Source organism: Schauerella aestuarii (assembly GCF_009866805.1).
GTDB classification, from domain to species: Bacteria; Pseudomonadota; Gammaproteobacteria; order Burkholderiales; family Burkholderiaceae_B; genus Schauerella; species Schauerella aestuarii.
Genome location: NZ_SIZW01000038.1, coordinates 230,687 through 286,811, shown reverse-complemented (window position 1 = coordinate 286,811; position 56,125 = coordinate 230,687). Strand labels below are relative to the sequence as shown.

Annotated in this window: 54 protein-coding genes, 5 tRNA genes and 2 pseudogenes (2 of these 61 cut by a window edge); 33 read left to right on the top strand and 28 right to left on the bottom strand. The window is 60.5% G+C overall.

What is annotated here, in order from left to right; all coding sequences use genetic code 11:
• Positions 1–1,144, bottom strand: the 5' portion of a protein-coding gene (locus EYW45_RS02900; RefSeq protein WP_161133866.1) for a sensor domain-containing phosphodiesterase. The gene continues 1,058 nt to the left of window position 1, outside the view; 1,144 of the gene's 2,202 nt are visible here — the first part of the coding sequence; its start codon is at positions 1,142–1,144; its stop codon lies off the left edge, out of view.
• A gap of 467 nt (positions 1,145–1,611) precedes the next feature.
• Between EYW45_RS02900 and EYW45_RS02895 the strand changes: the two genes are divergently transcribed.
• From EYW45_RS02895 to EYW45_RS02880, 4 genes are all read left to right on the top strand, one after another.
• Positions 1,612–2,679, top strand: a complete 1,068-nt coding sequence (locus tag EYW45_RS02895) for an AI-2E family transporter (protein ID WP_161133865.1) — start codon at positions 1,612–1,614, stop codon at positions 2,677–2,679.
• Between the two features lie 27 nt (positions 2,680–2,706).
• A tRNA-Met gene (locus tag EYW45_RS02890) sits at positions 2,707–2,783 on the top strand.
• A gap of 215 nt (positions 2,784–2,998) precedes the next feature.
• Entirely contained in the window at positions 2,999–3,295 is a 297-nt protein-coding gene (locus EYW45_RS02885) for a hypothetical protein (protein WP_161133864.1), read from the top strand.
• A 328-nt stretch (positions 3,296–3,623) separates the two neighbouring features.
• Entirely contained in the window at positions 3,624–4,733 is a 1,110-nt protein-coding gene (locus EYW45_RS02880; protein WP_235938775.1) for a GAF domain-containing sensor histidine kinase, read from the top strand.
• Here EYW45_RS02880 and EYW45_RS02875 read toward each other — a convergent pair.
• Positions 4,705–5,088 (bottom strand): response regulator, encoded by a 384-nt coding sequence (locus EYW45_RS02875; RefSeq protein ID WP_161133862.1) that lies wholly within the window; start codon positions 5,086–5,088, stop codon positions 4,705–4,707. The two genes, EYW45_RS02880 and EYW45_RS02875, sit on opposite strands and share 29 nt — an antisense overlap.
• A gap of 247 nt (positions 5,089–5,335) precedes the next feature.
• Between EYW45_RS02875 and EYW45_RS02870 the strand changes: the two genes are divergently transcribed.
• Positions 5,336–5,572, top strand: coding sequence for a hypothetical protein (locus EYW45_RS02870; RefSeq protein WP_161133861.1), 237 nt, complete (start codon positions 5,336–5,338; stop codon positions 5,570–5,572).
• 162 nt (positions 5,573–5,734) lie between these two features.
• Positions 5,735–5,811, top strand: a tRNA-Met gene (locus EYW45_RS02865).
• 592 nt (positions 5,812–6,403) lie between these two features.
• Here EYW45_RS02865 and EYW45_RS02860 read toward each other — a convergent pair.
• Positions 6,404–7,306, bottom strand: a complete 903-nt coding sequence (locus tag EYW45_RS02860; protein ID WP_161133860.1) for a LysR family transcriptional regulator — start codon at positions 7,304–7,306, stop codon at positions 6,404–6,406.
• Between the two features lie 102 nt (positions 7,307–7,408).
• Between EYW45_RS02860 and EYW45_RS02855 the strand changes: the two genes are divergently transcribed.
• Positions 7,409–8,401, top strand: a complete 993-nt coding sequence (locus tag EYW45_RS02855) for a Bug family tripartite tricarboxylate transporter substrate binding protein (protein WP_161133859.1) — start codon at positions 7,409–7,411, stop codon at positions 8,399–8,401.
• 5 nt (positions 8,402–8,406) lie between these two features.
• Positions 8,407–10,374, top strand: coding sequence for an aconitase family protein (locus EYW45_RS02850; protein ID WP_161133858.1), 1,968 nt, complete (start codon positions 8,407–8,409; stop codon positions 10,372–10,374).
• 504 nt (positions 10,375–10,878) lie between these two features.
• Here EYW45_RS02850 and EYW45_RS02845 read toward each other — a convergent pair.
• From EYW45_RS02845 to egtD, 3 genes are all read right to left on the bottom strand, one after another.
• Positions 10,879–11,622 (bottom strand): SDR family NAD(P)-dependent oxidoreductase, encoded by a 744-nt coding sequence (locus EYW45_RS02845; protein WP_161133857.1) that lies wholly within the window; start codon positions 11,620–11,622, stop codon positions 10,879–10,881.
• A gap of 253 nt (positions 11,623–11,875) precedes the next feature.
• Entirely contained in the window at positions 11,876–13,138 is a 1,263-nt protein-coding gene (gene egtB / locus EYW45_RS02840; RefSeq protein ID WP_235938807.1) for an ergothioneine biosynthesis protein EgtB, read from the bottom strand.
• Positions 13,139–13,212: 74 nt separating this feature from the next.
• Positions 13,213–14,193 (bottom strand): L-histidine N(alpha)-methyltransferase, encoded by a 981-nt coding sequence (gene egtD, locus EYW45_RS02835; RefSeq protein WP_161133855.1) that lies wholly within the window; start codon positions 14,191–14,193, stop codon positions 13,213–13,215.
• A gap of 161 nt (positions 14,194–14,354) precedes the next feature.
• On the opposite strand from egtD, the gene EYW45_RS02830 reads away from it, so the two are divergent.
• The 4 genes from EYW45_RS02830 to EYW45_RS02815 all read left to right on the top strand — a co-directional run bounded on the left by EYW45_RS02830 (position 14,355) and on the right by EYW45_RS02815 (position 17,470).
• The gene (locus EYW45_RS02830) at positions 14,355–14,699 is read left to right on the top strand and encodes a DUF883 family protein (RefSeq protein ID WP_161133854.1); all 345 of its coding nucleotides are present in this window, start codon (positions 14,355–14,357) and stop codon (positions 14,697–14,699) included.
• A gap of 109 nt (positions 14,700–14,808) precedes the next feature.
• Positions 14,809–15,384, top strand: a complete 576-nt coding sequence (locus EYW45_RS02825) for a hypothetical protein (protein WP_161133853.1) — start codon at positions 14,809–14,811, stop codon at positions 15,382–15,384.
• A 305-nt stretch (positions 15,385–15,689) separates the two neighbouring features.
• Entirely contained in the window at positions 15,690–16,064 is a 375-nt protein-coding gene (locus tag EYW45_RS02820) for a hypothetical protein (RefSeq protein ID WP_161133852.1), read from the top strand.
• 5 nt (positions 16,065–16,069) lie between these two features.
• Positions 16,070–17,470 carry a phospholipase D-like domain-containing protein gene (locus EYW45_RS02815; protein WP_161133851.1) on the top strand — a complete coding sequence of 467 codons (1,401 nt, stop codon included), beginning with the start codon at positions 16,070–16,072 and terminating at the stop codon, positions 17,468–17,470.
• A gap of 221 nt (positions 17,471–17,691) precedes the next feature.
• Here the strand turns inward: EYW45_RS02815 and EYW45_RS02810 are convergent, their stop codons facing one another.
• On the bottom strand, positions 17,692–17,985 hold the full coding sequence (locus EYW45_RS02810) for a hypothetical protein (RefSeq protein WP_161133850.1): 294 nt from the start codon (positions 17,983–17,985) through the stop codon (positions 17,692–17,694).
• A 183-nt stretch (positions 17,986–18,168) separates the two neighbouring features.
• Here EYW45_RS02810 and EYW45_RS24280 point away from each other — a divergent pair, with 183 nt between their 5' ends.
• Positions 18,169–18,480, top strand: coding sequence for a hypothetical protein (locus EYW45_RS24280; RefSeq protein WP_202444556.1), 312 nt, complete (start codon positions 18,169–18,171; stop codon positions 18,478–18,480).
• 345 nt (positions 18,481–18,825) lie between these two features.
• Here EYW45_RS24280 and EYW45_RS02805 read toward each other — a convergent pair whose 3' ends face one another.
• On the bottom strand, positions 18,826–20,319 hold the full coding sequence (locus tag EYW45_RS02805) for an RNA polymerase factor sigma-54 (RefSeq protein WP_161133849.1): 1,494 nt from the start codon (positions 20,317–20,319) through the stop codon (positions 18,826–18,828).
• A 292-nt stretch (positions 20,320–20,611) separates the two neighbouring features.
• Positions 20,612–21,565 (bottom strand): sigma-54 interaction domain-containing protein, encoded by a 954-nt coding sequence (locus EYW45_RS02800; RefSeq protein ID WP_407924892.1) that lies wholly within the window; start codon positions 21,563–21,565, stop codon positions 20,612–20,614.
• 402 nt (positions 21,566–21,967) lie between these two features.
• Here EYW45_RS02800 and EYW45_RS02795 point away from each other — a divergent pair, with 402 nt between their 5' ends.
• Positions 21,968–23,347, top strand: a complete 1,380-nt coding sequence (locus tag EYW45_RS02795) for a sigma-54-dependent transcriptional regulator (RefSeq protein ID WP_161133925.1) — start codon at positions 21,968–21,970, stop codon at positions 23,345–23,347.
• 99 nt (positions 23,348–23,446) lie between these two features.
• Positions 23,447–23,998 carry a type 1 glutamine amidotransferase domain-containing protein gene (locus tag EYW45_RS02790; RefSeq protein ID WP_161133847.1) on the top strand — a complete coding sequence of 184 codons (552 nt, stop codon included), beginning with the start codon at positions 23,447–23,449 and terminating at the stop codon, positions 23,996–23,998.
• 130 nt (positions 23,999–24,128) lie between these two features.
• Here the strand turns inward: EYW45_RS02790 and EYW45_RS02785 are convergent, their stop codons facing one another.
• Complete coding sequence (locus EYW45_RS02785; RefSeq protein WP_161133846.1) at positions 24,129–24,413, bottom strand: hypothetical protein; 285 nt, start codon at positions 24,411–24,413, stop codon at positions 24,129–24,131.
• A gap of 251 nt (positions 24,414–24,664) precedes the next feature.
• On the opposite strand from EYW45_RS02785, the gene EYW45_RS02780 reads away from it, so the two are divergent.
• A complete protein-coding gene (locus tag EYW45_RS02780; protein WP_161133845.1) occupies positions 24,665–24,847 on the top strand; it encodes a hypothetical protein in 183 nt (60 codons plus the stop codon).
• Between the two features lie 108 nt (positions 24,848–24,955).
• Here EYW45_RS02780 and EYW45_RS02775 read toward each other — a convergent pair whose 3' ends face one another.
• The gene (locus tag EYW45_RS02775) at positions 24,956–26,239 is read right to left on the bottom strand and encodes an arsenic transporter (RefSeq protein ID WP_161133844.1); all 1,284 of its coding nucleotides are present in this window, start codon (positions 26,237–26,239) and stop codon (positions 24,956–24,958) included.
• Positions 26,240–26,571: 332 nt separating this feature from the next.
• Here EYW45_RS02775 and EYW45_RS02770 point away from each other — a divergent pair, with 332 nt between their 5' ends.
• Entirely contained in the window at positions 26,572–27,000 is a 429-nt protein-coding gene (locus EYW45_RS02770) for a GNAT family N-acetyltransferase (RefSeq protein ID WP_161133843.1), read from the top strand.
• A 205-nt stretch (positions 27,001–27,205) separates the two neighbouring features.
• On the opposite strand, the gene EYW45_RS02765 is transcribed toward EYW45_RS02770, so the two are convergent.
• Both EYW45_RS02765 and EYW45_RS02760 read right to left on the bottom strand, forming a co-directional pair.
• A tRNA-Leu gene (locus EYW45_RS02765) sits at positions 27,206–27,290 on the bottom strand.
• Between the two features lie 615 nt (positions 27,291–27,905).
• Positions 27,906–27,990, bottom strand: a tRNA-Leu gene (locus EYW45_RS02760).
• A gap of 246 nt (positions 27,991–28,236) precedes the next feature.
• Between EYW45_RS02760 and rnr the strand changes: the two genes are divergently transcribed.
• From rnr to EYW45_RS02710, 10 genes and pseudogenes are all read left to right on the top strand, one after another.
• Entirely contained in the window at positions 28,237–30,714 is a 2,478-nt protein-coding gene (rnr, locus tag EYW45_RS02755; RefSeq protein ID WP_235938773.1) for a ribonuclease R, read from the top strand.
• 62 nt (positions 30,715–30,776) lie between these two features.
• Complete coding sequence (rlmB, locus tag EYW45_RS02750) at positions 30,777–31,514, top strand: 23S rRNA (guanosine(2251)-2'-O)-methyltransferase RlmB (RefSeq protein WP_161133841.1); 738 nt, start codon at positions 30,777–30,779, stop codon at positions 31,512–31,514.
• Positions 31,515–31,561: 47 nt separating this feature from the next.
• A complete protein-coding gene (locus EYW45_RS02745) occupies positions 31,562–32,818 on the top strand; it encodes a cystathionine gamma-synthase family protein (RefSeq protein WP_161133840.1) in 1,257 nt (418 codons plus the stop codon).
• Between the two features lie 247 nt (positions 32,819–33,065).
• Entirely contained in the window at positions 33,066–33,338 is a 273-nt protein-coding gene (locus tag EYW45_RS02740) for an HU family DNA-binding protein (RefSeq protein ID WP_161133839.1), read from the top strand.
• Between the two features lie 270 nt (positions 33,339–33,608).
• A tRNA-Val gene (locus EYW45_RS02735) sits at positions 33,609–33,684 on the top strand.
• A 331-nt stretch (positions 33,685–34,015) separates the two neighbouring features.
• On the top strand, positions 34,016–34,861 hold the full coding sequence (locus EYW45_RS02730; RefSeq protein WP_161133838.1) for an energy transducer TonB: 846 nt from the start codon (positions 34,016–34,018) through the stop codon (positions 34,859–34,861).
• Position 34,862: 1 nt separating this feature from the next.
• A complete protein-coding gene (locus tag EYW45_RS02725) occupies positions 34,863–35,690 on the top strand; it encodes a MotA/TolQ/ExbB proton channel family protein (RefSeq protein WP_161133837.1) in 828 nt (275 codons plus the stop codon).
• Positions 35,690–36,175: pseudogene (locus EYW45_RS02720) on the top strand (ExbD/TolR family protein); the annotation flags it as partial. The gene EYW45_RS02725 and the pseudogene EYW45_RS02720, both read left to right, overlap by 1 nt.
• Positions 36,176–36,414: 239 nt before the next feature.
• Positions 36,415–37,095 (top strand): response regulator transcription factor, encoded by a 681-nt coding sequence (locus EYW45_RS02715; protein WP_161133835.1) that lies wholly within the window; start codon positions 36,415–36,417, stop codon positions 37,093–37,095.
• A gap of 94 nt (positions 37,096–37,189) precedes the next feature.
• Positions 37,190–38,212 (top strand): sensor histidine kinase, encoded by a 1,023-nt coding sequence (locus tag EYW45_RS02710; protein WP_235938803.1) that lies wholly within the window; start codon positions 37,190–37,192, stop codon positions 38,210–38,212.
• Between the two features lie 161 nt (positions 38,213–38,373).
• On the opposite strand, the gene EYW45_RS02705 is transcribed toward EYW45_RS02710, so the two are convergent.
• Entirely contained in the window at positions 38,374–39,321 is a 948-nt protein-coding gene (locus tag EYW45_RS02705) for a LysR family transcriptional regulator (RefSeq protein ID WP_161133833.1), read from the bottom strand.
• 149 nt (positions 39,322–39,470) lie between these two features.
• Between EYW45_RS02705 and EYW45_RS02700 the strand changes: the two genes are divergently transcribed.
• Genes EYW45_RS02700 through EYW45_RS24275 form a run of 4 tightly spaced genes read left to right on the top strand, consistent with a single transcriptional unit; the run spans position 39,471 to position 42,551 of the window.
• Positions 39,471–40,340, top strand: a complete 870-nt coding sequence (locus EYW45_RS02700) for an amidohydrolase family protein (protein ID WP_407924896.1) — start codon at positions 39,471–39,473, stop codon at positions 40,338–40,340.
• A gap of 52 nt (positions 40,341–40,392) precedes the next feature.
• Positions 40,393–41,361, top strand: a complete 969-nt coding sequence (locus tag EYW45_RS02695) for a Bug family tripartite tricarboxylate transporter substrate binding protein (RefSeq protein WP_161133831.1) — start codon at positions 40,393–40,395, stop codon at positions 41,359–41,361.
• 6 nt (positions 41,362–41,367) lie between these two features.
• Positions 41,368–41,895 carry a carboxymuconolactone decarboxylase family protein gene (locus tag EYW45_RS02690; protein WP_161133830.1) on the top strand — a complete coding sequence of 176 codons (528 nt, stop codon included), beginning with the start codon at positions 41,368–41,370 and terminating at the stop codon, positions 41,893–41,895.
• Between the two features lie 2 nt (positions 41,896–41,897).
• Positions 41,898–42,551 (top strand): DUF4286 family protein, encoded by a 654-nt coding sequence (locus EYW45_RS24275; protein ID WP_202444554.1) that lies wholly within the window; start codon positions 41,898–41,900, stop codon positions 42,549–42,551.
• Between the two features lie 82 nt (positions 42,552–42,633).
• On the opposite strand, the gene argF is transcribed toward EYW45_RS24275, so the two are convergent.
• Both argF and EYW45_RS02675 read right to left on the bottom strand, forming a co-directional pair.
• A complete protein-coding gene (gene argF, locus EYW45_RS02680; RefSeq protein ID WP_161133829.1) occupies positions 42,634–43,572 on the bottom strand; it encodes an ornithine carbamoyltransferase in 939 nt (312 codons plus the stop codon).
• Between the two features lie 23 nt (positions 43,573–43,595).
• Positions 43,596–44,771, bottom strand: coding sequence for an aspartate aminotransferase family protein (locus EYW45_RS02675; RefSeq protein WP_161133828.1), 1,176 nt, complete (start codon positions 44,769–44,771; stop codon positions 43,596–43,598).
• Positions 44,772–44,910: 139 nt separating this feature from the next.
• Here EYW45_RS02675 and EYW45_RS02670 point away from each other — a divergent pair, with 139 nt between their 5' ends.
• Entirely contained in the window at positions 44,911–45,201 is a 291-nt protein-coding gene (locus EYW45_RS02670; RefSeq protein ID WP_161133827.1) for a DUF3579 domain-containing protein, read from the top strand.
• A 182-nt stretch (positions 45,202–45,383) separates the two neighbouring features.
• On the opposite strand, the gene EYW45_RS02665 is transcribed toward EYW45_RS02670, so the two are convergent.
• The 12 genes and pseudogenes from EYW45_RS02665 to EYW45_RS02610 all read right to left on the bottom strand — a co-directional run bounded on the left by EYW45_RS02665 (position 45,384) and on the right by EYW45_RS02610 (position 55,520).
• On the bottom strand, positions 45,384–46,337 hold the full coding sequence (locus tag EYW45_RS02665; RefSeq protein WP_161133826.1) for a 2-hydroxyacid dehydrogenase: 954 nt from the start codon (positions 46,335–46,337) through the stop codon (positions 45,384–45,386).
• Positions 46,338–46,566: 229 nt separating this feature from the next.
• A complete protein-coding gene (gene rpsT, locus EYW45_RS02660; RefSeq protein WP_161133825.1) occupies positions 46,567–46,830 on the bottom strand; it encodes a 30S ribosomal protein S20 in 264 nt (87 codons plus the stop codon).
• Positions 46,831–46,949: 119 nt separating this feature from the next.
• Entirely contained in the window at positions 46,950–47,924 is a 975-nt protein-coding gene (locus EYW45_RS02655) for a FecR family protein (protein WP_328703582.1), read from the bottom strand.
• 165 nt (positions 47,925–48,089) lie between these two features.
• Complete coding sequence (gene murJ, locus EYW45_RS02650) at positions 48,090–49,658, bottom strand: murein biosynthesis integral membrane protein MurJ (RefSeq protein WP_161133824.1); 1,569 nt, start codon at positions 49,656–49,658, stop codon at positions 48,090–48,092.
• Positions 49,659–49,679: 21 nt separating this feature from the next.
• Positions 49,680–50,438 (bottom strand): 3-hydroxyacyl-CoA dehydrogenase, encoded by a 759-nt coding sequence (locus tag EYW45_RS02645; protein ID WP_161133823.1) that lies wholly within the window; start codon positions 50,436–50,438, stop codon positions 49,680–49,682.
• Positions 50,439–50,459: 21 nt separating this feature from the next.
• Positions 50,460–51,116: an adenylate kinase gene (gene adk / locus EYW45_RS02640; protein WP_161133822.1), complete on the bottom strand. Its 657-nt coding sequence runs from the start codon at positions 51,114–51,116 to the stop codon at positions 50,460–50,462.
• Between the two features lie 92 nt (positions 51,117–51,208).
• On the bottom strand, positions 51,209–51,973 hold the full coding sequence (kdsB, locus tag EYW45_RS02635) for a 3-deoxy-manno-octulosonate cytidylyltransferase (RefSeq protein WP_161133821.1): 765 nt from the start codon (positions 51,971–51,973) through the stop codon (positions 51,209–51,211).
• A 59-nt stretch (positions 51,974–52,032) separates the two neighbouring features.
• Positions 52,033–52,200, bottom strand: a pseudogene (locus EYW45_RS02630) (Trm112 family protein); the annotation flags it as partial.
• 9 nt (positions 52,201–52,209) lie between these two features.
• Positions 52,210–53,433 (bottom strand): hypothetical protein, encoded by a 1,224-nt coding sequence (locus EYW45_RS02625; protein ID WP_161133819.1) that lies wholly within the window; start codon positions 53,431–53,433, stop codon positions 52,210–52,212.
• Complete coding sequence (gene lpxK, locus EYW45_RS02620) at positions 53,390–54,499, bottom strand: tetraacyldisaccharide 4'-kinase (protein WP_161133923.1); 1,110 nt, start codon at positions 54,497–54,499, stop codon at positions 53,390–53,392. Before lpxK ends, EYW45_RS02625 begins: the two co-directional genes overlap by 44 nt.
• 5 nt (positions 54,500–54,504) lie before the next feature.
• Positions 54,505–54,918, bottom strand: a complete 414-nt coding sequence (locus EYW45_RS02615) for an ExbD/TolR family protein (protein WP_161133818.1) — start codon at positions 54,916–54,918, stop codon at positions 54,505–54,507.
• Entirely contained in the window at positions 54,915–55,520 is a 606-nt protein-coding gene (locus EYW45_RS02610) for a MotA/TolQ/ExbB proton channel family protein (RefSeq protein WP_161133817.1), read from the bottom strand. The genes EYW45_RS02615 and EYW45_RS02610 overlap by 4 nt, the downstream gene beginning before the upstream one ends.
• A gap of 495 nt (positions 55,521–56,015) precedes the next feature.
• Here EYW45_RS02610 and xseA point away from each other — a divergent pair, with 495 nt between their 5' ends.
• Positions 56,016–56,125: the beginning of an exodeoxyribonuclease VII large subunit gene (xseA, locus tag EYW45_RS02605; RefSeq protein ID WP_161133816.1), read on the top strand. It continues 1,312 nt past the right edge of the window; only the first 110 of its 1,422 coding nucleotides appear in the window; the start codon lies at positions 56,016–56,018; its stop codon lies off the right edge, out of view.

Genomic DNA, 56,125 nt, shown 5'->3' with positions numbered 1-56,125 from the left:
AGATGGCGAATTCATCGCCTCCCAGTCGCGCAACCGAGTGCGCGTCGGGAAAGGCGGCTTTCAGGCGTCGGCCGATATCGACCAGCATGCGGTCGCCTACATGGTGGCCCAGTGTGTCGTTGATGTCCTTGAATTGATCGACATTGATCATCAGCATCGCGACCCGCATGCCGTATTGCAAACGGTCTTGTAGTGATAGCTTGAATGCCGCGCGGTTGGAGAGCCCGGTCAGGGCATCGGTATATGCCAACTCATGCAGCTTGCGCGTCGAGTCGCGCTGTGCCGTGATGTCCTCGACGGCGCCCAGCACACGGCTCGGCCGGCCATGTTCCACATCGGTGGTCGCCAGCACCCGGATCCAGCGTCGGCGGCCATCCGGGCGCACGATCTCGCGGATGGCGTCGTACTTCTGGTTTTTCTTCAGAAGCCGATCGGTATCCGCCAGGGCCGCACGGCGCGATTCCGCGGTGTAGAGACTGTTGAGCAGGGTGTCGCACGTGAGACGCGCGTGCTTGGAAACGCCAAAGATTTCGCACACCTGGTGGCTCAATGTGAGGCGATCCAGCGCGATGTTGTATTCCCACCCGCCGGCTTGAACCAATTGTGCGGTTTGTTCGAGCAGGGCCTCGCGCCGATCGATCAGACGGAGGCGCTGGAGGCTTTGCAATTGGCGCGCGACAATCCGGGCGAAGCGCGCGAGCGCCACCTGATCGTCATCATCGAATGTTCGGGGGGTGTGGCCGATCAGACAAAATGCGCCGATGGCAGTGCCATCATCCAAGATCAATGGAGCGCCGGCATAAAACTGGATATGCGGTTCGCCGGTCACGAGCGGATTGTTGGCGAAGCGTGGGTCGATGCGCGCATCGTTCACGACCAAGGTCTGGCGCTCAGCCACAGTGACGTTGCAGAATGCCTGCTCCCGCGGAATCTCGAACGCGACCACACCTGATGTCGAATAGGCGTGCTGCACGTCACTGCGCAGCAACGTGACGCAAGCCGTTCTGATGCCAAAATGTGCGCTTGCCAGATCGCACACGTCGTCCAGCCCCGTGTAGCCTGATGGCGACAAATCGAGGTCGAGCAGAAATTCCAACCTGGCGGTTTCTTCATCGACCTGGGGAAATAGCTGAGCTCGGAGCATGAACGAGGGAGGTTATTCGATTCGGCAGCAGCAATCGCGAAGCGGTTGCCGCCGGGCAAACTGACTGGGCAACAAGCCTCGGGCAGCACGCTCAATCGATATTAACGGCTCCAACTCGCAAGAAAAAACGAAATTGCGAGAAATTGATGCAAGGGATGTAACCCTGTTTGTGCAGTCCGACAGGCGCCGTTCAGGGAGAGGGCGTCGAATGCGGTAGCGCTAATCTGTAGATAGGGCTTCAACAGTCATACCTGCTGCGATCGGGGGGTGAAACAGCTGATCAGGGCTACTACAGCTTGCGCTGCGGCCTGATGCCAAACATTGCCATCTCAAGCACGGTTCGTTGCAATGCAGCACATTCCTGCTGCACCGGCATCGCTATTGCTACAGGGCAGTCAAATTTGCACGGATTTCGGCTACAGTTGCCCCGATTTTGTCGTTTCATCCCGTTTTCAGGTATCGACCTCATGCGTCACGCTTCGCTGCACTACAAAACCTTCCTCTGGCTGCTCGTGATCGTCACGATTGCATTCGCCTGGGTGCTGCAGCCCTTTTTCGGCGCGGTCTTCTGGGGCGCATTGCTTGCCATCATTTTTTACCCGCTTCAGCGTCGGCTGCTGAAGGCGTTCGGTGGCCAACGACGTACGCTGGCCGCACTGGTCACGCTGCTTATCGTGCTCCTGCTCGTGATTCTTCCGTTGACTGTTGTGACCGGTGCCTTGGTGCAGGAAGGCGCATTGATCTTCCAGCAAATCAAATCGGGTGAACTCAACTTCGGCCAGTATTTCGAGCAGATCATGTCCGCCTTGCCCAGCGGCGTGCACTCGCTCTTGTCGCGCTTCGATATCAGCGACATGGCCAGCCTGCAAGACAAGCTGTCGCAGGGCGCGATGCAGGGCAGTCAGTTTGTCGCCACACAGGCGCTGAGCATCGGTCAGAATACGTTCGAATTCGTGATCAGCTTCGGCATCATGCTGTATCTGCTTTTTTTCCTGTTGCGCGATGGCCCGGAACTCGCTCGCCGCATTCGTATCAGCATTCCGTTGAGCGATGAGCACAAGCATCATCTGCTGTCGAAGTTCACGACCGTCGCGCGTGCCACGGTGAAGGGCAATGTCGTCGTGGCACTCACGCAAGGTGTTCTTGGCGGGATCGCGTTCTGGGTGCTGGGCATTCAGGGTGCGTTGCTGTGGGGCGCTCTCATGGCGTTCCTTTCACTGCTGCCCGCCATCGGCGCAGGTCTGATCTGGGCGCCAGTCGCGATCTACTATCTCGTGTCGGGCAACATCCTTGAAGGCCTCGGGCTGATCGCCTATGGCGTGGTCGTCATCGGTTTGGTAGACAATATCCTGCGCCCGATCCTTGTGGGTAAGGATACGAAGATGCCTGATTACGTCGTGCTGATCTCCACGCTCGGCGGCATGGGCATTTTCGGTATCAGCGGCTTCGTGATCGGCCCTGTCATCGCTGCGATGTTCATGGCCACGTGGGACCTGTTTACCTCGATTCGCGAACCGGAGCGTGCACAGCGATAAGTTCTGTGCTATAGTTCATTTCTCAGACGCGGGGTGGAGCAGTCTGGCAGCTCGTCGGGCTCATAACCCGAAGGTCGTAGGTTCAAATCCTGCCCCCGCAACCAAATTTCAAAGAGGCTCGCGCAAGCGGGCCTTTTTGTCGTCTGCGCGCATTTTGGTCATTGCGCTCTGCCGTTGCGCGCCACGTCGTACCTAAATGTTGCCCATATTCGGCAAATTCGGCAAATTGGTGACAGATTCAACGAACTGTTGCGCGGTTGCGCTGATAGGCATGAACGGTGCGATCTCCTCTGCATCAATCAATACTTAGGAGATCGTTATGAAGACCCGTCAATTTCTCTGTGCCGCTATTGTTGGAACGCTGCTGTCGACCGGCGCTGTCATGGCGCAACCGCGTATGAAGGGCGACGTGACATCGTCGCCTTCGAATACGCCCAACGACACGACCGCCACACCGCCGAACATTGCCGTGCCGGCAGACCGTTTGCCGCCGGCCCCGAATCAACGCAATATGCGTGAACATGATCGTATGTCGCATGCTGATCGGGACTACGATCGCCGCGGTGTGAACATCGGTGAACCGGGTAGTCGTTATCCCAACAGCGGTGCGCAATAACGCGCTGCCGCCACTGCATGAAAGCCGCGAGCCATCGCGGCTTTTTTTTTTCGTGCTGGGCCTGACGGAAAAGCGATCGCGCGCCGACGAACGCCGTGATCACCCGCGAATTGCAGGGTTTCGTCGCAAGCCTCATACTCCTTGGCATACCCGGAATAGCCCGCATGCAAACGCAGCTTTGCGTTCGAAATGCGGTTGGGGCGTCACGAGCGGTATGGGCATGGATAGATTGAATGCGAGCGAATTGCGCTTGCAAAACGATGTTGCGGCGGTAGGCCGGCTCGATTCGGTTCCGACAATTCTGAATATAGTGTGTCGATCGACCGGGATGGGATTCGCCGCGGTTGCACGCGTGACTGACGAGCGCTGGATTGCCTGTGCTGTAAACGACGCAATCGGCCTCGGGCTATCCGCTGGGGGCGAACTCAAACTCGAAACCACGATTTGCGACGAAATCAGAGGTCATCGACAGCCGGTCGTCATTGACCACGTGGCATCCGATCCGTCATATCGCGAGCATCACACGCCCGTGATGTACGGATTTCAGAGTTACATTTCGGTACCCATATACCGCGCCAATGGCGAACTCTTCGGCACATTGTGCGCGCTGGATCCGCACCCCGCCAAAGTCAATACTCCCGCGACGATCGTCATGTTCACGTCGTTTGCAGATTTGATCGGTGCGCAGCTCGATGCGCAGGATCGTGCGGCAGCAAGCGAATCCGCGTTGGCGGAAGAACGCAAGAATTCAGAACTGCGTGAGCAATTCATTGCCGTCCTGGGCCATGATTTGCGTAATCCGCTGGCATCGATCGATGCGGGTGCCAAGCTGTTGCGCCGTCGGGCTGCGGACGACAGAACGCTTTCGATCGTGACGTCGATGGAGCGCAGCGTAGGTCGGATGGCGAACCTGATCGACAACGTGCTCGACTTCGCTCGTGGGCGGCTTGGCGGCGGCTTGATGTTGAACTGCGACGATAGCGAGCCGCTCGAGCCCGCGCTTCACCAGGTCGTGGCGGAACTGCAATCCGCCTGGCCCGAGCGCCGCATCGACACGTCCATCGATCAACTGGGCGCCGTGTATTGCGACCGGCCGCGATTGGCACAGTTGCTGTCGAATTTATTGGGCAATGCATTGACGCATGGATCGAGCGATGCGCCGATCGTCGTCGAAGCGTATCGATTGGATGACGTTCTGCATCTGGCGGTGGAAAATGCCGGGGCACCGATACCGCCCGCAACGATAGAGCGCTTGTTTCAACCGTTCTTCCGCGCGTCGGCTGCGCCTGCCCAGCAGGGCTTGGGCCTGGGTTTATATATCGTGTCTGAAATCGCCCATGCGCATGGCGGCACGTTGTCGGTGGTCTCCGACGATCACGTCACACGTTTTGCGTTGACGATGCCGGCAATCAGTGCAGAACCTTGTCGATTGCCTTAGCCAGGCGATCCAACGTAAATGGCTTGGTCAACATGGCCGTTGCCGCGTCGAGATTCAAGTTTGTGCCGTAGAACTCGGGCGCATAGCCGCTCACGAAAAGAATCGGCAAGTCGGGTTGGAGTTCGCGCGCCTTGCGAGCCACCTCAATGCCGCTCATCCCTGGCATTCTGACATCGGTGATCAAAAGATCGACTTCTCGCCCAGCCGTGAGAAAGGCGAGGGCGCGCACGCCATTCTCGGCTGACACTGCCGAATAGCCCAGTTCGGCCAGAAATTCGACAAGCAAATCGAGAATTAACTCTTCGTCGTCTACGGCAAGTACCGTGATCTGGCGGGCGGCGCTTTCTGAATGCATTGTCGAAACCTATGGAAACTGCGGCTGAAAGCGCTGCGCAGCAAGTGGCGAGCCTTAAGAGAGAAATGCCGGAGCCGGCAATGATACCGGCAAAACCATCCAACACGATCTCCCTGATGCCTCGTCAGCGATTAGCCGATGATCGATCCCTGTCTTCCGGTATCAAGCCACTTGATAAATATCCTCGAAATTTTCCACACTTTCCGAATTTGCCGATTTATAGTGAAGTCTTATTTCAGGGGCCTACATGATGCTTCGGCGATTACGTGTGAAGGACGAGATGATCAGTGTGCAAGTTGGGCAGCTCAATCCCCACCGATTTGTGTGGGAGATCATGGTGTCCGCCGTGGGCACGTCGGAGGCGCGCACAATGTGGGGCGGCGTTTTCCCCACTCGGGCCGGTGCGATCGTCGAAGGCTTGGCGCAGCACGATGCCATGTGCAAGGCCAAGCTCGGCGCGCTGCAGGTTCAGCAGGCGCTTTAGCGGGTGGCGCGCAGCCACTAGACCGATGGGACGGACGGCGTTCCACAGCGAGGATGGGAGTCTGCAACGGCTTCGAGTTGCGCAACGGTTTTTTTACGTGCTATTATCGCGTTCTTCGGTACTCGCGTGATTGAGCGAACGCTCAAACGCCGGGATCTGAAAGGCGCATTAGCTCAGCCGGTTAGAGCGACGGAATCATAATCCGCAGGTCCCCTGTTCGAATCAGGGATGCGCCACCAAGAATACAAAGGCCTCCAAGCGATTGGAGGCCTTTTTCGTTTTCCGCAAATACAGGTTAGTTCCGCAAAACCTCACTTGGTGGGGGTGGACTTGCTGCCGCGCCTGTTACGGACATAGCCTTCGGTCATGCTGACAGACGTGTGCCCGAGCTGTCTCTGAGCCTGACGAATATCGCCAGAAGTCTCGGTTTTATCCGTACCGGCCTTGGCGCGTAGATCGCGACATTGGGCAAAGCGTCGGCGTTCAATGAGGGCAGTCTATGCAGTGAGGCGACGTAACACTAATCACGGTTTTTTATGGATTGATATAACGCGCAGGGGGTCCATTGAGTCCCGCCCCGGACAAGTGTCCAACAGGTCGACGTATCGGGCTCGCGTGCGTACATGACCGATCTGTCATAAGGGCCGATAGGGCTCATCAAAAGCAGACAATTTCTTTAATGTCATCAGCGGGGCTTCATGGCGCATGCTGAGTGATGACCAGCCGCAGTTTTCTTCCGGATCATGAGTTTGCTGACAGGCTACTGCGAGACATTGCAGAAGGGTTTAAAGCATCCCAGGAAGTCGCTTTTCGAGGGCAATAATCTCCCGCTTAGACTTGCGGTGTGTGCTGACTTAGCGCCTCTACCACCCGAAGCGCGGCTTGGCTGACATAAGGCTTGGTTCGAAAGCTGACGACAAATCGTCGAACTGCCCACGGTTCTGCCAGCGGAATTAGCTGCACTCCCCAATAGTCCGCCATTGGCGCCACAACTTCGCGTGGAATCACGCTGACTCCCAAACCGGCCGCCACCGCCCGCGCAACGCCTTCAAAGCTGTGAATTTCGATTCGGGGCGAAAAAGTCTTACCCGCGACGGCCGCATGCCGACGTAAGACAATCTCCATCATGCTCCCAGGCATGGCGCTCACGTAATCAAATCCGAGTACGTCAGTAAACCGTACCTGTCGCAGTTTGCTCAGTGGATGCCCGGGCGTTGTGATGACGCATGCGTGGTCTTCACGGTACGGCAACGTGTCGAGTCCAGACAAATCTGCGGCATCCCAACATACGCCAATGTCTGCGGCCCCCTCGCGCACATGCCTCACCATTTCAGCAGTGGGCACCCCTTCCAATCGGATTTTTAGCGTCGGGTATTTGTGCAGGACCGGTATGAGGTCCTCAGGCAGCACCTTAGGAAGCACTGCCAGACTGGCCAAAATTCGCACGCTCCCTTCGCCACCATCGGCCATGGCACCCATAGCAGAGCGCATTCTTTCAATGCTTGCGAGCACTTCACGCGCATGTCGAGTCAGCGCTTTGCCCGCCTCCGTCGGTTCCATCCCCTTGGGGCCGCGACGCAATAACGGCAATCCAATCAGTTGTTCCAAAGCGGCCATACGTTTGCTTACCGCAGATGGCACTGTGGATTCTCGCTCGGCACTGCGCTGGATGCTTCCCTCTTCGCATACAGCGAGGAACAAGCGAAGCGAATAAGGATCAAAATCGGCGGCCATTAGCTAAATTCCAATTGGGAAATTACACTCCACAAAGTATCACCTAGATCCCGCTCTGGAAATTTAGAATCTCCGAACAACTATGATATCGGAGACAACAATATGCCTTTCCTACGCAGCTTGGTCACCGCCTGTGCGGTGGTGGCAGTGGGCAATACTTTATCCCCCCCGGCAGCAGCCGAGTCCCCCTTTCCAAGCAAGCCCATAACGCTCGTCGTGCCCTTCGCAGTCGGGGGCAGCGCGGACATTCTTGCCCGGGAACTGGCGGCCACCGTCGAAAAAGAACTCAAGCAGCCTGTTGTCGTCGACAATCGCTCCGGCGCTGGCGGCATGGTTGGTGCCGGATATGTCGCCAAGGCGGCGCATGACGGCTATACCCTTCTATTGGCGACCGATAGCCTGTATGCCATCAACCCGATGCTGTATGGCCGCCAGGCCGAGGAATCAATGGCAGCGCTCACCCCAGTCGTTCATCTGGTCGAAGCGCCGCTCGTGATCGTGGTCAATAATGAATCCCCCGCGACTGACTTTCCCAGCTTTCTGACGTGGGCCAAAGGCAGCCCCGTGCCGCTGAGCTACGGAACGCCGGGTATCGGCACGGATCATCATCTCCTGGGCGAACTGATTGCCAACAGGGCGAATGTTGCGCTTAACCATGTTCCATATCGCGGCGCAGGCGCCGCACTGGGAGATATTGCCGGCAATCAGATCAACGCACTGATTACGTTGACCAGTACGGCACAACCCCTGCTCGATTCAAAGAAGGTCAAAGTGATCGCCGTTGCTTCTTCGCGGCCAGATCCGGCTACGCCCGGCGGGTCGATTATCAGCCAGACGTTGCCAGGCACTGACATGGTGGTCAGCTACAGCCTGATGGCTCCTCGGGGCACCCCAACGCAAGTCATCGACATGTTGAACGCTTCCTTTGGAGCAGCGTTAAGGTCACCCAACGTGCAGAACAAGCTTGGCTCACTGGGGCAGTCTCCAACGGGCGGGACAGTTAAAGAATTTGCGGAACGTATGCGTACAGAACGGGCTCAACGCGAGGGCGTCATCCGCAACGCGAATTTGACATTGACTGAATCGGGGAATTGAAACGTATGAACGATCTACATTTTGACGGAAGAATACTGTTTCTAAGCGAAGACCCAGCTCTGCTGGTCCGGCAGATGCACGGCGAAGACTTGACGTTAGAAGAAGCCGGTAAGCTCCGCGACGATGTTTCCACCGACGAAATCACTCCCGGCTGGACTTGTTTCTATGTTGACGAAACCCTCGGTAAGTACCCATATGTTGGCCTGACATGTGGCGGGGAACGTCCCATCACGCCGAATGGCGTCAAGCGGGGTGGATTCTCTGTCACTGTTGCAGGAACGAGATATGGCAAAGGCTCCTCGCGCGAAGCAAGCCCTTTTGCTGAACAGGCCGCCGGTATACGGTTGGTTATCGCGCAGAATTTCGAAAGGATATATCGGCAAAACTGCCACAACCTGGGAATCTACACATCGACCGATTTTGGATTGATCGCGCGCATCCGTGCGAACGAGTCAATTCCACTTGATGATCTGATTCAAGGCTTGGACCCGGTGACGGCTGACATTCTGCGTTGCGGGGGCCTATTCAATTACACCAAAGCGCGGGCGAGTGGGCTCGTTGTGCTAGAGAAAGCACCGGCGGCCAATCGGCCATTGACCTATATTGAGAAGATTATTGCGAGGTCTGCGCGTGTTCCTGCACATGCTGTAGGAGCATTGCCCGAGACCGTGTTCGTGCGGGCCGACTGGCGCTATTCTCATGATTATGTCACCGGCATGTGTGCGTCCTTTCTAAAGAAGCACCAGGGCGACGACGCCCAGTTGGTGGATGTAGACTCAATAAAATGCTTTGCCGATCACCTGGTTTACCTTCCCGTTTCCATGAGCCCGGAGAAGCGAGAACTTGGGCTACTCGACGCTGCTATGGCGATGGGTGCGATGCAGGAGGCATTCTGTAAACGTTACGGGGTGCGCCTGCATGGATTATCCAGCAGCGGCACTGGATCAGAAGGAATCTGCCATTCAATAATGTCCGAGCAATATGTCTTGCCCGGCCAGATTGCAATTGGTACCGACTCTCATACGCCCCATTGCGGCGCGATGGGCGCGTTTGCGTTCGGAATCGGTGCGACCGACATGGCCAACGCTTGGCTGACCGGGGACGTCCGGGTTTCGGCCCCAAAAACTTGCAGAGTCCGTCTTAACGGAAGTCTGCGGCACCATGTCGACGCCAAGGATATCGTCCTGCATCTGTTGCAGCTTCCCGAGATCAAAAATGGATCACTCGTTGGTCATGTCTTTGAATATCAGGGGGATGCCATCGCCGATTTATCAACGGATGCGCGCGCGACGTTGACTAATATGGTTGCGGAAATCGGCGGGCTGACTGGGATCGTCGAACCTGACAACGAAACCGTGCGATTTCTCAGCGAACGGCGTGGCGTTCACTTCAAACTAGAGGATTGGATGTGCAGCGACGAGGGCGCTCATTATGCAGCCACGATCGACGTAGACTGCTCAATGCTTGAAGCCATGGTCGCGCAACCGGGAGACCCTGGAAATGGGATCGGTGTATCCACGCTAGTAGAGGATGTCGCCATCGACATTGCGTACGGAGGATCATGTACTGGAGGAAAATACGAGGACATTTCTGCGTACTACGAGGTCCTGAAGTGGGGCGAAGAGCAAGGCATATCTTTGAGCAACGGGGTCCGCTTCTTCCTTCAGTTTGGAAGCCAGGATGTAAGAAGGCGCAGCGAGGCTGCTGGAATGCTTGATGTCTTTGAGCGCATGGGTGTCGAGCTGGTGGATCCGGGTTGCGGAGCGTGTATTAATGCTGGCCCCGGCGCGTCACGTTCTCAGGAGCAGGTTACGATCAGTGCGATCAACCGGAACTTTCCCGGGCGATCTGGCCCAGGTGCATTATGGTTAGGAAGTCCCTCAACTGTTGCCGCAAGTGCTCTAGCAGGCCGGATCGTAGGGTTCGAGCAATTAAAGGCCCAATCAACTACCGCGGGAGAAAGATGTGCTTGAGCTGATCGCCCTGATCAGCATTACCAAAAGCCTCCTCGTCACAGCATAGTGTTCCTATCGGCCGGCGGCGAGATCCGCCGCCAAATTGATGGTCCCCCGCGTTTCCACCACTTGCCGATGGTCTGACGCAAGAACTAATCGAGCGCCACGGAGAGGTAGTGCCGAGCTTTGTGCCCGTTTCAAAGCAAGGGTAGCTGAATGCTGTCTTCACTTAACCAAATGCTGCCTTCATCGACCAATGGCAATGCTAGCTGTGGCGCAAGGGCCTTAAGGTAGCGTGAAGATCAGTCGGCGGATCCGTACGGCGAGCGCCGCCGGCCGGCGCGACCGCACGGCACAGGCGGTGTTGCGCCTCCTGGCGTCCGCAAGTCCCATCCGTTGACCAGAGTTGCCTGATGTGCCTACGATCAAGGAGCAGGGCTTCCCGATCGAGATCGATTTCGTGGCTGGGGGTGGCGGTACCTAAGGGGACGCCGGCGCCAACCGTAAAAGTGCTGGAACAGGCTACTCATCGGATGCGAGAAACAGCGCTGCATTGGCGATATCCCAAGGACTACCTTGACGTCCCATGGGACATCGTGCGTCTCTAAGTTTGTGGCCTTCCAATGCAGCCGCTTCGCATGGATAGAGTGCGTCAGCATGTGGTGTCCGTATCATCCCAGGGATGATGCAATTGCAGCGCACTTGCTCCGCCGCAAATTGACGAGCGATCACTCGAGTCATGTGATTAACGGCTGCTTTTGCGGTGCTGTAGGAAAGGAACTGCATTGGGCTCCACTTAAGGCTCGCGGTCGAAGAGACGTTGCTGATTGACCCTGCACCTCGTGATCTCATTAGCGGTAGGAAGGCACGCGCCGTTGCCATTGATGCTCGTACATTGACAGTCATCAATCGGTCCCAGTCGTCGTCCTGAACCTCCAACAAGTCACCCTGAATTTCGATGCCCACATTGGTGTGCAGAACGTCAATTCCTCCATAGCTTTTAGCGACCTGCTGAGAGACGGCATCTATTTGTCCTGAATTGGTGGCGTCGAGCTCAATCGCTTCCGCGAGCCCACCTTCGGAACAAGTTCTTTGTGCTGTCTCTTGAGCCACCGCTAGAGATCTGTCAGCGCAGATAACTGATGCGCCCTCTTGGGCAAACCGAATCGCAGCGGCGGCGTCATTCCCAAGCTGACCTGCAATCGAAAATGTATTCTTCAGTGTTCCTGCGCCAACGACAAGCGCGACTTTCGATGCTAAGCGCATAGCTGATGGGCTCCTGAATCAGCCGCGGGTGAACTCAGCGCGGCCTTTCCATCTTGAAGCAACGCACGCGCCACCAAGAATACAAAGGCCTCCAAGCGATTGGAGGCCTTTTTCGTTTTTCCGCAGGAAATGACACGGCTTGGTTCGGAGAGATCGTCGATGTCTCCGTTCGCCCAGAAAGATCGCCAATCTCCCGACCACCAGATCGCTCCAAGGTACGAAGACGATCTGTCCAGCGCGATCGAAACGCCGATCAGACGGCTCGCGCCAGTCGAAGTCCCGAAAACTGCCATCGCACGGCCGTGGGAAAGAAGTTCCGATACGTCGCACGAACATGGCTGCGCGATGTGACGCATGAGCCGCCACGAAGCACGTACTGGTTGCACATGAACTTGCCGTTGTATTCGCCAACGGCCCCGGTGGCGGCCGCAAAACCAGGATACGGCTCGTAGGAACTGCTCGTCCATTCCCACACATCGCCAAACATCTGGCCAGGGCCGGTCACGCCGGTCTGTGCGACGGCAGGACGGGGGTGCAGGAATCCTGACTCCAATAAGTTCGCCTGAGGTGATGCGACCGCACTGGGCTGACATCTGGCGGCCCATTCCCACTCGCCTTCTCGCGGCAATCGGCCTCCCGCCCAGCGCGCGAACGCGTCGGCCTCGAAGTAACTGATATGCGTGACCGGTGCCAGCGGATCGAGGTCTTCGATGCCGAACAGGGTGAACGCGTGCCAATCGTCGCCCGCGCCATCCCAGTACATGGGTGCGCGCCAACCTTCGCGGTTGATTACGTCCCACCCTTCGGAAAGCCATAATTCCGGCCGGCGATAGCCGTCGTCCTGCATGAACGCCAGATATTCCTCTTGGGTGACCAGACGGTTCGCGAGTTGATAGGGCTGCAGCAGAATGTCGTGACTGGGTGATTCGTTGTCGAACGCAAAACCCTGCACGTCATGACCGATCCGGACGATGCCCCCTTCATACGACGTCCAGCCGGGCAGCATGCCGATCATGCGCGTATCTTCCGTCGGCGCTTGCGAACGATAAGCAGGCTTTAGCGGGTTGCACGACAGCATGTGTTTGACATCGGTCAGGATCAACTCCTGATGCTGCTGCTCATGATGCAGGCCCAGTTCCAGCAGGTCCTGCAGGCCCGCATCCTGCCCCGGCGTGCGTGACAGCAAGTCTCCGATGGCAGCATCCACATGCGTCCGATATTTCAAGACGTCGTCGAGACTGGGGCGCGTCAACAATCCGCGGTGAGGGCGGGGATGCTTTTCACCTACGGCGTTGTAATAGGAATTGAAAAGCACGCGAAAGGGTTCGCTGAACGGGCGATACGTGGGGTCGAACGCGCACAAAATGAACGTTTCGAAGAACCAAGTGGTGTGCGCCAGATGCCATTTGACAGGGCTGGCGTCCGGCATTGACTGGACCTGGCAGTCCTCCGGACTGAGATCTGCCGCCAGCGCGCGCGATGTGTTGCGCACGGCCATAAATCTATTCAGCAGCATTGCGCGTCGATCGGTTGAGGAAGCGGCGGTAGCCGCAAGACTGAGCGTATCCATGGTGTGATCCTGGCAATATTTCACGCGACCGCCGCAAACACTGAAAACCATTCTTTGCTGTCGGTCCAGTGTGAAATCTGCTTGAAGCCAGCCTCACGCAGCATGCGCGCGAAGTGTTCCGGCTGATATTTATAAGAGCTTTCGGTGTGTATCGTCTCGCCCTGTTCGAAAACGCGTTCGCCGTCGGGCAATTTAACTTTAAGGCGGTGCAGTGCTTCGAGGTGCATTTCGATCCGCGACTCAGTCGTATTGAAGACCGCACGATGGGCCCAGTCCTGGATATCGAAGTTGCTGCCCATCAATCTGTTGGCGTGACGCAGCACATTCAGATTGAAGGCCGCCGTGACGCCCAGCGCATCGTCGTACGCGGGCTCGAGAATGGCTGCGGACTTGACGCGATCCACGCCCAACAGCAGTTTGCCGCCCGGGCCGCAGGCGTCATGGATGCGCTTGAGCATGTCGTGGGCTTGCGCAACGTTCAAATTGCCGATGCTCGATCCGGGATAGAAAAACAGGCGTTCGTCCGGCCGCACTTGCTTGGGCAGTGCAAGCGTCTGGAAGAAGTCGATGCCAACACCCACAATATCTAGTTCGGGATACAACGCCGCCACGCGCATGACCGATGTCTTCAAATAATCGACCGAGATATCAACCGGCACGTATTGCTCAGGCTGCAAGCGATCAAAAAGCCGCTGGGCCTTCACGCAGTCGGCGGCGCCCAAATCGATCATGGTCTGCACGCGACCGACAGACTTGGCGATCTCCTCGCCGTGCATGTCGAATATCTCGCGCTCGCATCGTGTAGGGTAGTACTCAGGCACCTGAGTGATCGCGTCGAATAGACAGGATCCGAGCGCGTCGTACAGAAACTTTGGATTGATCTCGGCTTGAGCCCGCCGCAATCCCGATACAAGTTCCTGTTTGCTGTCCGAAGTGCTTTCGGAATGCAACTGGTAGAAGGCACTTCGAGTGCCGAGGGGACTTTGCTGTAGTAGGGACATGGGCCGATTTCCTAGGATCGAGGCGTGATCCGGGCAAGATTCATTCCCATGAAATGAAGGCTGCTCTGAAATAGTGGTTTACGGGTCGTTGCCAACGCTCAATACGAACGGCGCCACGACACCCCACAATGAAGTCCCAGATACAAATAGGAGAGTCCACGATGAACAAGCGTTCGCAACGTAGGCTGATCACCAAGCAGAAAGCTCGGGTCGTGAACAGTTTTCATGATCTCGTCGACAGTTCCGAGGGACTGCTGCGTACGACGGCCAGCTACACGGGCTCCGAGATTGAAGATGCCCGAGCGCGACTGCGCGAGCAGCTTCGTCATGCACGGGGTGTGGCGGCCGACTGGGAAGGGACTGCACGCGATCGTTATCAGCGCGCCTCGACCATGACGGACGCGTATGTTCATGATAATGCGTGGAAATCGATTGGCGTGGCTGCGTTGTTCGGCGTGCTGATCGGTGCCTTGGTCGTAGGTGGCTCGTCGAGTGACGAGGACTGATCGGCTCAGTATCGAGCGCCGCTTGCTTACCAGCGGCGCTCGGTTGAACACCCTTTGACGTTCGAGCTGACAATCTGAAGACTTGGACAACCCTTAGCAGGAGTGCCTTATGACCGTCGTCGTCGCAGCACGATTCGAAAGTTTTCCTACCGCAGATAGCGCCGCACATGTGCTGTTTGCCGAGGGCTTTCGTGAGGACGCGGTCAATATCTTCTACGTCAATGCAGATGGCGTGAAGACGAAGCGCGTCATCTCGGACGACGACGCTGCCGAGAACCCCAATGGATTTTCGGCACGCTATGGTCCACAGGCCAGCGTGTCGGGTCTGGGAATGATGGGGGCTGTGCTCGGTGCAGGCGTGGTACTTACCTTCGAGGGGAGTGGCTTAGTGATGCTCGCCTGTGCGGCGGTGGGGGCATTTTTGGGTTCATGGGTAGGCATCCTCGGCTTCGCGCGTAGTCAGGCGACGTCGACTGCCGCAGCGCGTCGAGCACACGGTGTGTTGCTCACGGCACAAGTCGATCCCGATGAGGAAGATATGGTAGCCGGCCTGCTGCGCGACGCCGGCGGGCTGGATGTCGAGCGTGCACGGGGGCGGTGGCGCCACGGTCGCTGGACTGAAAATGATGCCCACCCGCGGCAGACGTCTTCAACGACGCGTTCTACCCCCTTCGCGGCGCATTGATGCGCCGTTTTTTATGGGTGTTCTTTTCGAGAGACCCGCCATGTGATCGGCAACACTAACGCCGGCTTTGTAGGCTCCCCGCATGATGGGCAACGGTGACGTTGGCTTCGTGGTCTTGCCACGTGATGGGCAACGGTGACGATGGCTTCGTGGTCTTGCCACGTGATGGGCAACGGTGACGATGGCTTCGCGGCTCGCCACGAAAACGACCCTAGCAGGCACGCCGCTTGCAAATCACTGGCCGTTTTTACAGCGGCTCGTCGTCAGCGTGACGGCAGGTCTGGCAGCAATTCAGTGAGGATGGTATGACCCAAAACGATAAGAAAGCCACACCCCCTGCCAAGTCCGGCGCAACGGATGGGTCCGACGACACGCAGCGCGAGGGCCCGGCGACAATGCCGCAAGGGCTCGATGATGCCAAGCAGTGGGACGACGTGGCAGCAGAACCTGGTTTTCAGAAGGGCGACCAAGGTGGATACCGCGGTCATTACGACGAAACCAAATTCGAAGAAACTGAGGCGCGCCACTTTCCTGATACCAAAGATGAAGCGGCGTCCAAAGGCGCGGAAAAGAAACCGAGCCAGCCCGTAAAGCAAACGACGAAGGAATCGGAGGCCGCCGCGGATGAAAATCGCGATCGCAGCCGCGATGTCACTGGAACGCAAAAGAAGTCTTCCTGAGCGCGATGGGTAGCCGTCGTATTCAGCGCACGCTGGCCGGCTTGGCCAGCGTTTTGTTGTGTGCCATGCTCGGTGCATGCGCAAGTCTGCCCGATGTCGAGCGCCTGAGCGCGCAACGTGAGCGCGTGCGCGTCGCTACGCAATCCGGCGAAATGTCGAAAGCGCGCAGTGCGCAAACCATTGCCACGCTGGATGGGAAAGAGGAAGGGTTCCTCGCGCGTCATCTTGCGGTAGAGCAAGCCATCAGCGGCGCGCCATTGATTGCCGGCAACGCAACGCAGATACTCAAGGATGGGCCCAGCACCTATCAAGCGATGCTCGCTGAGATCCGCCGCGCACGGTACTTCATTCACATGGAAAGCTATATTTTCGACGACGACGCCGTCGGGAATTTCTTCGCCGATGAGTTGATCGCCAAGCGGCGCCAGGGGGTCGATGTTGCGTTGATGGTGGACGCGGTGGGCACGTTGTCGACCTCCGATGCGCTGTTTGCCAGGCTGCGCGAAGAAGGCATCGCGGTGGTCGTTTTCAATCCCTTGAATCCAATGAAGGGTTTGACAAGCTGGTCACCCAATCGACGCAGCCATCGCAAGCTTCTGGTGGTGGACGGCAAGGTGGGATTCGTCGGCGGCATCAATGTCAGCGACGTCTATCAGTCTTCATCGATTGTGCGGTCTGCACCTGATCCTGAAGATATGCCTGGCGGCAAAAATGCACCATGGCGCGACACGCACGTGCGCATCGAGGGGCCCGCCGTGGCCGAGATCGAGCGTGTGTTCCAGGATGGCTGGCAGTCGCAAAATGGCGATCCGATTTCCACCCGCCAGTGGCTGAGCAGTGCGGCCGATCCCGGCAGCACGATCGTGCGCATCCTTGCCAATCGTCCAGGCGCCGAAGACAGCTTCAGTGTCTATCTGACGTTGATGTCTGCGTTTCAAAGTGCGCAGCGATCGATATACATCACGATGGCTTACTTCGTCCCCGATCCGGCATTCATTCAGGCGCTATCGGAAGCGGCGCAGCGTGGCGTCGATGTGGTGCTGGTGTTGCCTGGCTTCAGCGATTCTTCCATCGTGCTGCAGGCGGGGCGATCGAATTACCAAGACTTGCTGGATGCGGGCGTCAAGATTTATGAACGTCGCGATGCGCTATTGCATGCGAAGACTGCCGTAGTGGATGGCGTATGGTCCACGATAGGATCGAGCAATATGGATTGGCGCAGCTTCACGTTGAACTATGAGATCAACGCGGTGATGTTGGGCGATGCCTTCGCCGCCGAGATGGAAGGCCTCTTTGCAATGGACCGCGCCGCCGCTGTGCGCATCACACCAGAGATGTGGCGGGATCGCGGCATGGGCGATCGCTTCACGGAGTTCTTCGGGCGACTCTTCGAACGTATGCTTTGAGCGGCTGAAAGGCCGGGATGGTGTATATCTACTCCCAAACGCAAAAATGCCCGGCCAGCCGGCGGGCATTCAAAGCAACGTTGATCTTGCACGGAACGGACGGGTGCCAAAGCATTGCGCTATGGTCGACTAACGATCGCCGCCCCGATCTCATCGGGCGAGCGATCTTTTTTAACTCATCAACGTTAGGTCATCACCGTTCAGTCATCACCGTTAAGTCATCACCGTGCCGGCAGCATCGTTGTGGCGGTTGCTGCCTCGACGGGCGTCAGGCGAGTAGGTTGCGCGCGCTCGCGTTCCATGCGTGCCGCTTCGCGTTTGTTGCGTGCTTCGATCTGACATTGATCGCGCGCCTCGTCCAGCAATGGTTGGCACGCGCGTTTGTCGGCATCGTAGTTGGCGCTGATCTCGGTCAGCGTCAGCGTGCCGGAGCTGGGTTCTTCGGCCGACACCATGGTGATGTTCATGTAAAAGCCCATGGCCGTAATGGGCAGCAGGAGGGCGGCTTTATGCATAGTGATAAGTGGATCGCGAATACGTCGGATCGACGCGTTCATTTCAATGCAAGCGGTGTGCCTTTGGATGAAGGCCTCGGACGTTTGGATACGGGTGTTGCATGTCTGTCATTAAGGTGTACGTCAACAGGCACGCAGCTTGCGAAACAAGGGTTCCACTCAGATCTCCACAGGAGAAGTAGAATGAAAGTTCGTCAACTGACCTCCGCTTTTGCCATCGCCGCTATGCTCGCCGGTGGTTCCGCTTTCGCTCAAGCTACGTCGCCTTCGACGACGCCGAATGATTCGGGTGCAACGCCCCCGAATACCGCTGTGCCGGTCGGCACGCCGGCTCCTGCTGCAACGCGCAGCACGACGCCCGGCCCCGTCAGCACCACGCCGGTCAGCCCCGCCAACAACCAAACCGAGAAGGGCAAGGCCCCCTCGACGATGGGTAACACCAATGTGTCGCCCACGATGGGTGGCGGTGCACCGTACGACGGTAAAAAGAACTGATCTGTTAGGGGTCGGTAGATAGCGAAAACGACCGCTTCGGCGGTCGTTTTTTTGTGCGCGATCGCGGTAATCAATGGCGAAACCGCCCATATTCTGACGACGCAACCGTCGTTACCGGCAAAGAACCGCCATGCATCGACGTGCAGCCGTATACGCGTGCAGCCGTGGCGTCAGCTGCTTCACATAACAACGTCGGGACGGCCCTCCGGTTCTCGCACTCGATGATGATGGTTATGACGAGATAGCGGGAAATCGCGGCGAAAAAAATACCGACCGGACTTGCGCGGTCGGTATTTCTGGTTCGGCACTGTCGTGCACTTGTTAGCGCTATGGTATATCGGCGCTTCAGTAGGCGCGGCGCAGTTCTGCCGGCGGCGTTTTCAATTGACCGCGATATTTCGACACGGTGCGACGTGCAACCACCACACCTTGTTCGCCAAGCATGCGTGCCAGATCTACATCGGACAGCGGTGCATTGGCATCTTCGCCTTCAATCATTTCTTTGATCAATGCACGCACCGCCGAGGCCGAGCAGGTGCCGCCCGTTTCGGTCGCAAGCTCGCGCGAGAAAAAGTGCTTGAATTCGAAAATGCCGCGCGGCGTGTCCATGTACTTGTTACCGGTCGCGCGTGACACGGTCGATTCGTGTATGCCGAGTTCGTCGGCAATCTCACGCAGCATCAGCGGACGAAGCGCCACTTCGCCGTATTCAAAAAAGGTCTGTTGCCGTTCGACGATCGCTTCCGCGACACGTTGAATCGTTGCGTAGCGCTGCTCGATGTTGCGAATCAACCAGCGCGCTTCTTGCAGTTCCTGCGCCATCGGGGTGCGATCCGCATAGCGCGAACCGCGGAACAATGCCGGGTAAGTGCCGTGCAACCGCGCGCGCGGCATTGCCGCACGGTTGGCGGCAACAACCCACAAGCCTTGCACCTTGGTGACGATGACGTCCGGCACCACATAACTCGTGTCGTCACGTGCGAAACGCAAGCCAGGCTTGGGATCGAGGTGACGAATCAGCGCGCAGGCTTCGCGCAGCTGATCCGGCGTGCAGCGCAGACTGCGCTCCAAGCCGTTGTAATCGTGACGGGCGAGTCGCGGGAGTTCTGTTTCGATCATGATCAGCGCGAGTTCGCGACCCGGTGTGTCGGCATCCATCGCTTGCAATTGCAGGCGCAGGCACTCCTGCAGCGATCGCGCGCCAAGCCCAGGGGTATGCAGTTGCTGCACAAGCTTGAGCGTGGTTTCCCATTCACCTGTGGTCGTAGCCGGTTCAAAGGCATTGCCCTCAACCAATTCGTCCAGCGGCACGCGGAGATAACCATCTTCATCGAGCGCTTCGATGATGAACTCGGCCATCAGCATGGCGCGTTGATCGAGGCGATAGCTGCTCAGGTCCCGGCGCAAGCGATCGCGCAGGCTCATGCTGCTCTTGGCCCACTGGCCCACGTCCGAGTCGCCATCGCCGGTGGCACGCGAGGTGGGGTAGTCACCCGAATACGCATCGTCCGCCGGGCCTTCCGGCAGGTCGGAATAGCTGTCAGTCGTAGCGCCGTCTTCGGCTTCGTAAGGCGTGTCGCGTTCGTTGGGCGTATCCGCCGTTTCGGTCAGGCCGGATGCCGATTCGAACTCCGGCCGAATATCCTGTTCGGTCTCGGCGACGATTTCGTTAACTTCTTCGTCGTCTGCATCTTCGAGAAAGGGATTGTTCGAAAGTGCCTGCTGTACTTCTTGCGTGAACTCAAGAGCAGACATTTGCAGCAGCTTTACCGATTGCTGCAGGCGCGGCGTCAGGCTGGTTTGCTGGCGTGCGCGAAGATCATATGTGGCTTGTACCAATGCCGTTCTCCCGTAAAGAGGATGGAGGCCACGTGACCTCCCAACACGTGAGCCGAAGGGAAGCGATCGCTCGCACATCCTCGGCCACCCCTTCAAGTAAGCAATATCAATGCCAACTTTGGTGTCGGGAGCGAGTGATTCTAGGTGATTGATTCTTATGGTTAATTATTACGTGAAAAGCCAGGAGGCGCATTCGGGCGCGCTTTTTGCTGCTGCTTTTGTAGCCTTAATTACCCGTGCGTGTAAGAAGTGCAGTGGCGCGTCTGCGCCACTGATCTTCATCGTTGCGCATTCAAGCGTCGCTTTGTGCGATGGCACCCGATGTGGAAGTGGGTTGATAGGTTCCCAATCGGTTGTAAAGCGTTTTCAGGCTGATGCCAAGGGTGCTGGCCGCCAGCTTTTTGTCGCCATCGTGGTGCGCTAGAGTGGCCAGAATCAGCTCTCGCTGTGCGTCGGCGAGCGGCATGCCCACCGTCATTTTCAATTGGCCACTATCCGTTCCCGTATCCTGCTTTCTCCGGCTCGGCTTCGGCTGGATAACGTCGAGCACGTCGTCGGCCAAAATATAGGCGCGATGAACGGTATTCTTGAGTTCGCGCACATTGCCGGGCCAATCGTAGTTCGCCAGCACTTCGAGCGATTTCTTGGAGAACTGCTTCTCCTTGCCTTCGGCAATGTTGAAATTGGTCAGAAATACGTTGGCAAGAAACTCGACGTCGTCCTTGCGCTCCCGCAGAGGCGGTACGCGTAGCGGCACCACGGCCAGCCGATACAGCAAATCTTCCCGGAAGGCGCCATCGGCGATCGCTGCGTAGGGATCGCGATTGGTTGCCGCCACGACGCGCACGTCGACCTTGACCTCGTCCAGTCCACCCACTCTGTGAAACGCGCCGCTTTCCAGCACACGCAGCAACTGCACTTGCATGTCGATCGGCATTTCCGTCACTTCATCGAGGAAGATCGTGCCACCGCTGGCATGCTCGAAGTATCCGATACTTTGTGCCGAGGCACCTGTAAAGCTGCCTTTTTCATGGCCGAATAGCTCGGCTTCGATGAGCGAGGGAGGAATGGCGCCGCAATTGACGGGTACGAAAGGCTTGTCTGCCCGCTTGCTGTGCTCGTGGATGGCGCGCGCCACCAGTTCCTTGCCGCTACCGCTTTCGCCCACAATCAAAACGCTCGCCGGCGTTGCGGCAACCTTCTTTATTTGTGCGGCCAAGTCTTGCATCACAGCGGATTGACCCAACGTTTGGAGCGCCGGTGTATCTTGCGGTCGCGCCTTCGGTTGATTTCGTGGGCGCGCTGCCGCACCCGACGACTTGTTCCGTTCCTGTTTCGACACCCGAAAAACTCCAAGAAGGCTCGGGTTACGCTGGTGGCGAGGCCCAAACTCATAAAACTGCGACAGGTCAAAGTGTACTAATTACAATGACAGCTCGGGGTGCATTTTGCTCAGGTTGTAACAGTACGAACAATATTTACTTTCCGCAGCGTATTTTTTGACGCGCACGGCGGGCGGGGCACCGCAAAATCCTGCACAATCCCAGCGCTTCTTCGGGTGATCCTCGGGGAAGAACTAAACTACAGGCTGTGTCCGTCTCACGGACTGCGTCAGGGTCGAAAGCCCCACGCTAATAAGGGTGAAGCAATGCCACATGTCTTGATTATTGACGACGAACCGTGCGTACGTGCGGTGCTGGTCGAATTCGTTAAAGACGAAGGGTTTACCGTCGCTCAAGCGGGAAACATCAAAGAAGCGAAGATCCAGATCCTGCGTCAGGCGCCGGATCTTGTTCTCACCGACCTTCACTTGCCTGACGGCAATGGCATCGATCTTTTTCCTTTGCTTCAGTCTTCGAACACCGATGTGGTGTTCATCACGGGCCATGCCAGTGTGGATAGCGCGGTGGAAGCATTGCGTCTTGGCGCCACGGATTACCTGGTCAAACCGGTCAATCTGCAGCGCCTGGGTCTGGTGCTGAGCCGTATTCCTCGCTTGGGCGGGGTGTCGGCTTGGGGAATGTCGTTCGAAGAAGATGGTCGTTTTGGCAAAATGCTCGGCAAGTCGGCTCCGATGCGTCAGCTCTACGAGCGTATTCGAAAAGTCGCCCCAACCGATGCAACCGTATTGTTGATGGGCGAAAGCGGCACCGGCAAAGAGCTGGCGGCGCAGGCTGTGCACGAGCTCAGTCCCCGCAGCAAGGATCCGTTTCTGCCGGTCAACTGTGGCGCCATTTCGCCCAATTTGATCGAAAGTGAATTTTTCGGCCATGAGCGGGGAAGCTTTACCGGCGCAGATCGGCAGCACAAGGGTTACTTCGAGCGCGCCAATGGCGGCACCTTGTTCCTGGATGAAGTGACCGAGATGCCGATCGATTTGCAGGTCAAATTGCTGCGCGTGCTCGAAACGGGTTTGTTTATGCGGGTGGGCACCAACAAGGAAATTGCCAGCGACGTCCGCGTGATCGCAGCCACCAATCGGGATCCTGAAGAGGCCGTTGCCGAAGGCAAGCTGCGCGAAGATTTATTCCATCGCCTGAATGTGTTTCCGCTCGAATTGCCGGCCTTGCGCGAACGCGGCGATGACATGCTGATGATCGCCAACCAGTTTCTCGATAGCCTTAACAAAGAGCACGAAACCCATAAAACGTTTTCTCCGGAAACGCTGCAGGCCATCTCCGCCCATGCTTGGCCGGGTAACGTGCGCGAGCTCAAGAATTACGTTCATCGCGTGTTCATCATGGCGGATGGCGACATGATCAAGGCCGGCCTGATTCCGCTGCAAGTGTCCTCTGCCAAGGCGTCTGCCACGAGCGGCACGCATATCAGCGTGCCGGTGGGCGTGCCATTGGCTGACGCCGATCGTCGCTTGATCTTCGCGACGCTAGAGCAATGCGGTGGGGTGAAGAAGCATGCGGCTGAGGTATTGGGCATCAGTTTGAAAACCCTTTACAACCGCTTGGAAGAATACGCAGCAGCGGGCTACGAACCTCGGATTGCCAACGAGGCGGCACGCGACAACGCGTAATCCCGCCAGTGCCCCGAGGCTTGGGCACTGGGTTTGCTCCGTTCAAAAGACCAACGCGGCGGCGCTTGACCGCCGCATTTCTTTTGTAAGGAGCGCCATATGGCCCAGGACATCAAAGACCTCAACGTCGCATTGCTCGCAGTCGACGGATTCGAGCAGTCGGAATTGTTGGAACCCAAACGTGCCATCACTCAAGCGGGTGGTCGCGCTGTGGTCGTGTCGGCCAAACGCGAACCTATTCAAGGCATGGAGCACGACGAAAAAGGCGAGAAGGTCGACGTCGACCTGATTTTCGCTGAGGCGGATGCGACCCACTTCGACGCCGTGGTACTGCCAGGGGGTGTCGTGAACGCAGATGAAATCCGCATGCATCCGCAGGCACAGGCGTTCGTCAAACAGATGGCCGAAGCGAAAAAGCCGATTGCGGTAATTTGTCACGGTGCATGGCTGCTAGTGTCGGCCAAACTTTTGAACGGCCGCAAGATAACGAGTTTCCCGTCGCTTCAGGACGACCTGCGCAACGCCGGCGCGGAGTGGGTGGATCAGGAGGTGGTGGTGGATGGCAATCTGATCAGCAGCCGCAAGCCTGACGATCTGCCTGCGTTCAACCGCGAGCTGCTCAAGCTTTTGCAGAGCAATAAAGCCGCTTAATTGCCAGCGCCAATAATCGGCTTGATCGCCGGAGCGCCAAATGATCGATCGACATGAAAAATGCCCGCGAACATCGCGGGCATTTTTTTGGGTGCCTTGCGTCAAGAGATTGCGCAAAGGTGGGTAGTGGTCAGCCGCCGTTTTTGATCGGATCGGGAGGTGTGTGGGACACACCTGCCTCCGCTTCCCCGGCGATGTGATCGGTATTCAAATCGTCGGCTTCGTCCTGGTCGTCGTCCAGGCCCACCCCGGCGCGATCGCCCGTCATTTGCGAATCGGTGTCGCGGCCGCGCATATTGGGTGGGGTGTCACTGCCGGAATCAGAGCTGTCGCCAGGCCCGAGCGCGCCATTGTCGCGTCCGGTGGTAGGATCGATCGCATCTGCGGGGTCGGTGATGAGATTGCTGGTTGCCATGAGAGTGGGCTCCTGAATCGGGGTGGGTGAGCATCAATGCCCAGCTGACGCATGTCGCGTGCCCTGTGCGGAGCACGAGTGCGACACGCGCCCAGTTGTGCCGATGCGTGCTGCCGGTTGCTGGTGCCAATAGGCGGCGTCGGATCATGGCGATGCCGACAGCAGGAGCATTTACGGTAGGAACATTGACGCTAGGAACATTATTTGCGCGGCAGCCTTCATCCCCCCGTCGTGTTGTATTGGAGAGGTTAATGGCTACACAGATCCCGCCGCCGTTTCATGTTCCCGATCCCAACGAGGGCGATATCCCTCGTGATCGCGATCCCGACGCGCCGCCCCAGCCGGAAGATCCCCGGGAGGACGACGAGAGCTACAAGTTGCCACCGGGTGAGCGGCCGGCCGAAATCAAAGAGCCGCGCATTACCGGGGTTTGATTTCTCCGGCTACGGCAGACGCGATGCGGGCGGCTACGACTGGCGCGATGCCCACGGCTGCCACCGACGTCATGCCCTTGGCCAGGGCAGCCTACGTTATGCCCTTGGCTAGGACAGCCTTATTGCGAGCGCCGCCAGTGTGAGCAGCAGCACCGGCACCGTCAGCACGATACCTACCTTGAAGTAGTAGCCCCACGTGATCACCATGCCCTTGCGGGCAAGCACGTGCAGCCAAAGTAACGTGGCGAGACTGCCGATTGGAGTGATCTTTGGGCCGAGATCGCTGCCGATCACATTGCCGTAAATCATCGCCTCCTTCACGGCGCCAACGGCGGTGGTATCGGCAATCGACAATGCCCCAATAAGTACAGTGGGCAGATTGTTCATGACGGAGGCCATGAGGGCCGTGCTGATGCCGGTTCCCATCGCTGCGCCCCATACGCCGAATTGCGCGCACCAATCGAGAAACTGCGTGAGATAGACCGTCAGGCCGGCATTACGCAAGCCGTAGACGACCAAATACATCCCCAACGAAAACACGACGATGTGCCAAGGTGCCTCACGCATGATCTTGCGCGTGCCGACGATGTGGTTGCGGCCGGCGGCGAGCAGGAGTCCAGCCGCGCCAACGGCGGCGATCGCGCTGACGGGAATGCCCATGGGCTCCAGGACGAAAAATCCGACGAGCAACAACGTCAGAACGATCCACCCCGCCTTGAACGTGAGCGGATCGCGGATCGCCGTGCAGGGGTCAGGCAGGATCGTGACATCGTATTGGCGTGGAATGTCGCGCCTGAAATAAATCATCAGGATGCCGAGGCTACCGAGCACCGCCACAACGTTTACCGGCACCATCACCGCGGCATAGCGGGCAAAGCTGATGTTGAAAAAGTCGGCCGACAGGATATTGACGAGATTCGACACGATCAGGGGGATGCTGCCGGTGTCGGCGATGAAGCCTGCCGCCATGACGAAAGCCAGCGACGCAGCGGGGCCAAAGCCCAGTGCCAGCAGCATCTCCATCACGATCGGCGTCAATATCAGCGCGGCGCCGTCATTGGCGAACAGGGCCGTGACCAGCGCGCCCAGGATAACGATCGCAGCAAACAGGCGCCGGCCGAATCCGCCGCCCCAATGTGCCACGTGCAAAGCTGCCCATTTGAAGAAGCCTGCCTGATCGAGGATCAAGCTGGTGATGATGATGGCGATAAACGTGGCGGTGGCATTCCAGACGATGTGCCAGACCTGAGCGACATCGGCGAAGCTCACCGTTCCGGTCAGCAATGCGATCGCTGCGCCCGCCGTGGCGCTCCATCCCACATTCAGTCCTTTGGGCTGCCAGATCACGAACACCAGGGTCAGAACAAAAATCGATATCGCCAGAAGCGTCATGATGGAATAAGGATGGGGCGGGTAGGGGGGAGGCTGATGCAGCGCCGTAGCACCGGGTCGCGACGAGCGTGCGCCATTCTATGAGAAGCCCGTGTAACACGCTTGAGGAGCTTTTGCTGTGAATGTTGCTGTCGGGCTAGCGTTGTCGGTTGCGGTTGCGGTTGCGGTTTCGGTCGCAGGTTATCGATTTGGGTTGCTGCTCGCCGGGTTGTCGGTTGTCCATTCGGCCTGGCGTCAGGTGGCGTGGTCCAGGGCCGCGGGGCGTCTCGCAATACCCGCGGCAAAGGCCCCGTAGAATGACGATTCATCGATCGGCATTCAGAGGAGAGGGCATGGCAGGGCAGATCACGTTGGTCGTCGGAGATTGGGTGACGTTAGCGCAAGACGCATTGAACGTGCGGCATGATGTGTTCGTTGCTGAGCAGGGCGTACCGCTCGAGCTCGAGCGTGACGATATGGATCCGGTAAGTATTCACGCCGTGGCTTACGGTGCGGACGGTGCGCCGGCCGGCACGGGTCGGCTGCTGCCCGATGGCCATATTGGACGCATGGCCGTGCATCGGCACGCACGCGGCACGGGCGTCGGCCGGCAACTGCTGGAAGCGCTGATGACCCGCGGCATTGCCGACGGACACAAGCGTTTCGTGCTCAGCGCGCAAACCCACGCCCAAGGCTTTTACGCGCGCAGCGGGTTTACGGCTCATGGCGAGATCACCATGGACGCCGGCATTCCCCACATCGAGATGGTGCGCGACATCTGAGCCACAAAGGCGCATTGCACCGCGCCGCCGTTTACCGCTAGGAGACGCACAGCCCCGATACGCACTGCGCCACTATTCGCCGCGACAATACGCACAGCGCCAATATGCACAGCGCCAATACGCACAGCGTCGCGCATGCGTTTTGTGCAGGCAAGAAAAAACCCGCTGACGCTTTCACGTTGCGGGTTCAATCTGTCTTGCTTGATGGTGCCCAGAAGAGGACTCGAACCTCCACACCTTGCGGCACACGGACCTGAACCGTGCGCGTCTACCAATTCCGCCACCTGGGCACTGCTTCCGTTGCGTCGATACTGCTTTGCGCGACAGAGGCGAGATTATGCTGACTTTTTTGAAAACGCGCAAGTCGATTTGTACAGGCCATAATTTGTGGCGTTTTTGCGCCGAATGCGGGGTGTTGTCGGGACGGTCAATGGATCAATGCGCGTCTGATCGGTTTCAGCTTAACGACTGAGATCACCGTGCAGGCGTTGTTGGCGTGACCGCTGCAGCACATGAGGGCGGATCGAGCTCGCTGGCATTGTGTGGCGCCGTGGCGAGGCGACCGTTGCGAGGCAATGGGGTGCCACAGCATGTGCACGAATGGGCAATATGGCTGTGCGCGTGAACGTCCTGATTGAAAGCACAACGATAGGGAGTGCCACACTGTATCGGGCCCTGGGTAACGTCGCTGAAAAGCAAAACGCCCAACATCGAAGGAATCGTTGTCGGGCGTTGCGAATGCTGGAACTACAAAGGGCGGTGCGATGCTGTCTGCGTGGCACCACCTGCACGCATTGGCAATGAGCAATGGCAATGCAGATTGGCAACCAACATCGACAATTGCTGCATCGCAATCAAAACCCGAAAATCGCCTAGGCAAGCAAGGATTTTGATTTAGAATTCTGTGGTGCCCAGGAGAGGACTCGAACCTCCACACCTTGCGGCACACGGACCTGAACCGTGCGCGTCTACCAATTCCGCCACCTGGGCACTGCGATCAAGATGTCATGAAAAGCAGCTTAAATCTCGATCTTGCCGTACAACGTTTCTAGAACTTTGCTGAGTGACTCTTTTTTCGACTCGTTTCTGAGTCGTGTCATCCAGCACTGCTAAAAGCGGATAAATGCGGTAGATAGGTACTTAGGCCAGCAATCTGCGACAATGCGATCTACTAACTGCAGCGCTCACTCTGGGGTAATCCACAGAAGACGTGCATTATAAATGGAACTTTCAGTTTTGGCAAAACGATCAAATAGCGAATCCAATAACAAACGATCCCCAGTCTTGCCGACTACTCCCGTCGATTTCGACCCCGATGTGCCCAGTCGGGAAGCGATCCTCGATGCCTTGAGAAGCGCCGGCTCCCCTTTGTCTCCGGTCGAATTGGCCGAACGGATGGGCATTACCCGCGACGCGACGCAAGTCGGTTTCGACCGTCGTTTGAACGCCATGGAGCGAGATGGGCAATTGATGCCCAACCGCAAAGGCGTGTTGCTTCTGGCCAACAAACTCGATTTCATCGCCGGCAAGGTTCAAGGCCACCGGGATGGGTTCGGGTTTCTTCTGCGTGATGACGGTGGGAAGGACTTCTTCTTATCGCCGCGCGAAATGCTTAAAGTCCTGCATGGCGACCGCGTTCTGGTCAAGCCGTCGGGCGAATACCGCGGCAAGCCTGAGGCGACGATCGTCGAAGTGCTGGAGCGCCGCACGAATCGTCTGGTTGGGCGTCTGTTGCACGAGCGCGGTTTGTCTATCGTGGTGCCGGAAGATCAGCGCATCAAGCACGACATTCTGATTCCGCCCAGCGAAACCAATGGCGCGCAACACGGCCAGGTCGTCACAGTCGATATTCTCGAGCAGCCCACACGCCATACGCAGCCGATGGGCCGCGTATCGGAGGTGCTGGGCGAGATCGACGATCCGGGCATGGAAATCGAAATCGCCGTGCGCAAATTCGACGTTCCGGTTGAGTTTTCGGAAGCGGCGCGCAAGCAGGCAGCGCGTTTGCCGGATACCGTGCGCGACAGCGATCTGGATCAGCGTATCGATTTGCGCGATGTGCCTTTCATCACGATCGACGGCGAAGATGCGCGCGACTTCGATGATGCGGTCTATTGCGAAGCGGTGGAGTTGGGCACGGCCAAGCGCAAGCGTCCGGGTTGGCGCCTGCTGGTCGCCATTGCCGATGTGAGCCATTACGTGCAGGCGGGCGATGCCCTGGATGATGACGCGATCGAGCGCGGCACGAGCGTGTACTTTCCGCGCCGCGTGATCCCGATGTTGCCCGAAACGTTGTCGAATGGTTTGTGTTCGTTGAACCCGAACGTCGACCGTCTCGTGCTCGTGTGCGACATGGTCATCCCGGCCACAGGCGCGACGGCCGGTACGGTGTCGGCCTATCAGTTCTATAACGCGGTGATTCATTCGCACGCGCGCACCACCTATACGAATGTGTGGACGGCATTGCAGCAGCCGACCGGCCCGATGGCTCAAAGCATGAGCCATGTGTTGCCGCACATTCAGGATCTGTATTCGGTGTTCCAGGTCTTGCTGCAAGCACGCAAGACGCGGGGTGCCATCGATTTCGACACGGTCGAAACCAAGATCGTCTGCAATGAGCTCGGTCGCATCGAAAGCATCGTGCCGTCGGTACGCAACGATGCGCACAAGCTGATCGAGGAGTGCATGCTGTGCGCGAATACCTGCGCGGCCGACTTCATGACGCGCAGCAAGCATCCGGGTCTGTACCGCATTCACGAAGGCCCCACGCCCGAGCGTTTGAAGGCGCTGCGTGAGTTTCTGAAGGTGCAGGCGTTGTCGTTGGGCGGGGGCGCGGAGCCGACCGCCTCGGATTACGGCAAGTTGCTCGACACGGTGCGGGCACGACCGGATTATCAACTTCTGCAGACCATGTGCCTGCGATCCATGCAGCAGGCCGTCTACAGCCCGGAGAATGTGGGTCACTTCGGTCTTTCGTATCCGGGTTACACCCACTTCACTTCGCCGATTCGCCGCTATCCCGACTTGCTCACGCATCGCGTGATCAAGGCGTTGCTGGCAGGCAAGCGCTATGTGCCCGATGTGGCTCAGGTGCCGGTGATCGTGGGCGATACGCAGAAGGAGCACGAACATGCGATCTGGGAAAAGCTCGGGCTGATCCTGTCGGCCAGCGAACGCCGCGCCGACGAAGCCTCGCGCGACGTCGAAGCCTGGCTCAAGTGCTGGTTCGTGAAAGAGCGCGTGGGTGAGGATTTCAGCGGGACCGTAACCGGAGTGACAACGTTCGGGATCTTCGTCACGCTGGATACCTTGCACGTAGAAGGGCTCGTGCACGTGTCTGAATTGGGCGGCGAGTACTTCCAGTTCAACGAAGCCATGCACGAGTTGCGCGGCGAACGCACCGGCATGCGCTATCGCCTGACCGATAAGGTGCAGGTACAGGTCGCTCGCGTGGATCTCGAAGCGCGCCGCATCGAATTCAGGTTGGTGGAGGGCACCAGCTTTGACGCGTTGCGCAAGCAGGCGGCGCGCGGCCCGGACGACGCGCCGCGGCGCGTGAAGAAGGCAGCAGCGCCCAAGCCGGCGGCTTTGAAGGGATCGACCTCAAGCGAGCGGCGCGCGCAGGCCAAGCGCGAGGGTTCGGCCAGTGTGAAACGCGAGGCGGTCGCCAAGCGTGCGGCGGCCGGACCGAAGGGCCCGCGCAAGCGGCGCTGACGCGAGCGGGCGCGACCGGGTAAGATGTCGCGCTCGATTCGGGCTTTGTGAGGTTTTATCGTATGGCGGCTACCCAGGTTCTCGCGGGTTTTCACGCGGTGGTGGCGCGCATGCGTCATGCACCCGATTCCATCAAGGACGTTTATGTCGAGGCGTCGCGCCGCGACAAGCGCATGCAGTCCCTCATCGAGCAGGCTGAACGCGCGGGCTGCAAGGTCCACCCCGTTCCTACCGAAAGGCTGGATGGGCTGGCGCGCGGCACCCGTCATCAAGGCGTGGTGGCGTTGGCCGACGAGCGTCAGCTCGCCGTCGATATCGACGACGTGCTCGATGTGATCGAAGAACCCCCGTTTCTGCTCATTCTCGATGGCGTTACCGATCCGCATAATCTGGGAGCGTGCCTGCGCTCGGCGGACGCCGCCGGTGTGCACGCGGTGATTGCGCCGCGCGACCGTGCCGTGGGGTTGAACGCCACGGTGCAACGGGTGGCGTGCGGCGCGGCCGACACGGTGCCTTATTTGATGGTGACCAATCTTGCGCGCACCATGCGTGCGCTCAAGGACCGTGGGGTGTGGCTGGTCGGCACCGACGATCAGGCGGAATCCAGCATGCACCAGGTCGATGCTCGTCAGTCGATGGCCTGGGTAATGGGCGCCGAAGGCGAGGGCATGCGCCGCTTGACGCGCGAGACCTGCGACCAGCTCGTCAATATTCCGATGCGCGGTTCGGTCGAGAGTTTGAACGTATCCGTCGCCAGTGCCGTGTGCCTGTTCGAGACGGTGCGTCAACGCCACGCCTGATCAGTATCCTCACACTTCCATAGCTTCTTTCGTACGGGTAAATCGTCATGTCTACCGATACGCCGCGCAACGGCTTCACCACGACCATTCTGCATTCCGATCGGCGCCACGACGTCGAGCACGGCGCGGTGCACAAGCCCATGCATACGTCGTCCGAGTTCGCTTATGACGACGCCCGCGAACTGGCCGCCGTGTTTCAGGGCAAGGCCGGCTTTACCTATTCGCGTCAGGGCACGCCCACCACCACGGCATTGGAGCGCAAGCTCTCGCAGATGGAAGGGGGTAACGGCACGGTGACGTTTTCCACCGGGATGGCGGCGCTGACCGGAATCTTCGCCAGCCTTCTGCGGCACGGCGATCACCTGGTATGCAGCCAGTTCATTTTCGGCAATACGAACAGCCTGCTCGGCACGTTGATGACATTGGGTGTGGAAATCACGTTTGTGGATGCCACCGATGTCGAGCTGGTGCGTGCGGCGGTGCGTCCCGATACCAAGATGGTGTTCGTTGAAACGATCGCCAATCCGGGCACGCAGGTCGCCGATCTGGCGGCCATCGGCGCGCTGTGCCGCGAGCAGAATCTGGTCTATGTGATCGACGGCACACTGACCTCGCCCTGGTTGTTTCGCGGCAAGGATGTGGGCGCGGCGTTCGTGATGAACTCGCTCTCCAAATATATTGGTGGACACGGCCATGCGTTGGGCGGCTCGGTTACCGACACGGGCGTCTACGATTGGCAGGGTAACGATCGCATCTATGAGGCGTATCGCAAGGGGCCATCGACCTCGTGGGGATTGACGCAGATCAAGAAGAAAGGCCTGCGCGACATGGGGGGCACCCTGGCTGCCGAACCGGCGCACCGCATTGCGGTCGGGGCAGAGACGCTGTCGTTGCGGCTGGAAAAACATTGCACCAACGCGATGGCGCTGGCGCGCTTCCTGCAGGCACATCCTGGCGTTTCGAAGGTGTCGTATCCAGGGTTGGAGGATCACCCGCAGCATGCGCGCGCCAAGGCATTGTTCGATGATCGCTACGGTGGATTATTGGGCGTGGAATTGGCCGACGGCATCGACTGCTTCGATTTTCTGAATGCGCTGCGGGTCGTCATTTTGGCGACGCATTTAGGCGATACCCGAACGTTGGCATTGCCGGCGGCCCACACGATCTATTACGAGATGGGTGGAGAGCGGCGTAAGCAAATGGGTATTGGCGATAGTTTCCTTCGGGTTTCCGTGGGTATCGAAGACGAGGCAGATCTGATTCACGATTTCGATCAGGCGCTGAATCGTTGTATGGGTCGTTGAGCCAGCGTTTACGCGGCTTGACGTCGCATTTTCGCTTGACAGCGCCGGATGGCGCGTGCCTAATACACCCCTGCGTCGCTTGAGGACATTGGCTGAATGGCTGGTGATCCGCAAGCGGCGCAGCAGTTTAGATATTGTGCTTTGTCGCGCAAATCGCATTTCTTTATGCTGTTCGAACGTATGTCGGGTGGGTTGCGCGCTGCGGGCCCGCTCAATGCGCCTACTACCTTGTGAGGGGTAACTCTTAATGAACAAAACCGAACTTATCGACCACATCGCGGCTAAAGCCGATATTTCCAAAGCCGCTGCCGGCCGCTCGCTGGACGCGCTGATCGGCGCCGTCAAGACGACGCTGAAGAAAGGCAACACCGTGACTTTGGTTGGTTTCGGCACGTTCGCCGTCACCGCGCGCGCTGCCCGTACCGGCCGCAACCCGCGCACCGGCGAAACGATCAAGATCAAGAAAGCCAAGGTGCCGAAGTTCCGTCCGGGCAAGGCTCTGAAAGACGCCGTCAACTAATTTGACGCTGTCGCGATCCACGTCGTTTTCGTGGCATCGCACACTTGGCATTTGCTCAAGTCCGCGCGGCTCGTTATACTGCGAGCCGCGTTGCTTCCAACGCTACTGAATAACAGGGCAGGGAAGCCGCAAAGCAGTGAATCATGTCGTGCACGTGATGCAGTACAGGTTATGCAGTTGAAGCAGTACGGCAAGGCATAAGCAAGACGCCTTGGGTAGCGCGAGAAGCGCTGCCACTGTGGCGTTGAAGCGCTGCAGATGAAAGCACCAGGGTGCTTAGCTCAGTTGGTAGAGCGGCGCCTTTACACGGCGTAGGTCGGGGGTTCGAGCCCCTCAGCACCCACCAATAATAAAACCCCGTCGGTTGGCGCAAGCCCCGGCGGGGTTTTTCATTGTGCGACGGTATGTTGAGTCGTCGTCTTGCACGCAGGTGGCTTCGCGCACGTGGCTTCGCAGTGCAGGGCAAGCAGTGCAGGACAAGCGGTGCAGGACAAGCGGTGCAGGACAAGCGGTGCAGGACAAGCGCCGCAGATGTGCCGCAGATGTGCCGCCAATTGACGATCGATCTGCGAATAATTCCCATTTGAGTTATTATGTCGGGCTTGAGCGCGTCTTCATTCGTAGGTTTCCGAGTCGACGGCGCGCGACATTTCCGTTCAATGGTCTCGCACTGATTCATGCCTGAAGTCAAACAAGCCAGATACGCGTCGTCGAACGTCTCCAATGGGATTCGCGTTGCGGCCATCGTGTCTGTGGTGGCTGCGCACGCCGCGGCTGCCAGCCTGCTTTTCATGCAGCCCGAGGAACCGCCGGAGTTGCTCGAGCCCGAAGCCATCATGGTCAGCGTGATCGAGGCGCCGGTGCCTGAGTTGGCGCAAGCCGTGGAGCCCGATCCGTCGCCGGTCGTGGAACCCCCGCCCGAAGTGGTGCCGGAGCCGCCGCCGCCCGAGCCCGAAGTCGAGCCGCCACCACCTGAGCCTGAGCCTGAGCCCGAAGTGGAGCCGGAACCTGAGCCTGAACCGCCACCTCCTGTGGTCGAGAAGGCCCCGGAACCCGCGCCCAAGCCGAAGCCGCCACCAAAGCCAAAACCCAAACCGGTGCCCAAGCCCGTGCCGAAACCCGTCGAGCGCAAGCCTGAGCCGGCGCCGCCGCCACCTCCGGTCGCGTTGCCGCCGGGCGGTGTGCCGATGGGCGAGCAGCGCACGCAAGCGCCGCAGACCGCACCGCAACCCACCGAGCCGCAACTGGTGACGTCGGTGGAGTACCGCGGTTCACGGCCGTTGCCCACCTACCCGAACATCTCGCGCCGTCTGCGCGAAGAGGGCCGGGTCGTGGTGCTCGTGGATATCGATACCAATGGTGACGTCACACGCGCCACCATCGACACGTCGTCGGGCATCGACCGCCTGGACGAGTCAGCCTTGGTTGCAGCGCGTAAAGCGCGCTTCAAACCGCTGACCCGCAATGGGGTCGCCTACCCGGCAAGAGCCAAATTACCATTCGATTTCGTCATGAGGAACTGAGATGTCCAACCTGATCAATCACGCCATGCTGCTGCTGGCACAAGTGAGTCCGGCCGCGCCCGCGGCCGCGGGTGGCGCGGCACCAGCGGCTGCACCCGACATGGGGTTCATGCACTTCGTGGCGCAAAGCGATGCCGTCGGGAAGGGGCTGTTCCTGGTCCTGATCCTGATGTCGCTCGTGTCGTGGTACCTGATTTTCGTCAAAGCGTTCAACAACATGCGCGTGCGCCGTCGCGCGTCTGACTTCCTGAACAAATTTTGGAACGCCAGCTCGCTCGAGCAGGTCGAAAACGAAATCGCCACGCATGGCGCGGGCGACCCGTTTTCGCATCTGGCAAGCCATGCCATGCATGCGCGCGATCACCATTCGCGTTATGGCGCCACCAAGCTTGAAGAAAGCGGTTCGAACGGTGAGTTCGTGCAGCGTACGATGCGCAAAGTGATCGACGAAGAAACCGCCAAGCTCGAGAACGGCCTGACCGTGCTGGCATCGGTAGGCTCCACGGCTCCGTTCGTGGGGTTGTTCGGAACCGTGTGGGGCGTGTATCACGCGCTGGTCAACATCGGCATGTCCGACGGCGTGACCATCAACCGCATCGCCGGTCCCGTGGGCGAAGCGTTGATCATGACCGGCTTGGGCCTGGCCGTCGCCATCCCCGCCGTGCTGGCCTACAACACCTTCGTGCGCAGCAATCGTGTGCTGTTGTCGCGCCTGGATGCGTATGCCCACGATCTGTTCGCTTTCCTGACCACCGGTGCGCAAGTCGCAGTGTCCGACGGCAAGGTGCGCGCGTTGGGCCGTAACGGCGCCAATCGAGGAGCCCAGTAATGGCATTCGGTAGCTTCGACAACAAGGGGTCGGGGGGCGGCGCCATGTCGGAGATCAACATGGTGCCGTTGATCGACGTCATGCTGGTGCTGCTGGTGATTTTCATCATCACTGCGCCGCTGCTGTCTCATTCCATCAAGATCAATTTGCCTCAGGTGAGCGCCGAGCAGGTCGAGGAAGAGCCCAAGGTCGTCGACTTCGCCATCGATCCCGCCGGCCAGCTTTTCATCGACGAGCAGCCGGTTGCGCTGGAAGCCTTGCAGACGCGCTTCGCCGCGTTTGCGGCCGAGAAGCCGCAGCCGCAGATGCGTATTCGCGCCGATCTGAATACCCGCTATGAGGTGTTGGCCGAAGTGATGGGCGCTGCCCGCCGCGCCGGCATGACCCGCATCGGCTTCGTAACGACGCCGAAGGCGGCCGCCAACAGCATGCAGGGCTCGGCAGTGCCGGGTGGTGCGGCCTCGTCGGCAAGCGGTACGACACCCACCACCGGCGCGGGTGCAACACCCGCTGCGGTGTCGCCGGCTGCTGGCGCTGCAGCGCCGGCGCGTGCGCCGGCGGCAGGTGCGGCGCAGAACCGTGCACCGGCATCAGGCACGACCCCGGCGCCCGCCGGCCGATAAGCGACTGCGGCGGGGGCACGCGTGTGCTCCCGCGTCGGCCGTCTAAAAACCATGTCTGCCACGCCTCCCACAATGCGCGTTATCGCGCTAGAATCGTCGCCATGCGAGTTCTCGTAATTGAAGACGACACCACCCTCGGCCACGCGCTCGAGGAATTCCTCACCGATCAGGGCTATGCCGTCGATTGGTTGACTGAGGGCGACCGCGTGCAGGGCGCGCTGGCTGCACAAACCTACGATCTGCTGTTGCTCGACCTCAACCTGCCCGGCATGGGTGGTTTGGATGTCTTGCGGCAACTGCGTCTGGACGGCAATCAAGTGCCGGTGCTCATTCTCACCGCCCGCGATGGTCTCGAAGATCGCGTGGCCGGCCTGGATGCCGGTGCCGACGACTACGTCACCAAACCGTTCGAGTTGCCGGAGCTGGCCGCACGCGTGCGCGTGTTCGGACGGCGCCGTACGGGTCAGGCGCAACCGTTGCTCGAAGTGGGGCCGCTGGTGTTCGATACGGTGGGGCGTGAGGTCCGCGTCAATGGCGAACGGTTGTCCTTGTCGGTACGGGAGCTCTCGGTATTGGAGATGCTGCTGGCCCGTGTGGGCCGTGTGGTCACCAAGCGCCAGATCGTCAATTCGCTGTCGGCATGGGATGCCGATTTCAGCGAAAACGCAGTGGAAGTGTATGTTTATCGTTTGCGCAAGCGCCTTGAAGGCACGGGCGCCAGCATTCAAACGGTGCGCGGCTTCGGCTATCTGCTAGACGTGGATGGCCAGACCTCAGAATAAAGCTGCCGAGGGCGTCGATCCTCGGCCGCAGCAGCGTCACGGCAAAGGCCCGCTGCCCGCCGGCTCGCTGGCTCGCTATCTCGTCGTGCGCTTGCTGCCGGCCATTCTGCTGCTGGTGCTGCTGGACGTATCCGCCACCTGGGTACTCACGCACAAGCTCGACATGGACGTGTGGATGCTGGAAGATTTCTTCTGGCTCGTCGTCATCGCGCAGATTCTGCTCCTGATCTTGTTTGCGTGGGTGGTGGTGCGCGGCGTGCGTGCCGGCCTGCGGTCGGTCAATCATCTGGCTGACGAAATCAGTCAACGCTCGATCGATGATATGCAACCGCTGAGCGTGACGCGCGTGCCCACCGAGATTGAGCCGCTCATCCGCCACACCAACGATCTGCTCAAACGGCTCGACGCGTCCATCATCGCGCAGCGCCGCTTTGTGGGGCATGCCGCGCATCAGTTGCGCACGCCCCTGGCAGGGTTGAAGCTTGAGTCTGAATTGATGCTGGCGCGCACATTGCCCGACGATGTGCGGGTGCGCGCCGAGCGCATCAAGGCGGTCAGCGATCGCATGATCCGGTTGGGGCAGCAACTATTGGTGCTCGCGCGCGCCGATCCTAGCGCACGGCCGCAAGACAGTTTCGTGCGAATCGACTTATGCGAATGGGTGCAAACGAGCGGTGCCGAATGGATACCGCAGACGCGCGCGGCGCAGGTCGAGCTCGATCTGGTGGCGCCCGACTATCCGGTTTGGATCGATGCGGATCCTTTGCTGCTCGATGAGTTGCTGGGCAATTTGATCGACAACGCGTTGCGCTATGGTTCACAGCCCGGCCGGATCAAATTGAACGTGGGCACCAATCCGCCGTCGCTGACCGTGGAGGACGACGGACCAGGGATTCCCGACGACGAACAGGAACGCGTGTTCGATGCGTTCTATCGGTCGCCCGAATCGAAAGTCGGTGGATCGGGGTTGGGGCTGGCGATCGTGCGCGAGATCGCGAATGCGCACGGCGCATGGTGGAAGCTTACGAGTCGCCCAGACTATGCCGGCACGCGTATCTCTGTGATTTTTCCAGGGCCACGCAAGGGCGCCCAACTGACGCGCCACGAACGTATATAAGGCCTGTTCAGGGTTGCGCGTGGCGTGTGACGCAGGCCCTCCTGAAGCGTTGTGCGGCGACTTACACCCGCTACATGGAACCCCGCTGCATGTGAACCTTGCCACGCATTCCGCACCCGGCCCCGGCCACGGCCGTCAGTCAGGCTGGCACGATTCCGTTTTCACTCAAGCCTTCGTTTTTTCCCCGCTTTCAGTGCCGCGGTCGTCTCTGTGGCGAAAAGCGGGGCGAGATCCAATCCTCTGACCAGATCCGCCGTCGCATCGGCCAGGCGGGTGGCATGACGTTGACGCGGCAGGGCCAGCACCAGATCGTTGGTCACGCGCGGCGCGATCAACGTGGCCACATCGAAGCGCCGCTCGGCATGCGGACCCTGAACCGCCGAACGCGGCAACACGGCGCAAGCATGCCCTTGCGACGCCAGCTCCACAATCGTATGCACCGCGTCGACCTCGGCGACCACATCCAGTTGCACGCCTTGCGCTCGGCATACGCGCGTCATTAAGCTGCGCAGGGCATGGGGGTGGCTCGGCATGATCAATGGGTAGCGCGCCAGATCTTCGATCTTGACCTGCCTGGGCAGACGGTAGATCGATGAGGGGGCTGCCGCCAGGACCAAGTCTTCGCTGAAGAGCGATTCGTAGGCGAGCTGCGGGGCGGGCGGCGGATCGTAAAGCAAGGCGAGATCGACGCGACCGGTAAGCAACCACTCACGCACCTGGGTGCTCAGGCCTTCGGCGATCGCGATCGACGCCGCCGGTAGCGCCTGGCGGAACGTGGCGACCAGCAGGGGCGTGAGCACCAGTGCGACACGCGGGGGGAGACCGATCACCACTTTCCCCGACGGGGTGTCGCGCATGCTGCGCAAATCCTCACGCGCTCGCTGGGCGAGTGCGAGCAAGCCCTGCGCATGCTCGATAAAGCGCAGGCCCGCTTCAGTGGGCTCGACACCGCGGCCGTTGCGATAAAGCAGATGCTGCCCCAGATCGGCCTCGAGCAGCCCGACCTGGCGACTCAGCGCGGGCTGCGACACATTGAGTGCCTCGGCCGCTCGCGAGAAGCTGCGGCGTTCGGCCACGGCGATGAAATACTCGATCTGTTTGAAATCCATGGGACGAGAGGGTGAATGCTGCGATCGGGCGGGTAGGGCGCAGCAGGTGGCCTGTTAAGTTATTTGATTTTGTTATATCAGAAATATCGGTTATCGCATTGTATTCGCGTGCGGCGAAGCGCAGCATGGCGGTTTTCCAGGAGCCTGCATTGACCGATTGCCGCCCGCCGCTTGCCGCCATCCAGACGCCGCAACATGCCCTGCCGCAGGGCACCTGGGATTGCCATTGCCATGTTTTCGGGCCGGTGGCGCAATTTCCGTTTGCTGCCGACCGCCGCTACACGCCGCCTGATGCGCCGTACGAAAAATTGGCGGCATTGCACGCGGCGCTCGGCGTCGCGCGGGCGGTCATCGTTCAGGCCGCGTGTCATGGCACCGACCACGGCGCGTTGCTGGCGGCGATTGCCGCAAGCGGCGGCCGCTATCGCGGGGTGGGATTGCTGGCTCCCGATGCCGATCGCGAGACGGTGGCGCAGTTGCATGCCGGCGGCATCCGTGGCGTGCGGTTCAATTTCGTCAAGCATCTGGGCGAGCCGCCTGAGCGTGCCGTGGTCGAGCGCATCGCGAGCCTTGTGGCACCGTTCGGTTGGCATGTGGCCGTCCATCTCGACGGCGCATCGCTACGCGACTGGCTGCCGCTGCTGCAGCAGTTGCCGGTGCCGTTCGTCATCGATCACATGGCGCGCGTGCGGGCCGCCGACGGGGCCGATCATCCTGATGTGCAAGCACTCTGCGCCCTGAGCGACGTGAGCAATGCCTGGGTGAAGGTGTCGGGCGTGGATCGCATCGCCAGCGGTAAAAGGCCTTTCGCCGAAGGTGTGCCCATCATGCGCGCCATCCTCGCCGCGTTGCCTGATCGCGCGCTGTGGGGCACCGACTGGCCGCATCCCAATGTGTCGGGCGATATGCCTGACGACGGCGAGCTTGTGGATACGTTTTTCGACGCCTGCCCCGATGTCGCGCTGCGGCAGCGGGTGCTGGTGGATAACCCCAATCGGTTGTTCGGCAAGGAAGACTGACCCGCTACAACCGTTTTACCCATAACGAAAGCAAGAACGAGGAGACGACAACATGTCGACGATAAAAGGATTGGTGCGCGCAGCGCTTGCAACGTGCACGGTGTTTGCCGCGTGCGCCACGGCACAGGCTGCTGGACCCGTGCGGTTGGTGGTGGCGTTTCCGCCGGGTGGTCCGGTTGATCTGGTGGGCCGGGTTCTGGCTGAACGGTTATCCAAGGATCTGGGCGAGAACGTGATCGTCGAAAACCGGGCCGGCGCCAACGGCAACATTGCGGCGTCGTATGTGGCGAAATCCACGCCCGATGGCTCGGTGCTGTTCCTGACGAGCGTTGGCGCAGTGGCCATCAGCCCGTCGCTGTATGCCAGCCTGCCCTACGATGCCGCCAAGGATTTTGCGCCCATTTCGCGCGTGGTGAATAACGCCACGGTGTTTGTGGTCAATCCGGCAGAATCGTCTACCGATGCCGCCGACTTCGTCAAACGGTCGCAGGCCAGCAAGCAATCGGTGGCGATCGGGTCATCCGGCGTGGGCAGCATTCCGCATCTCACGCTCGCGCTGTTTCAAGAGTCGAGCAAAGCCAATGTGCTGCACGTGCCTTACAAAGGTGCTGCGCCGGTCATCAACGATGTGCTCGGCAATCAGATCACAGGCTTCTTCGGCGACGTGCCGGGCCTGATCGGTCACATCCAGGCGGGCAAGCTCAAGCCGCTCGGTATTGCAGCACCGAAGCGGCATCCGCTGTTGCCCAACGTGAAAACACTGAGCGAGCAGGGCATCGCGAATGTCGAGTCGAATAACTGGTACGGCTTGCTGGCGCCCGCAGGCACGCCGCCTGCAACGATCGACAAACTCAATCAGGCGGTACGTACCGCACTGGCTGATCCTGCCACACGCAAGCGTTTTGAGGACTTCGGTGCGGAAGCCGCCCCGTCGACCCCCGAAGAACTGGCGGCGCTGATTCAGTCGGACCGCGAGAAGTGGGGCGCGGTGATTCGCAAAAACGATATTCGTCCGGAGTAAACCTAGATGACCGCTCGCGTGCAACCCGTGACGCCAGGAACGCGGCCTGATGTGGCCGAACATGAAGCTCGAATTATGGCGTCGCGTGGCCGCATTACGCCGTTGTACCAAGTGCTGCTGAACAGCCCGCCGGTCGTGGCGGGATGGGAGGCGCTGTTGACCGCGATCCGACAGCAGACGAGCCTGCCGGCATCGCAGCGGGAATTGGTGATCCTGCGCGTGGCGATCCTCAATCGGGCGCCTTATGAGTTCGACGCGCACGTGCCGCATGCCCTGGCGGCCGGCATGCCGCAGTCGGCCATCGACGCGTTGCGCCACGAAGATGCATCACAGGCCCTGGCGTTGCTTGGGGATGTGGACCGCATGATCGTGGGGTTTACGGATGCCATGACGCGCGACATCGATGTTCCGGATGCGGTGTACGACCCGCTGGCGGCACGGCTGGGTCCGCAAGGCATGGTCGAGTTGGCGGCCACAGTGGGCGCCTACAACATGGTGTCGCGATTTCTTGTCGCACTGCGCGTGGGGCATTGACGATGACTGATCTGAAGACCCCGGCTAACCTGTTGGTCGCCAAAATTGCGGGTCGCGTGATGCACGCCGATGAAGTGGTGGCCTTGTCGGCCGCGCTGCCCGAGTGGCGCGTGAGCGCCTATGGCGGGGTGGAAGGGCCGGAAACGTATGTGTACGTGGAGCCCGCGCCGGCCGGTGCATTGCCTGCCGAAGCATGGGCGCATCCATTGGCGCAGATCCGCCAGGCGCTGAGTCAAGTGGCGTCGCAAGCCGAGAATCGAGCGGGTGCCGATGCCTCGCCGGATGCGACCAATGCGGATGCGCCGGCACTCGTGCTGCTTGGTATCGTGCAGGACATCCCAGGCGCCTCCGCCGGCCGGGAAGCGACGTGGCACTACATCGTCGAGACGGATGTGGTGGTCGAGCAGGATGCCGCGCTCAACGAGTGGTACAACCGCGAACACTTGCCCGGACTGGCCAGCGTGCCGGGTACGGTACGCGCGCGGCGTTTCGTGTGCGAACAGGGTGGGCCGCGCTATCACGCGTGCTACGACCTCGAAACGCGCGAGACATTCGGTAGCCCGCCATGGCTGGCCGTACGCGCCACCGATTGGAGCTCGCAAGTGCGCCCGGCATTTCGCAATACCAAGCGCACGATGTTCAAGCGGATCGGCTAGACGCCACAAGCAGGTCGTTTTTCATGGCGATCCCGGGGGTTGACCCTCGGGATCGTCACACGGCACGCAGCTGGAATTTCGCTTACAAACGGCCGAGCAACAGGAATTCCATCAACGCTTTCTGTGCATGCAGCCGGTTCTCGGCTTCATCCCACACCACGCTTTGCGGGCCGTCGATCACTTCGCCGGTGACCTCTTCACCGCGATGTGCTGGCAGGCAATGCATGAAGAGTGCTTGCGGATCGGCCGCCGCCATCAACTCGGCATCCACGCACCAGTCGGCAAAGGCTTTCAGGCGTTCGGCGTTTTCATCTTCGTAGCCCATGCTGGTCCACACGTCGGTGGTGACCAGATGCGCGCCGCGGCAGGCTTCGAGTGGGTCGTCGAACTGCTTCAGCACGCCTGGGGCAGGGGTGCCGATGCGAGCGGCGTCGAGTTCATAGCCGGGGGGCGTCGACACATGCAGCGTGAAGCCGAGCATTTCGGCAGCTTGCAGCCACGTGTAGGACATGTTGTTGGCGTCGCCGATCCAGGCCACCGTTTTGCCGGCGATGGCACCGCGATGCTCGATGAACGTGAAGATGTCCGCCACGATCTGGCAGGGGTGAAATTCGTTTGTCAGACCGTTGATGACCGGCACGCGAGAATGGGCAGCGAAGCGCTCGATGCGTTCTTGTTCGAACGTGCGGATCATGATGACATCGACCATGCGCGAAATGACGCGGGCGGTGTCTTCGATCGGTTCGGAGCGGCCCAATTGCGAGTCGTTGGTGGTGAGGTGAATCACCGAGCCGCCCATTTGATACATGCCGGCTTCGAACGACACGCGCGTGCGAGTGCTGGCCTTCTCGAACACCATCGCGAGGGTGCGGTCATGCAGCGTGAGGTGGGGCTCGTAGCGCTTGAATTTGTCTTTGATGACGCGAGCGCGTTCGAGCACATAGCTCAGTTCTGCGGCCGATAGGTCGCGCAGTTGAAGGAAATGCCGCAGCGGGCCGGTAGTAGGCGTAGGGGGAGTCATGATGATCGTTGCTTTATGCGTTTTTATTCGGCGAGGAATTGTTTGATGAGCGGAATGAGGATTTCGGCCAGTTGATCGGCTTGATCGCTCGTCAAGATCAGGGGCGGCAACAGGCGCACTACGCGGTCACGCGTGACGTTGATCAAGAGGCCGGCCTCGAGCGCACGCGTAACCAGCACGCCGCAGGGACGGTCGAGCTCGATGCCCAGCATCAAGCCCCAGCCGCGTACCTCGTTCACGCCGGCCACGTCGGCCAGGCCTTCTTCCAGGCGGCGATGCAGATGGGCGCCTACGGTTTCGGCGTTGGCCAGCAGTCGATCCTGTTCGAGCGTATCCAGCACAGCCAGGCCGGCCGCGCACACCAGCGGTCCGCCACCAAAGGTGGTGCCGTGACTGCCGGGGGTGAGCACATTGGCGGCGGGCCCCGTCGCGACCATGGCACCGATCGGTACGCCGCCGCCTAGCCCTTTGGCCAGCGTCATCACGTCCGGCTTGATATCGGCCCATTGGTGTGCAAACCATTTGCCGGTACGACCGATGCCCGATTGCACTTCATCAATCATCAGCAGCCAGCCGCGCTCGGTGCACAGCTTGCGCAGGGCCTGGAGGTAGGAGATGTCTGACGGGCGAATGCCGCCTTCGCCTTGCAGCACTTCGAGCAGGACGGCATTGACGCGCGGCTCGCGGTCGCCGGCTTGCGCCACGGCATCGAGATCGTTGTACTTGACCTGGATGAAGCCGGTAGGCAGCGGTTCAAAGCCCTTGCGCGCCTTTTCGCTGCCCGTGGCGGCCAATGTGCCGAGCGTGCGGCCATGCCACGACGAGTCCATCGTGATGATGTGGGCGTGGGTATTGCCGTTTTTGTAGCCGTGATAGCGGGCGAGTTTGATCGCTGCCTCATTGGCCTCCGAGCCGCTATTGGCAAACGCCACTTCTTCCATGCCTGACAACTGCGCGATGCGCTCGGCCAGCGCGGTTTGCTGCGGCACCTCGTAGATGTTGGACGTGTGAATGACGCGCGCGGCTTGCTCGCTGATGGCGGCAACCAACCTGGGATGCGCATGTCCAAGACACGACACGCCGATACCCGCCAGGCCATCGAGATATCGTCGCCCCTGCGCATCCCATAGCCAGACCCCTTCGCCGTGCGTAAACGCCACGGGAAGACGAGAGTAGATCGAGATGAGCGGTGAGGACACGTTGTACTCCACAAAAAGCTGCACGCCGTCCGGATTGAGGCGTGCAAGGCCCGAAAAGGGTCAATCATATACAATCCGCGGCGCGGGCCACAGGTTCGAAGTGCCGGATGATCGGCGCGCAGGAGGCCATCGGTAGACTATGACACAAGGCGTTCGACAATTCGTGATCCACGGCGTGACGCTTGACGGCGCACGGTTCCGTCCCAGCGATTGGGCGGAGCGTCTCGCCGGCGTCATGTCGCAATTCAAACCCCCAGGCATGGCCAAGAGCCATCTGACCTATTCGCCGTACGTGTTGCCGTTGGTGATCGACGGCGTGCGCGGCATCGTCGTCGACGAACGGCTGCGCGATCTCGAGCCGCTGGCCTACAAGTTCGTGGTCGATTTCGCCACCGACAACAATCTCAAGACCGAATCGCGCACGCTTTAAACGCTGCCTGAGGCCCGCAACGGGCCCAGTGAGGGTGCGGCTTATCGCGTGCGTCGATCGCGCCGTGTGGCGCGCTCTGGTGCGTTGCAGCACGCGTCGCCTTTAGGCCAGCTGGGGCCGCGTCCGACGCGAGGTCTCGATCTCGGTCGGCACACGGCCAGCAGGTCACCGTGCAGGTCACCTTAGACCGGCGTGACGACCTTGCCCGTATCGAAATACGCCTTCAGGTTGTCCAGCATCAGGTTTTCCATGTCCAGCCGCGTTTCGCGCGTTGCACTGCCGATGTGGGGCAACACAACAGCCTTGTCGGTTTCGCGCAGGAATGCCGGCACCTTGGGCTCGGCCTCGAACACATCCAGCGCCGCGCCGCCGAGCTTGCCGTTTTGCAGTGCTTCGACCAGCGCGGTTTCGTCGATGACCGGGCCGCGCGCGATGTTGATGATGACGCCTTCGGGGCCGAGCGCCTCGAGTACAGCTTTCGAAATCAGGCCACGCGTTTCCGGACCGCCCACAGTGGCGACCACCAGGAAATCAGCCCACTTGGCGAGCGACTCAAGCGACGCTTCGTAGCCATAGTCGACATCCTTGCGTTCGCGCCGATTGTGATAGCGCACATCCATGTCGAAGCCCAGGCCGCGGCGGGCGATGGCCTCGCCAATGCGGCCCAGCCCGACCACGCCCAGCTTCTTGCCGGATACGCGCGATCCCAGTGGGATGCTGCCGTGTACCTGACCCCAGCGTCCGGCGCGGACGAAGCGCTCGCCTTCGCCGATGCGGCGGGCTTGCGCGATGAGCAGGCCCCACGCAAGATCGGCCACGCAGTCCGTCAGCACATCGGGTGTGTTGCTGACCTGGATGCCCCGCTTTTTGGCCGCCTCGACGTCGATGGTTTCGTAGCCGACCCCCCAACTGCAAATGGCTTTCAAGTCGGGCAGGGCGTCCATGGTGGCGGCATCGCAGCCGTAGGTCGCCGAAGTGACCAGCGCTTCGACACCGGCGCCTGACGCCTTGAGCGCTGCCGCGCGATCGTCCGCTTTCCAGAGCGGGAAGATGTCGTAAGACTCGGCGAGTCGTTCGTTGGCGGAGGGCGAGCCGGCGTAGTTGCCGACCTGGATCACGCGGGGCTTGGCAGTCATGGAAAAAGAACCCTTCTTCGTTGAGTGAAGACCGATTCTATCTCGACGCGCCCATGAAAAAAGACGCCATGTAGGCGTCTTTTCTTGCGCTGGCGCAGCAATGCGTTTTACGCAGCCGATGTTTGGGCACCGGCAATGGCTTGCCGAATTCAGAACGTCCGGTTGATCGTCGGCACGGCGTCGAGCGAACGACGGCAGCGTGACGACGGTTGCGCGGACATCCGCCTTATCAGGCGATTGCCTTGACGGCGGCAGCCAAGCGGCTCTTGTGGCGAGCAGCTTTGTTCTTGTGAATGATGTTCTTGTCGGCCACGCGGTCGATGACGCTGGTGGCTTTTTGGAACACTTCAGTTGCGGCAGCCTTGTCACCAGCGGCGATAGCTTGACGCACACGCTTGATCGAGGTGCGCAGCATCGAGCGCAGGCTCGAGTTGTGCTTGTTGCGCTCGACTGATTGGCGGGCGCGCTTGCGGGCTTGGGCAGTATTGGCCATGTGTCTTTAGAAAGTTGAATTCGGCAAAGCAGAAAAGTATAGCAAGTTTGGCCCCGATTGCAATAGCTTGTCGGCCGATTGGGGCGCAAATGCCCGTTGTGGGGGCGATTTTGTGGTGCTTATGCCGTACGACGCTCGATCAAAACGATCAATGGCGTGTATTGGGTGAGCGTAATCGGCAAAGCGTCGGCCAGCAAGGCCAACGTGGCGAGCGGATCGTCAAGCGAGAAGGTGCCGGACACTCGCACCGCACCCGCCGCTGCGGAAATCCGCAGCATCCCGTAGTGATAAGGCCGCAGGGCACTGACGATGTCGGCCAGCGGGCGGCCGCGCACCGTCACCATCCCGTGCTCCCAGGCGGCCTCGTCGATCAGCGCGTCGCGAGGCTGATCGACCATGGCGGCGTCGAATCGCGCGCCGACGCCTGCCGTAACGGTGCCGCGCGCGCCGGATCGCGTGACGATTTCAACTGAATGTTTGTGCACCGCCACCAGCGTGCGCTGCATTTCCTGGCGCACCATATAGTCGGTGCCCAATGCGCGCACCGAGCCCTCTGCAGTGTGAACCGCAAAAGGCCGCTGGGTATCCGGTGCCACCACGGCACGGATGGCGCCCTGGCGTAGATGGATATGCCGCGCACCTTCGCTGAAGTCGATGTCGACCACCGAGCGTGCGTCGAGCAGGAGCCGGCTGCCGTCTTGCAGGGCGACCTGGCGCCGCTGGCGCGTGGCCGTGACGTGGTCGGCGTCGACGCCCTCCAGGGGGTAACGCAGATTGACGGCCGCTGCGATGCCGGCAAGCGATAAGCCACCTACGGCGGTTTGCAGGAACCGCCTGCGCCATTGCATCGGATGGTGAGTGACGTCGTCAGCGTCCAGGTCAGCGGGTGCGGGGTAGTGCTCGGTAAGTCGGCCGAAGCTGTGGCCCAGGCCTGCGGCAAGGTCCTGCCACGCTTTTTCGTGACGGGTATCGGCACGTCGCCACTCATCGAACGCGATCCTGTCCTTCTCATCGGCATGGTCCGACCGCAGCAGCAAGAGCCAGTGCACGGCTTGGTCGGCGAGAAGGGGCGTACGGGCGTGAGAGGTTGCCACAACAGGCATCATCAAGGAAAACGTTTCAACTTGTGAAATAGTATAAGTGTTTCCGTGTCGCGCAAGGCTGCGCGCCTCAAATTCAGCGAGATTCTTCTTTTTTAGGCGCTTGGGAACGGCGGGCCGTGGCGTTTGCGCACACTGAGGCAAGATTCACTCGGCTTTTCAGCCCTGCGAAGCGCGTCCTGCCCGTGCAAAGTCGCGGCGGCGAAAGCCACATGCGGCCAGCAAGCCGAAATAGACGACGGCACTCAGACCGACGACACCGGCGAGCCACACGATACGCATGCCGGGCTGCGCATGAAGCGCGATCCAGTCGACATACGTGTTTGCGGCGATCAGCAGCGCTGAAACGCCGATCAAGGCCGGCAGCAGGCGCACGCTGAAGCTTAACCATGCGGCCTGGGGTTGATAAATGCCGCGGCGGCGCAAGCCGATCAGGAGAGCGAGTGCGTTCAGGCACGCACCCAGGCCGATGGCCAGGGCAAGTCCGGCATGGCCCAGACGCGGAACCAGCATGAGGTTGAAGACTTGTGTGGCAATCAATACGACAATCGCAATGCGCACCGGTGTGCGGATATCCTGCCGGGCATAAAACCCGGGCGCCAGGATCTTCACGGCCAGCAGCCCGATCAAACCCACCGAATAGGCCATCACGGCCAGGCGTGTCTGTTCGACGTCGCCCGCCGCGAACTTGCCGTAATTGAACAGGGTGGCCACCAGCCCCTCGGAAAGCAGGGCAAGGCCCAGCGCCGCGGGCAGGCCCAATAGCAACACCAGTCTCAGACCCCAGTCGAGCAGCGCGCTATAGCCGTCCGTGTCGTCCCGCGCATGCGCGGCCGATAAGCTTGGCAGCAATACGGTACCCAGTGCGACACCGAGCAGGGCGGTCGGAAACTCCATCAACCGGTCTGCGTAGGAGAGCCAGGTCACACTGCCTTGCGTGAGCCAGGTGGCGATATTGGTGTTGATCAACAGCGAAATCTGCGCCACGGAGACGCCGAGCGTGGCCGGCCCCATCTGGCGCAGGATGCGTTTGACCGTCGGGTCTGCCCACGCTTCACGCACGCGCAGGGTATATCGCGGCAAAAGCCCGATGCGGGAGAGTGCGATCCATTGGATCGCCAATTGGGCGACGCCGCCCACCATCACACCGATGGCCAGGGCATAGACGGGAATGTCGTAGCGGGGCGCGAGCCAGATGCAGGCCGCGATCATCGAAAGGTTGAGCAGTACAGGCGTGAACGCCGGTACGGCAAAGCGCCGCCAGGTGTTGAGCACGCCGGAGGCGAACGCGGTCAGCGACATGCAGACGATGTAGGGAAACATCATCCGCGTCATCCAGACGGCGGCGTTGAATTCGGGTTCGCGCGCAGCCTTGCGCAGACCGCTGGCCATCGCGCTCACGACCCAGGGCGCTGCGATGATGCCGATCACGGTGACGGCCATCAGCACCACCGTCAGCAGCAACGCCACGCGGTCGAGCAGGGTGCGAACCTCTTCATCGGAGCGATTGGTGCGCGCGGCGCCCAGGATAGGCACGAAGGCCTGCGAGAACGCGCCCTCGGCAAACAGCCGCCGCAGAAGGTTCGGGATGCGAAATGCAACCCAGAAGGCATCGGTGAATGCGCCGGCGCCAAACGCGCGTGCGATGAGGACATCGCGCGCCAGACCCGTGATGCGAGAAATCAGGGTGAAGCTACTGATGGTCGCCGCAGAGCGGAACAAACCCATGGGACGACCGCCGATAGTGCGTTATTTAGGGGGCATGCGGATCGCGCCGTCGAGACGAATCGTCTCGCCGTTGAGCATCTCGTTGGTGATGATGCTGTGCACGAGCTTGGCGTAATCTTCAGGGCGACCCAGGCGCGAGGGGAACGGAATGCTGGCGGCCAGCGAATCCTGTACCTCTTGCGGCATGCCGAACACCATCGGGGTGCCGAAGATGCCGGGAGCGATGGTCATGCAACGAATGCCGTTGCGCGCGAGATCGCGCGCGATCGGCAACGTCATGCCGGCCACGCCGGCTTTCGATGCCGCGTAGGCCGCCTGGCCGATCTGGCCGTCGAATGCGGCAACTGAAGCCGTGTTGATGAGCACGCCGCGCTCGCCCGTGGGCAAGGCGTCGTTGTTGCTCATGGCTTCGGCCGACAGGCGCATCATGTTGAAGCTGCCGATCAGATTGATCGTGATGACTTTGGTGAAGAGGTCGAGGGCATGCGCGCCGTTCTTGCCGACGATCTTGGCGGCCGGCGCGACGCCGGCGCAGTTCACCAGGCCGTAGAGCGGGCCGAGCGCCGTGGCGGCCGCGACGACGGCACGGCCGTCGGCTTCCTGCGTCACATCGCAATGAACGTATTGCTGGCCCAATTCCTTGGCCAGCGCTTCGCCGGCTGCATCCTGGACGTCGGCCAGGACCACGCGTGCGCCATGCTCGGTGAGCATGCGCGCCGTGCCGGCACCGAGTCCCGATGCGCCGCCGGTGACGATGAATACGTTGTTCTTGATGTCCATGCCTCGCTCCCTGAAAGAAAGTTAGCTTGCCAGTGCGCCGACGACGCGCTGCTTGATCTCTTCGACTGCGCCGACGCCCGCGACCTTGCGGTACTTGGGCGCCGCGGCGTCGCCGCTGTCGGCCCAGCTCGAGTAGTAGTCCACCAGCGGACGCGTTTGATCGCGATAGACCGACAAGCGATGACGCACGGTATCTTCGCGGTCGTCGTCGCGTTGCACCAGCGCTTCGCCGGTGATGTCGTCGATGTCGGCCTGCTTGGGCGGATTGAAGCGCACGTGATAGCTGCGACCGCTGGCGGGGTGCACCCGGCGTCCGCTCATGCGTTCGATGATGTCTTCTTCAGGCACCTCGATCTCGACCACGTAATCCAGCGCGATGCCGGCTTCTTTCAGCGCATCGGCCTGGCGGATCGTGCGGGGAAAGCCGTCGAAGAGATAGCCCCCGGCGCAGTCGGGCTGCGTCAGGCGATCGCGAACGAGGCCGATGATCAGATCGTCGGAAACAAGACCGCCCGCATCCATGACTTTTTTGGCTTCGAGCCCGAGGGGCGTGCCCGCTTTGACCGCTGCGCGCAGCATATCGCCCGTCGAAATCTGGGGAATGCCGAACTGCTGGGTGACGAAAGCGGCTTGAGTGCCTTTACCGGCGCCCGGAGGGCCGAGCAGGATGAGACGCATGAGAACTCCTGACGAGATTTTGATTTTTTGACCGGGGGCGATTATGCCGCATCGCGTCGCCCGTTGCAGTGGGCCCCCGTGGGCGATAACCCTTATAACCGATTTGCCAGCACCCGACGCACGCGTTCCAGATCCTCCGGAGTGTCTACGCCGGCGGATGGTGCCTCATTGGCGTGGTGGACCACGATGCTGTACCCGTGCTCCAGGGCCCGTAATTGCTCGAGGGCCTCGAAGCGCTCGAGCGCGCCCTGCGGCAGGGTGGGAAACCGATGCAGAAAACTGCAGCGATAGGCGTAGAGACCGATGTGATGCCAGGCGGGCAAGCCGGGCGCGAGCACGCGTGCACCGGACGCCAATGCGTCCCGCGCCCACGGGACCGGTGCGCGCGAGAAATACAGCGCGCGGTTGTCCGTGCCGCAAATGGCCTTGACCACGTTGGGATTGAAGAGCGCCTCGGCATCAGCCAGCGGTGCGGCACACGTGGCGATGGCGGCATCGGGCCGCTGGATCAGCAACGTGGCCACCGCATCGATCAACGCAGGATCGATCAACGGCTCATCGCCCTGCACGTTGACCACGACGGCGTCGTCGTCCAAACCGAGGGCGAGCACCACCTCGGCCAGCCGATCGGTGCCCGTGGGGTGATCGGCGCGCGTGAGCATGACTTCGATGCCGTGCGCACGCACCGTATCGGCGATGAGGGCGTCGTCGGTGGCGACCACGACGCGCGATGCGCCGGACAACGCCGCCTGTTCGGCTGTGCGTACCACCATGGGCTTGCCGCACAGGTCGGCGAGCGGCTTATCCGGCAGGCGGGTGGAGGCGCGCCTGGCGGGCACGATGGCGATAAAACTCACGATGCCGTGGTGTCTGACGAGGTGTCAGGGGCGGGGGTCGCAGTGGCCGGCGCGCCAGGCGCATCATCCAGCTGACGGGCTTCCGATTCGAGCAGAATGGGAATGCCGTCCCGAACGGGATAGGCCAGGCCGGCGCCGCGGCTGATCAGCTCGGATCGCGAACGATCGAACTGCAGGCGGCCTTTCGAGACCGGGCAAACGAGGATGTCGAGCAAGCGGGAGTCCATCCTCGGATTCTAAAACAGATTGGCGTAGGTGCGGGGTGCGCCGCTTGTTCGTTCGTCTGATTTATCCAGCAGCGCGAGAGTCTCGCGGCAACCCATCGGCCCCGATCTGGGGGCCAGTCCGTAAGGAAACTCCTCTGGGCGTTCGAGCTGGGCGCTGTGATCGTAATTGCCATCGATCTCCAGGCGCAGATAGCGGGCGGCGCGGTCGGGGTAGGGCACCCCCAGCGCGAGCAGAAACTGCGCGTACTCGGCATCGCATTGGTTAGCTGCGTAAAAGTAGTCTTGCCCCGTGTAGAGCGCGACCGAGGGCGGCAGCAACTGCCGCGAGCGCTGGCCCTGGGCCAGAAAGAGCAGATATCGTCCGCGGCTGGTGAATTCGTGCGGGGTGCCGGGCACGATGTCCACACGGCCTTGCGCGGCGCCGATTTCGAAGGGGTCGAACGACGTGGTGATCGGGCCGCTCAGGCGCTCAAGCCGTTCGCGGGCGGCATCGTCCAGGCGGGCAGCCAAGGCGGGGTCGAGCCGCTTGCCGGCCACGCAGAAGCGGCTCAGTGCCGCGGCGGGCAGATGCACGCCCACCGGCAAGTCGGCGCGGGGCAGCCCGATCGTGGTGTCGCCGCTGGTCAGCCACGTGCGCTGTTGCGTGCGGTCGGCGCATGACATGAACCCGACGTTCTTGGTGTCGGTATCCGGCTGCACGCGGAAAAGGTAAAGCTGCGGCGTAAAGGCGTCCGGAATCTTCAGCGGCGCGCCTTTGGCGCGTAACCACGCGGATGGCGGCGTGAGATAGCGCGTCTGATGCGCTCGAATCGGCCCGAGATTGCCCACGTCCGCCGTGAGCGCCACACTGCGCTCGATGGTGATGGGCCGGGGCGACACAACGAGCCCCAGGTAGATCAGCAGCAGCAAAAGGGCGGTGCTCAATAGCCCGGGCAGCGACCGCTCGCGCAGGCGAGCCAGGCCGAACGCCGCAAGTTGCGAGCAAATCGTGGCCAACACCAGCAGCACCAAGGCATTGCTCTGCGATTGCGCGCTCATCGACCAGCCGTGGGGCAGGAACAGGACGGCGTCGCCCCGGTGCCGCACGATCAGCGCCAACGCCAGCCACAGCAAACCTGCCATCCCGTGCAACCAAACGGCTGCCCGGGCGCCGCGCGGCATGGCCGCCGCCGTCATGAACCCACCGTCATCAAGACCCATTTCCGGGGCGTGCGCCGCACGCGAGTCGGGCATCGCGCCGCGCAGCCAGCGTGCGCGACAGCCAATCGAAAAACGCCGGATCGGACAATTGCGCGGCAACCGGCACCGACCAAAGCCGTGGATCCTGCAAGTGCGCACACTTGATCGCGTCTTTCTCGGTGATCAAGATCGTGTCAGCGCTGAGGCCGCCGAAAGGCGACGCCTTGAAGTCGTGGTGGTCCGGTAAAGATAAGCTTTGCGCCAACGGGATACCGGCGCGCGTCAACGTGGCGAAAAACCGCTCGGGCTTGCCGATGCCTGCGGCTGCAGCGATCGGACCCAAGGCCGGCGCCGCGAAGTCGGTGAGCGGACGGCGCTGGCCGTCGATCAATCGCACCGCCTCGCTGGATTCCAGACGCATATCGAGGTGGTGCGGACCGCCGGTCGACGTGGGCGCCGCGCCTGACGACGGCAGCGGCGCGGATGACGGCGCGGATGCAGCCACGGCAGCGCCGCTGCAGTTCGACACGATGGCGTCGACCTCCCGCAGCCGCTCGGGCGGCTCGCGCAAGGGGCCCGCGGGGAGCACCCGTCCATTGCCGACGCCGCGTTCGTCCTGAATCACGATTTCCACGTCGCGCGCCAGCGCCAGATGCTGCAAACCGTCGTCCGATACGATGACGTCGATGTCGGGATAGCGTTCGCGTAGCGCCTGCGCCGCCAGAACGCGCCGCGGATGCACGGCGATGGGAGCACCCGTGACGCGGGCAATCAAGGCCGGCTCGTCGCCCACCTGCGCCGCGTCCGGCGTGCCTTGCGCCACGCGGGCGGCCGGCCCGATGGTCACGCCGTAGCCGCGGCTCACGACGCCGGGGCGCCAGCCGCGTGCGCGCAGCGCCTCGACCGTCGCGATGACGGCCGGCGTCTTGCCGGTGCCGCCCACATAGATGTTGCCGATCACCACGACCGGAACGCCTGGCCAGTGCGCCACGCGCCGACCTTGTGCAAAAGCACGGCGCTTACGGGCAACGATCAGCCGCGTGATCGCGGCCAGGGGCAGCAAGGCGTTCGACACCCATCCCCTGCATTGCCATTGCCGCGCCAGCCACGCTGCGGACATTCCGGTCACGGCGCCCTCTGAGCGGCAAAATCCACCCGGGAAATACCGGCCAGCCGAGCCGCTTCCATCGCGGTGACGACGGATTGATGGCTGGCCTGCCCGTCAGCCCGCACGAGGAGGACGGCGGCGGGGTTGGCCACGATGGCGCCGCGCATGGCCTGCGCGATGGCTTCGGTAGAACCGGGGTCGACCAGCGCGCCGTTCAGTGCGTAGCGGCCATCATGGCTGATGGCCAACTCGATGCGCGGCGCCGCTTCGATTTCGCTGCGTGCCTGCGGCAACGCGACCGACAGCGCCGTGTCGCGCGTGAACGTGGTGGTGGCGGCGAAGAAAATCACCATCACGAGCAGCACATCGATCAACGGCACGAGATTGATGTCCAACGTGTCGTCTGCGCGGTGGCGAGGTCGAAAATTCATTGCGCCGCCAGATCGCTCGCGCGTTGCAGGCGCGAGGCTTCGCGCTCGAGGTCGCCCACGAGATTGTCGGCGCGGCTGCGGTAGATACGATGGAAGGCCGTTGCCGGGATCGCGATCAAGATGCCGAAGCCGGTGTTGTAGAGGGCAACGGAAATGCCATAGGCAAGCTGGGCGGGGTCGGCGCCCGCAGGGGAGTAAGCGCCGAAAATCTCGATCATGCCGACCACCGTGCCGAACAATCCCATCAACGGTGCCACCACTGCGATCGTGCCCAACGCCCCGATGTAGCGATGCAGTTGCCGGCCCACGTCGCGGCCCGTGTCTTCGATAGCGGCCAGGCGCAAGGCAGGCGGTTCATGGCGTACCCGCAGCACATCGGCGAGGATCTGGCCCAGCGCGGAGTGACGTTCGAGCCGCAACAGCGCATCGGGCGAATCCTGGCCGTTACGCAGCATCTCGGCAACCTGGCGGGGAAGCTGGCGCGGCGCCACGTGCGCCGTACGCAAACTGATGGCGCGCTCGACGATGAGCGCCAATGTCAGGATCGATAATGCCAGGAGTGGCCAGATGGGCCATCCGGCAGCTTGGATGATGGCTAGCACGAAACTGTCCTCTGAAACGGGCGCGAATCGCGCGAAGTATACACAGCGTAAAAGTGCCGCTTGGCGGTCAGATTTTGCCCATTGAACCGCAGAGGCCGACCCGCCTAGGCGCGAACGGCACGGGAGGGCAAGTTCTCCACTGCGGCTGTGGATAACCAGAAACGATCATGACACATTGGTTAACTTCTGCGCAAAGCCTGCCAAATTTATCAAATTGCTTCTGCCGAACTGGACTTTCCGGGGCAAGTGAACCTTACATCGCTGACAAGCTGTGGATAATGCTGTGCAAAAGTCCCTCTGTCGGGGTGACTATGCTTGTCATCGGATTGTCTTGGTAGTTTTTACCGATCAGTCGTGTAAATAAATAGAGTTGTAAATCAATAGGTTGTCATCAAATTGCGCGGTTTCCCGCTGATTTGTGGGGGACGGTCCTGTCCGCGTTATCATCTAGCCCGCTTTACGCTGCCTGTGGACAGCTTCGACTCGGAAAGCCTTATGACACCTGCATTTCAGGTCAATGACGACGCGCAAACCCCCGAAATTCTGTCGGTTGCGCAACTCAATAACGCCGTGGCGCGCCTTCTGGACGCTTCTCTGCCGCCAAC

What these genes read in the sequence shown, in the direction of transcription:
- EYW45_RS02895 (WP_161133865.1), top strand. Translation starts at nt 1,612, where the DNA reads ATGCGTCACGCTTCGCTGCACTACAAAACCTTCCTCTGGCTGCTCGTG.
- EYW45_RS02885 (WP_161133864.1), top strand. Translation starts at nt 2,999, where the DNA reads ATGAAGACCCGTCAATTTCTCTGTGCCGCTATTGTTGGAACGCTGCTG.
- EYW45_RS02880 (WP_235938775.1), top strand. Translation starts at nt 3,624, where the DNA reads ATGGGATTCGCCGCGGTTGCACGCGTGACTGACGAGCGCTGGATTGCC.
- EYW45_RS02875 (WP_161133862.1), bottom strand. Translation starts at nt 5,088, where the DNA reads ATGCATTCAGAAAGCGCCGCCCGCCAGATCACGGTACTTGCCGTAGAC.
- EYW45_RS02870 (WP_161133861.1), top strand. Translation starts at nt 5,336, where the DNA reads ATGATGCTTCGGCGATTACGTGTGAAGGACGAGATGATCAGTGTGCAA.
- EYW45_RS02860 (WP_161133860.1), bottom strand. Translation starts at nt 7,306, where the DNA reads ATGGCCGCCGATTTTGATCCTTATTCGCTTCGCTTGTTCCTCGCTGTA.
- EYW45_RS02855 (WP_161133859.1), top strand. Translation starts at nt 7,409, where the DNA reads ATGCCTTTCCTACGCAGCTTGGTCACCGCCTGTGCGGTGGTGGCAGTG.
- EYW45_RS02850 (WP_161133858.1), top strand. Translation starts at nt 8,407, where the DNA reads ATGAACGATCTACATTTTGACGGAAGAATACTGTTTCTAAGCGAAGAC.
- EYW45_RS02845 (WP_161133857.1), bottom strand. Translation starts at nt 11,622, where the DNA reads ATGCGCTTAGCATCGAAAGTCGCGCTTGTCGTTGGCGCAGGAACACTG.
- egtB (WP_235938807.1), bottom strand. Translation starts at nt 13,138, where the DNA reads ATGCTGCTGAATAGATTTATGGCCGTGCGCAACACATCGCGCGCGCTG.
- egtD (WP_161133855.1), bottom strand. Translation starts at nt 14,193, where the DNA reads ATGTCCCTACTACAGCAAAGTCCCCTCGGCACTCGAAGTGCCTTCTAC.
- EYW45_RS02830 (WP_161133854.1), top strand. Translation starts at nt 14,355, where the DNA reads ATGAACAAGCGTTCGCAACGTAGGCTGATCACCAAGCAGAAAGCTCGG.
- EYW45_RS02825 (WP_161133853.1), top strand. Translation starts at nt 14,809, where the DNA reads ATGACCGTCGTCGTCGCAGCACGATTCGAAAGTTTTCCTACCGCAGAT.
- EYW45_RS02820 (WP_161133852.1), top strand. Translation starts at nt 15,690, where the DNA reads ATGACCCAAAACGATAAGAAAGCCACACCCCCTGCCAAGTCCGGCGCA.
- EYW45_RS02815 (WP_161133851.1), top strand. Translation starts at nt 16,070, where the DNA reads ATGGGTAGCCGTCGTATTCAGCGCACGCTGGCCGGCTTGGCCAGCGTT.
- EYW45_RS02810 (WP_161133850.1), bottom strand. Translation starts at nt 17,985, where the DNA reads ATGCATAAAGCCGCCCTCCTGCTGCCCATTACGGCCATGGGCTTTTAC.
- EYW45_RS24280 (WP_202444556.1), top strand. Translation starts at nt 18,169, where the DNA reads ATGAAAGTTCGTCAACTGACCTCCGCTTTTGCCATCGCCGCTATGCTC.
- EYW45_RS02795 (WP_161133925.1), top strand. Translation starts at nt 21,968, where the DNA reads ATGCCACATGTCTTGATTATTGACGACGAACCGTGCGTACGTGCGGTG.
- EYW45_RS02790 (WP_161133847.1), top strand. Translation starts at nt 23,447, where the DNA reads ATGGCCCAGGACATCAAAGACCTCAACGTCGCATTGCTCGCAGTCGAC.
- EYW45_RS02785 (WP_161133846.1), bottom strand. Translation starts at nt 24,413, where the DNA reads ATGGCAACCAGCAATCTCATCACCGACCCCGCAGATGCGATCGATCCT.
- EYW45_RS02780 (WP_161133845.1), top strand. Translation starts at nt 24,665, where the DNA reads ATGGCTACACAGATCCCGCCGCCGTTTCATGTTCCCGATCCCAACGAG.
- EYW45_RS02775 (WP_161133844.1), bottom strand. Translation starts at nt 26,239, where the DNA reads ATGACGCTTCTGGCGATATCGATTTTTGTTCTGACCCTGGTGTTCGTG.
- EYW45_RS02770 (WP_161133843.1), top strand. Translation starts at nt 26,572, where the DNA reads ATGGCAGGGCAGATCACGTTGGTCGTCGGAGATTGGGTGACGTTAGCG.
- rlmB (WP_161133841.1), top strand. Translation starts at nt 30,777, where the DNA reads ATGGCGGCTACCCAGGTTCTCGCGGGTTTTCACGCGGTGGTGGCGCGC.
- EYW45_RS02745 (WP_161133840.1), top strand. Translation starts at nt 31,562, where the DNA reads ATGTCTACCGATACGCCGCGCAACGGCTTCACCACGACCATTCTGCAT.
- EYW45_RS02740 (WP_161133839.1), top strand. Translation starts at nt 33,066, where the DNA reads ATGAACAAAACCGAACTTATCGACCACATCGCGGCTAAAGCCGATATT.
- EYW45_RS02730 (WP_161133838.1), top strand. Translation starts at nt 34,016, where the DNA reads ATGCCTGAAGTCAAACAAGCCAGATACGCGTCGTCGAACGTCTCCAAT.
- EYW45_RS02725 (WP_161133837.1), top strand. Translation starts at nt 34,863, where the DNA reads ATGTCCAACCTGATCAATCACGCCATGCTGCTGCTGGCACAAGTGAGT.
- EYW45_RS02715 (WP_161133835.1), top strand. Translation starts at nt 36,415, where the DNA reads ATGCGAGTTCTCGTAATTGAAGACGACACCACCCTCGGCCACGCGCTC.
- EYW45_RS02705 (WP_161133833.1), bottom strand. Translation starts at nt 39,321, where the DNA reads ATGGATTTCAAACAGATCGAGTATTTCATCGCCGTGGCCGAACGCCGC.
- EYW45_RS02695 (WP_161133831.1), top strand. Translation starts at nt 40,393, where the DNA reads ATGTCGACGATAAAAGGATTGGTGCGCGCAGCGCTTGCAACGTGCACG.
- EYW45_RS02690 (WP_161133830.1), top strand. Translation starts at nt 41,368, where the DNA reads ATGACCGCTCGCGTGCAACCCGTGACGCCAGGAACGCGGCCTGATGTG.
- EYW45_RS24275 (WP_202444554.1), top strand. Translation starts at nt 41,898, where the DNA reads ATGACTGATCTGAAGACCCCGGCTAACCTGTTGGTCGCCAAAATTGCG.
- argF (WP_161133829.1), bottom strand. Translation starts at nt 43,572, where the DNA reads ATGACTCCCCCTACGCCTACTACCGGCCCGCTGCGGCATTTCCTTCAA.
- EYW45_RS02670 (WP_161133827.1), top strand. Translation starts at nt 44,911, where the DNA reads ATGACACAAGGCGTTCGACAATTCGTGATCCACGGCGTGACGCTTGAC.
- EYW45_RS02665 (WP_161133826.1), bottom strand. Translation starts at nt 46,337, where the DNA reads ATGACTGCCAAGCCCCGCGTGATCCAGGTCGGCAACTACGCCGGCTCG.
- rpsT (WP_161133825.1), bottom strand. Translation starts at nt 46,830, where the DNA reads ATGGCCAATACTGCCCAAGCCCGCAAGCGCGCCCGCCAATCAGTCGAG.
- murJ (WP_161133824.1), bottom strand. Translation starts at nt 49,658, where the DNA reads ATGGGTTTGTTCCGCTCTGCGGCGACCATCAGTAGCTTCACCCTGATT.
- EYW45_RS02645 (WP_161133823.1), bottom strand. Translation starts at nt 50,438, where the DNA reads ATGGACATCAAGAACAACGTATTCATCGTCACCGGCGGCGCATCGGGA.
- adk (WP_161133822.1), bottom strand. Translation starts at nt 51,116, where the DNA reads ATGCGTCTCATCCTGCTCGGCCCTCCGGGCGCCGGTAAAGGCACTCAA.
- EYW45_RS02625 (WP_161133819.1), bottom strand. Translation starts at nt 53,433, where the DNA reads ATGCCCGACTCGCGTGCGGCGCACGCCCCGGAAATGGGTCTTGATGAC.
- lpxK (WP_161133923.1), bottom strand. Translation starts at nt 54,499, where the DNA reads ATGTCCGCAGCGTGGCTGGCGCGGCAATGGCAATGCAGGGGATGGGTG.
- EYW45_RS02615 (WP_161133818.1), bottom strand. Translation starts at nt 54,918, where the DNA reads ATGAATTTTCGACCTCGCCACCGCGCAGACGACACGTTGGACATCAAT.